Source organism: Novosphingobium sp. AP12, assembly GCF_000281975.1.
In the GTDB taxonomy this organism is placed as follows: domain Bacteria; phylum Pseudomonadota; class Alphaproteobacteria; order Sphingomonadales; family Sphingomonadaceae; genus Novosphingobium.
In genome coordinates this window covers 1-47,699 of record NZ_AKKE01000031.1, presented here as the reverse complement: position 1 = coordinate 47,699, position 47,699 = coordinate 1, and the positions used below count along the sequence as shown (strand labels likewise).

The following is a 47,699-nucleotide window of genomic DNA, read 5'->3' as shown; positions in this document are numbered from 1 at the left end:
GCGAGGCGGTTCCGGCGGCGATGGAAGCGTGGGACAGGGCGATCCGCGCATGACCGCGCCGCGCGACCTTGTCGGCTACGGCCGGACCCCTCCCGACCCGCAGTGGCCGGGCGGCGCGCGCGTGGCCGTGCAGTTCGTCATCAACTACGAGGAAGGCGCGGAGAATTCCGTCCTCAACGGCGACAAGGGCTCCGAGGCGTTCCTGTCGGAGATGGTTGGCGCGGGCAGCCACGCCGACCGGGCGATGGCGATGGAGAGCCTCTACGAATACGGCAGCCGCGCCGGCTTCTGGCGTCTCCACCGCCTCTTCACCGAGCGCGGGCTTCCCGTCACCGTGTTCGGCGTGGCGAAGGCCATGGAGATGAACCCGGAGGCGGTGGACGCCATGCTCGCCGCCGACTGGGAGATCGCGAGCCACGGATTCCGCTGGATCGACTACCAATACGTCGCCGATGAGGTGGAACGCGACCACATCGCGCAGGCCATCGCCCTCCACGAAAAGCTCACCGGCGCCCGCCCGCTCGGCTGGTATCAGGGCCGCACCTCGCCCAACACCGCGCGGCTGGTGGCCGAGGAGGGTGGCTTCCTCTACGACGCCGACAGCTACGCCGACGACCTGCCCTACTGGGACACGCGCCACGGCAAGCCGCAGCTGATCGTGCCTTATACGCTCGATGTGAACGACATGAAGATCGTCGCGCTCAACGGCTTCACCGAGGGCGAGCAGTTCTTCCGCCACATGCGCGACACCTTCGACCAGCTGCGCGAAGAGGGCGGGCGGATGATGTCGATAGGCCTTCACGCCCGGATCGCCGGCAAGCCCGGCCGTGCGCGCTGGGTAGCCCGTTTCCTCGACCACGTGATGCAGAGCGGCGATGCCTGGGTGGCCCGGCGCATCGACATCGCCCGGCACTGGATGGAGGTGCATCCTCATGCAGGTTAACGACCCGGTTCTGCTCGCGGAGGTCACCCACGCCTTCCATTCCTACGAGCTGGCGCTGATGGCGGACGATGTCGCGGCGATGGACGCGCTGTTCCACGATGCGGCCACGACCAACCGCTACGGCGTGGGCGAAGTGCTCTACGGGATCGAGGAAATCCGCGCGTTCCGCAAAGGGCGGGGCGGCTCGCCGCACCGCAAGCTCGGGCGCGTGGCGATCACCGTTTATGGCGACAGCTTCGCCACTGCCGACGCCGAATTCTTCCGCGAAGGCTCCGACCGCCGGGGCCGCCAGACGCAATCGTGGGTGCGGTTCACCGATGGCTGGAAGGTCGTCTCCGCCCATGTCAGCCTTGAGGGGAGCACATCGTGACCGCCCTGTTCGAACACAGTCCCTGGGTCGAGGAGCGCGCCGACGCTCGCGCTTCCAGTGGAGATCGCCATGCCGACCTGATGGCGGTGATGCATGAGGCCAGCCCCGAGGAACAGCTCGCCCTGATCCGCGCGCACCCGGAACTTGCAGGGAAAGCGGCGATCGACAGGACGCTCACCGACGCCAGCGCCGCCGAACAGGCCAGCGCCGGGCTCGACCGCCTGACGCAAGGCGAGTTCGATCAGTTCCACACCCTGAACGCCGCCTACCGCGAGCGGTTCGGCTTCCCCTTCATCATCTGCGTGCGCCTGACCGACAAGGCTGGTATCCTTGCCGCCATGGAACGCCGCCTCGGCAACGAGCGCGAGGCGGAAATCGCGAAGGCACTGGAGCAGATCGGCGAGATCGTGCGCCTGCGGCTCGAGGATCAGAAATGAGCGACGTGATCGGCTTTCCGGCTCTGGAGGCGCGGCTGGCCCGCGACCTCGACCTCATCGGTTTCTACCGCCCCGAATGGGTGCGCCGGCGCCGCTTCGAGGGCGAGCCGGTGCTCGACGTCGCGGTGATCGGCGGCGGGCAGTGCGGGCTTTCCGCCGCCTTCGGCCTGCGCCGCGAGGGCGTATCGAACGTCGTGGTCTTCGACGAGAACGACGCCGGCTACGAAGGGCCCTGGGAAACCTACGCGCGCATGGTCACGCTGCGCACACCCAAACATCTCAACCCGATCGACTTCGGCGTCCCCTCGCTGACCTACCGCGCCTGGTGGGAAGCGCAGCACGGGGCGGCGGGGTGGGAAGCGGTCGACAAGATCGCGCGCGGCGACTGGATGGAATACCTGCGCTGGTATCGCCGCGTGCTCGACCTGCCGGTGGAGAACGGCGCAAGGCTCGCCCGTATCGAGCCGCTGCCCGAAGCGGGCCTCCACCGCCTGCATTTCGAGGGCCGCGCTCCGGTGCTCGCGCGCAAGGTCGTGCTGGCGACCGGCATCCAGGGCGGCGGCGAGTGGCATACGCCCGCGATGGTGCGCGACAACCTGCCCAAGTCGCTCTGGGCGCACACCAGCGAGCCGATCGACTTCGCGAATCTCCACGGCAAGCGCATCGCGGTGCTGGGAGGCGGGGCATCGGCCTTCGACAACGCGAACTACGCACTGACGCAAGGCGTGGCGGCGGCGGAAGTGTTCATGCGCCGCAAGGAACTGCCGCGCATCAACCCGATCCGCTTCATGGAGGGCGTCGGCTTCACTGCCCGCTACCCCGCGCTTGACGATGTGACGAAGTACGCGGCGATGGACGCTTTCCTTGGTCACAACCAGCCGCCGACCAACGATACTTTCGAGCGCGCGGCGGCCTGGCCGGGCTTTGCACTGCACCTAGGCGCACCCTGGCTCGACGTTGCCCAGCATGAAGGCATCGTGCGAGTCACCAGCCCGCATGGCTACCACGACTACGACTTCGTGGTCATCTCCACCGGCCTGCTGAGCGATCCCGGCCTGCGTCCCGAACTCTCGGGCGTGGCCGATCTCATCGCGCGCTGGGGTGACCGCGTGACCCCGGCCGGCAAGCGCAATGCCCTGATCGACGCGCACCCCTACCTCGGCAATGCCTTCGAGTTCCTCCCCCGCGAGGGCGTCGATGGCGCCCCGCTGCACGGGCTGTTCGCCTTCAACTACTCCGCGCTGGTGAGCCTCGGGCTTTCCGCTTCGGCGCTGTCGGGCCTGCACAACGCCCTGCCGCGCCTCATCAAGGGCGTCGCTGACCAGCTGTTCCTCGACGACCGCGACGTGCTGGTCGAGGATTTCCTTGCCTACGACGAACACGAATTCCTGGGGCAATGGCCCCAGCAGGAAACAGTATGAGCACTCTCTCCACCCACGTCCTGGACACGACTCACGGCAGCCCCGCCGCCGGCATTTCCATCGTACTCACCACCGAACTGGGCACCGTCCTGTTCGAGGGCGAGACCAATGCCGACGGCCGCTGCCCCGGCGTGCCCGAACTGCCCACCGGCACCTACCGCCTGACCTTCGCGGTCGCCGCCTACTTCCGCGCGCGCGGCGTGCACCTGTCCGAACCGCCGTTTCTCGACCGCGTCGCGATCGACTTCGGCATCGCCGACCCCTCGGGCCATTACCATGTGCCGCTGCTGGTCTCGCCGTTCGGCTACTCGACCTACCGGGGGAGCTGACTTGAGCGTTCGTTTCCTCCTCGACGGCGAACTGGTGGACCTGGGCGAAGTCGACCCCACCGCCGCTCTGCTCGACCATCTGCGCTACACGATGCGCCGTACCGGCACCAAGGAAGGCTGCGCAGAGGGAGACTGCGGGGCCTGCACGGTCCTCGTCGGCTCGCTCGAGGGGGAGGACATCGGCTGGCGCGCGGTCAATTCGTGCATCCAGTTCCTGCCGATGGTGAACGGCAAGGCGCTGATGACGGTCGAGAGCCTCAAGGCCGATGACGGCGCGCTCTGCCCGTTGCAGGACGTCATGGCCGCGAACGGCAGCTCGCAATGCGGGTTCTGCACGCCGGGCTTCGTGATGTCGCTCCACGGCCGGACCATCGGCGCGAAGGGCTGCGATCTGCCTGTGGCGGACGTGATCGCGGGCAACCTGTGCCGCTGCACCGGCTACGGCCCGATCCTCGAAGCGGGCGAGAATGCCGAGCCTCACCTCCACGACGATGCCGCGCTGATGGAAGGACTAAAGGCGCTCACCGTGGAGGCCGCCTCGGGCGAATGGCAGGGCCTCCGCTGGTTCGCCCCGCGCTCGTCCGACGAACTCGCCGCGCTGCTGGCGGAGCATCCCGACGCGCGGCTCGTGGCGGGCGCCACCGACGTTGGCCTATGGGTGACCAAGGGCCTGCGGACGCTCGGCACCGTGATCTTCCTCGGCGACGTGGCCGACCTCGCGAGGATCGAGGAAACGGAGGAAGCCCTGACCCTCGGTGCCGGCGTGCGCTATGCCGACGCCCACGCCGCGATGGCGCGCCTGCACCCGGACCTTGGCGAACTGGTCCGCCGCATCGGCGGCCTGCAGGTCCGCAACGCCGGAACCATCGGCGGCAACATCGCCAATGGTTCGCCCATCGGCGACGGCCCGCCCGCGCTCATTGCGCTGGGCGCCGAGCTGACGCTGCGCAGCGCCTCGGGCCGCCGGACGATGCCGCTGGAGGACTACTTCCTCGCCTACGGGAAGCAGGACCGCCGACCCGGCGAGTTCGTCGAATCCGTGCGCATCCCGCGTCCCGCCATCGATGCGGTGATCCACATCGCCAAGCTCTCCCGCCGCTTCGACAGCGACATTTCGGCGGTGTGCGGCGCCTTTGCGCTCTCTGTGAGCGAGGGCACCATCACCGCCGCTCGTGTCGCTTTCGGCGGGATGGCCGCCACTCCCAAGCGTGCCGAGGCCTGCGAGGCGGCGCTGACCGGCCAGCCCTTCGCCGAGACCACTATCGCCGCCGCCGCCGAGGCACTCAAATCCGACTTCGACCCGCTCACCGATGTACGCGGCAGTTCCGCCTACCGCGTCGAGACGGCCGCCAACCTCCTGCACCGCCTCTGGCTGCGCGAGCAGGGCACCGCGATCTCGGTGTTGAACGTGGAGGTCGGGGCATGACGGTTTTCGTTCACGCGGAGGCGCGGAGGCGCGGAGGAAGAACGGAAGATACGATGCACGCAGAGACGCGAAGGCGCAGAGGAGTCGCGCCGCGCCGCAGGCTTACTCTGCTGTCTGACGCTGCGGCATACGCGCCGCTGAACCGGGAGGCGGCTTCGCCGCGACCGCTCCATCTCTGCGCCCCTGCGTCTCTGCGTGCATCCCATCCTTCTCTTCTCCGCGTCTTCGCGTTTCCGCGTGAAACCCGGACCAGGACCGCACCCCATGGCTGAGCGCGATCCCGCCTGGAAGGTGCTGCCTAAGCCCTCGCACCCGCACGATAGTGCGCGCCTCCACGTCAGCGGCGAGGCGCGCTATGCTGACGACATGGGCGAACCGGCGGACACGCTCCATCTCGCCTTCGGCCAGTCCGCCGAGGCGCGCGCGCGTATCCTGTCGATGGATCTTTCCTCAGTGCGCGCCTCGCCCGGCGTGGTCGCGGTCTTCACTGCCGCCGACATTCCCGGGGCCAACGACGTCGCACCCGTCGCGGGCGACGACCAGCTCCTCGCGGACGGTCAGGTGCTGTGCCACGGGCAGGCGGTGTTCCTCGTCGCCGCCACCAGCCAGCGCGCCGCACGCATCGCCGCCCGGCTCGGCAAGGTCGAGTACGAACCGCTCCCCGCCGCCATCACCATCGCCGATGCGAGGGCTGCGGGTTCGCACATCGAGCCCGTCCAGTGCATGTCGCGCGGCGATGCGTCCGGCGCCCTCGGAACTGCGCCCCACCGTCTCACCGGCAGCTTCGAGATGGGCGGGCAGGACCACTTCTATCTCGAAGGCCAGGTCGCCGTCGCCACGCCGGGGGAGGACGGGCAGGTCCATGTCCTCAGCTCCACCCAGCACCCCAGCGAGGTCCAGCACCTGATCGCGCACATGCTTCACTTGTCCTCGGCCGACGTGACGGTCGAGGTGCGGCGTATGGGCGGCGCGTTCGGCGGCAAGGAGACGCAGGCCGCGCTCTTCGCCGGAGCCGCCGCGCTGGTCGCGCACCGCACCGGGCGCCCCGCCAAGTTCCGCTGCGACCGTGACGACGACATGGTCATGACCGGCAAGCGCCACGAATTCGAGGTCCGCTACGAAGTCGGCTTCGACGGCGAGGGGCATCTGCTGGCGCTGTCGCTGCACCTCGCCTCGCGCTGCGGGTCGACGGTGGACCTCTCGCCCGCGATCAACGACCGCGCGATGTTCCATGCCGACAACTGCTACTTCCTGCCGAACGTCGATGTCGTTTCCGAGCGGCTGAAGACCAACACTGTCTCGGCCACCGCGTTCCGGGGCTTCGGCGGGCCGCAGGGCATGCTGGCGATCGAGCGCGTGATCGACGATGTCGCAGCCCACCTCGGCGTGGACCCGCTCGACGTGCGGATCGCCAATCTCTATGGCCCCGGCCGCGACACCACGCCTTACGAAATGGTCGTGGCCGACAACATCGCGCCGCAGATCATCGCCCGCCTGCGCAAGACTGCGCGCTACGACGAGCGCGCCAAGGCGGTGGAGGCGTTCAATGCCGCCAACCCGGTGCTCAAGAAGGGCATCGCGCTCACCCCTGTGAAGTTCGGCATCAGCTTCACCACCACCCACCTCAACCAGGCGGGCGCGCTGGTGCACGTCTATGCCGACGGCTCGATCCAGGTGAACCACGGCGGCACAGAGATGGGGCAGGGGCTCTACGTCAAGGTCGCGCAGGTCGTGGCGGACGTCTTCGCCGTTCCCCTGAGCGACGTGCGCATCACCGCGACGCGCACCGACAAGGTGCCCAACACCTCGGCGACGGCGGCCAGTTCGGGCGCGGACCTCAACGGCATGGCGGCCTACAACGCGGCCACCACGATCCGCGAGCGGCTGACCGAATTCCTAGCCCGCACTTACGGCTGCGGCGAGGACGGCGTCCATTTCACCCCCGGCGGCGTGCTGGTCGGGTCGGAGACGCTGACCTTCGGGCAGGTCGCGCGCAAGGCGCATCTCGGGCGCATATCGCTGTCCTCGACCGGCTACTACGCGACACCGGGGATCGACTACGACCGTTCGGTCTTCAAGGGCCGCCCGTTCTACTACTTCGCCTATGGCGCATCCGTCAGCGAAGTGGTGATCGACACGCTCACCGGTGAGCACCGGGTGCTGGCGGTGGACATCCTCCACGACGTCGGCCGCTCGCTCAACCCGGTGGTCGACAAGGGGCAGATCGAGGGCGGCTTCCTGCAGGGTCAGGGCTGGCTGACCACGGAGGAACTGGTCTACGACGCGAAGGGCCGCCTGCTCACGCACAGCCCGGCGACCTACAAGATCCCCACCGCCTCCGACCGCCCGAAGCACTTCACCATAGACCTGTGGGACGGCGAGAACGTGGAGCCTACCATCAACCGCTCCAAGGCCGTGGGCGAGCCGCCGTTCATGCTGGCCAACTCGGTGTTCTCGGCGCTGAACCGCGCGGTTGCCGCCACGGTTCCCGGAAAGCGCGCGATCCCGCCGCTCGACGCGCCCGCCACGCCGGAGAAGATACTCAAGGCCATCGCTGGGCACAGGGCCCAAGACGGTGCCAGCTCATGAGCCAGTGGATCGGCTGGCTGCGGCGGCTGGACAAGGAAACGCCGACCGCCATGGTCTCGGTGGTCGCCAGCGAGGGCTCGGCCCCGCGCGGCGCGGGTACGCGGATGCTGGTAACGGCCGGGGGGCAGGAAGGCACCATCGGGGGCGGGCAGCTCGAATACCGCGCCGTCGAGCAGGCGCGCGCGATGCTCGATCATGCGCCGGGGACGTGGCGGGTGCAGGACTATCCGCTCGGGCCGTTGCTCGGCCAGTGCTGCGGAGGGCGGGTGCGGCTGCTGGTCGAGCGGCTCGACCCGGCGGCGCTCGACTGGCTGCACGACGCGGAGCCCGGGCGCATGCTCGCGACGACATTCGAGGCCGATACCGTTGCGCGCCGGATATTCGAGCGCGAGACCGCGACGCGGCAGTCCGCGCGCGGCGACCGCCCCGAGCCCGGCACCCGCATGGTCGAGCCGGTGGGCGAGCGGCCGCGCCCGGTCTATCTGTTCGGCGCCGGCCACGTCGGCCAGGCCATCGCTCGGCATATGACCGGCCTGCCGCTCCAGCTCGCCTGGTTCGACACCCGGCCCGAGCAGGGCGGGATCGACGGCGTCACCGTCGTCGCCGAGGAGGACATCGCCCATTGCGTCGAGGAAGCCCCGGCGGATGCGGCGATCCTGATCCTCACGCACGACCATCCGCTGGACTATCACCTGACGCTGGCGGCGCTGGGGCGGGCGGAGCCGGCCGCTTTCGTCGGCCTGATCGGCTCGTCCACCAAGATCGCCCGCTTCAAGTCGCGGCTGGCGGCGGACGGCGTCTTGCCCGAGGCACTGGCGCGAATGACGGCGCCGATCGGCATGCCGGGCGTGATCGGCAAGGAGCCCGACGTGATCGCCATTTCGGTATGCGCGCAGCTGCTGACCTTGAGGGGCAAATGAAGTCACGATCGACGATGCCTGCCCGCGCCGGCGCGCGCGCATGATCCACGCTTACCGCGCCGAACTCCTGTCGGTTGCCCACGACCCGCGCGATGCGGGCCCCGAAGCGGTGCGCCACGAGCCCGATGGCCTGCTCGTCGTCAAGGACGGCGTGGTCGTCGCACGCGGCGCTTTCGAAACGCTCGCCCCGCAATTCGCCGAGGTCGAGGTCGAGCACCTTCCCGGCCTCGTCGTCCCGGGCTTCGTCGATGCCCACGTCCACTACCCCCAGACCGACCGCATCGCCTCCTACGGCGAACAGCTGCTCGACTGGCTCGACAAGCATATCTTCCCGGCTGAAAAAGCTTTCGTCGACAAGGTCCACGCCGACGAGGTCGCCGCTTTCTTCCTGGGCGAACTGCTGAAGAACGGCACGACCAGCGCACTGGTCTACCCCACCGTCCACGAACAGTCGGTCGATGCGCTGTTCGAGGCGGCGCTGGAGCGGCGCATGCGCATCGTCTCGGGCAAGGTTCTGATGGACCTCGGGCCAGACGGCCTGAACGACACCGTCGCCTCCGGCCGCGCGGCAAGCGAAGCGCTGATCCGCCGCTGGCGGGGACGCGGTCGCCTCGGATATGCGGTGACGCCGCGCTTCGCGCTCGCCTCCAGCGACGCGCAGCTGGCGGACGCAGGCGCGCTGCTGGCCGAGCATCCCGAAGTGCTGATGCACACGCACCTTGCCGAGAACGTCCACGAAGTCGCTGCCGTCGCCGCGCGGTTCCCCGATGCGGCGGACTACCTCGACGCCTATGACCGCTTCGGCCTCGTCACTCCGCGTTCGGTCTTCGCGCATGGCATCCACCTGCCGGAACGCTCGTGCGCGCGGCTGCACGAGAGCGGGGCGGGGATCGCGGTCTGCCCCTCGTCGAACCTGTTCCTCGGGTCCGGGCATTTCAATTTCGGGCAGGCGGACCGGCACCGCTTGCGCCTCGGCCTCGGAACCGACGTGGGGGCGGGGACTTCGTTCTCGATGCTCCGCACCGCCGGGCTCGCCTATCAGGCGGCGCTGGCCCGAGAAGACCGGCTCAACCCGTTCCGCGCGCTTTACCTTGCCACGGCAGGAAGCGCGGCGCTGCTGCACATTGAGGACCGTGTCGGCGCGCTGGAAGCGGGGCAGGAGGCCGACTTCGTGGTGCTCGACTGCGCCTCCACGCCGCTGCTGGCCCGCCGCACCGCAGGCGCCGACCTTGCCACGCGCCTCTTCGCCCTCCAGATACTGGGCGACGAGCGCGCCATTGCCCGGACTTATGTCATGGGCGAATGCGCGTGGAAAAGGACCCCATGACCGATCTCTCCCAGTTCATCGGCGGCCTGCCCAAGGCCGAACTCCACCTCCACATCGAGGGCAGCCTCGAGCCCGAACTGATGTTCGCGCTGGCGCAGCGCAACCACGTCGCCATCCCCTACGCCTCGGTTGAGGAGGTGCGCGCGGCCTATGACTTCTCCAACCTGCAGGACTTCCTCGACATCTACTACGCGGGCGCCGACGTGCTGCGTAAGCGCCAGGATTTCCACGACCTCGCCATGGCCTACTTCACGCGGGCGGCGGCGGACGGGGTGGTCCATGCCGAGATCATGTTCGATCCGCAGACCCACACCGACCGCGGCATCGCCTTCGAAGAGGTCATCGAGGGCCTGCTTTCCGGGATGCGCTTGGCCGAAACCGAACTGGGCCTGACATCCAGCCTCATCCTCTCGTTCCTGCGTCACCTGTCGGAAGAGGCCGCCTTCGAGACGCTGCGGGCCGCCGGGCCGTGGCTGGACCGGATCACGGCGGTGGGCCTTGACAGTTCCGAGGTTGGCCATCCGCCGGAGAAGTTCGCCCGCGTCTTCGCCGCCGCGCGTGCGCAAGGCCTGAAGATCACCGCCCACGCCGGCGAGGAAGGACCGCCTGCCTACGTCCACGAGGCACTGGACTTGCTTGGCGTCGACCGCATCGACCACGGCAACCGTGCTCTGGAAGATCCGGCGCTCATCGAACGGCTGGTGGCCGAGGGCATGACGCTCACCGTCTGCCCACTTTCGAATCACAAGCTCTGCGTGGTCGACGACATGGCCGACCACCCGCTCGACCGGATGCTGGCGCTCGGGCTCAAGGTGACGGTGAACTCGGACGATCCGGCGTATTTCGGCGGCTATGTGGCCGACAACTACCGCGCCGTGGCCAAGGCGAGGGGACTGTCCCGCAACGACCTCGTGACGCTGGCGCGCAACAGCTTCACCGGCTCGTTCCTGCCGCCGGAGGCTGTTGCGGCGCATCTCGAAAGGCTGGACGCCTACGCGGGAGGCTGATGTCCCCGTCGTCCCCGGCTCGACCGGGGACGCCGGACAGTCAAACGTCCCGCGCGCCCAGCCAGTGTTCGTTCTCCGGCGGCGTGTAGTTGATGATGCGATCGATCATCGTCTCCGGGTCCTTCTCGACGATCAGCATCGAGCGGTGGCGGGGCTGGAGGAAGCCTTCGTCGACCACGTTGTCGATAAACTGGCGCAGCCCCGAATAGAACCCGCCGATGTCGAGCAGGCCGACCGGCTTGTTGTGATAGCCCAGCTGCGACCAGCACCACGCCTCGAACATCTCCTCGAAGGTGCCGATGCCGCCGGGCAGGGTGACGAAGCCGTCCGAGAGGTTCGCCATCATCGCCTTGCGCTCGTGCATGGTCTTGACAACGTGAAGCTCGGTGATGCCCTGGTGGTCGTGCTCGCGTGCGCGCAGGGCCTCGGGGATGACGCCGATGACTTCGCCGCCCGCCGCGCAGACGGTGTCGGCGATCACGCCCATGAGGCCGACCATGCCGCCGCCGTAGACGAGGCCGATGCCCCTGTTCGCCAGCAGGGTGCCGAACTGCTCGGCGGCTTCGCGGTACACGGGGCTGTTGCCGGCGGAGGAGCCGAGATAGACGCAGATACGCATGGAAATAGGTCCTTAGGCGAGCCGCTCGGGGACCGAACGCGCCTCTTCGACGATGGCGTCCTTGGTGCCGACCGATTCCCATGGGAACACGAACCAGCGCTTGTCCTCATCGCGGTCGATCGCATCGACCCAGAGTTCGGCGACGGCCTTGGAGCGGGTGTTGGTGATGAGCACCGCGAACTGCAGGTTCTCCGGCGCGCAGCCGTTGTCGCCGAGCAGGCTGCGGATGTACTCGATGGTGCCGCCGCTGTCGTTGATGTCGTCGACGAACAGCAGGCGCTTGCCCTCGGCACTCATGCCCGCGACCTTGCCGAGCAGTTCGTCGGCGAAACCGGGGACCTTGGAGGAATGGTCGATCGACAGCATCGGCAGTTCAAGCTGGTGCGAGATGTAGACCGCCGGTACCAGGCCGCCGCGGCCGACGCCGATGATGAACTCGGGCTTCCAGTCGCCTTCGGCGATCTTGCGCGACAGCACGCGGACCTTGGCGAGGAAGTCCTCGTAGTATTCGAGGTAGTGCAGTTCGGGTTCGGCGCTGTGGCTCATCTCTCGCGAATCCTGTGCGGGCGATGTGGGGAAGCCCTTGCCGATATATTCTGAGGGCCCCGAGGGCAATCGCCGTGCGTCGTCACTCCCCGGTTTGCATGCGCAGCCCCATCGAATCGGGGTAGCTGAGCTGCGCGAAGCCGATTTCGATCTCCGACAGCACGATGCCGGCGGCATAGGACGGGGTGCGCGCGGCATTGGTGCAGAGCGCCAGCGTCATCGGCCGCAGCAGCGCGTCCGAGATGCGTGTGAAGGACAGCAGCCCCGCCTGGACCTCCGCAATCACGTCGAGCGAAGAGAGGATGCCGATGCCGACGCCTTCCTGCACCAGCGAGGTGATCATTTGGATGTTGTCCGAGGTCGCCTTGCGGTCCACCTCCATGCCCGTCGCGCCCATCAGGACGGCGATCTGCTGGCCGACGGCGAGCGGCTCCGCGGGAACGATCAGCGGCGTGCCGCTGGCGGCGGAGAAGCGCGCCTCGGCCTTTTCGCCGAGCGGATGGCCGGCGGGGGAGACGAAGCCGAGCACCACCTCCACGAAGGCGCGTACCGTCAGGTCGCGGTAGGTCTGCGGCTCGAACAGGATGCCGAAGTCCACTTCACCCGAGGTCACCGCCTTGCGCACCTCGTCGTTGCCGAGGACCCGCACGCCCACGGTGATGCCGGGATAGCGCTCCTGGATCGCGCGGATGGCGGCGGGGATATGGCCCTTCGCCAGTGCATCGATGATCGCCATCTCGACGTGGCCGCGCTTGAGGCCGCGCAGGTCCTCGATCTGGGCGCGGATGTCGACCATGCTCTTCTGCCAGCGATTGCCGGCGCCCATCATGATTTCGCCCGCCGCCGTGAGCCGCAGGCCGGTGGGCAGGCGTTCGAACAACGGCGTGCCGATGTCCGCCTCGACGTTGAGGATCTGGCGCGCGATCGCCGAGGCCGAGACGTTGAGCTCGTCCGCCGCCTTGCGGATCGAGCCGTGGCGGCCGACGGCCATGAAGTATCTCAGGAAACGGGAGAAGGCGGGCATGATGGGTTTTCGGGACCTGCTCTAATTTTTGCAACGCTGCGTGGGATTCATTGCGTTTGCTCGTCGGGAGTCAAGTGCCTTACCACGAGGGCAATACCGAAAGGTGCGATCCGAACGGCGCGCGTTGCTTCGACCTCTCCCCGAGGCGGCGCGCGCCCAAGGACCCGCACTTTCGGACGGGGGCGCACTTTTCGACGGGTTTCCACCGGCCCGTCGGCTGGGCGCCCCCGATGCGGGGTTCAGGGTAAAACATGACTGCAATTCGATCTCGGCGCCCCAAGTGGGCCGGTTTGCGCGCGCTCGCCTGGGTGATCGCGGCGGGCGTCCTGCTGCCCGCAGCGGCTGCCCATGCCGACGCAGCGAGCGAGGCGGCGGCGTCGGCGTTGATCGACAAGGTCTCGGGCAATCCCGCGCAGTTGCGCGTGGTGCTCCAGGCGATGCCCAAGGGCGGGGACCTGCACAACCACCTCGGCGGCTCTGTCTATGCCGAGGATTTCCTCAAGGTCGCGGCCGCAAAAGGCATGTGCGCGGACGAGGCTATCTCGCGCATCGTGCCGGGGCCGTGCCCCGCCGAGCGCCAGATCGCGGCCATGGCGGTCGCCGATCCGTTCACTTATGCCAGGCTGATCGACGCGATTTCCACGCGCGGTTTCCAGAAGGGAATCGGGCCGGACCTCGTCTCGGGCCACAGCCAGTTCTTCTCCAGCTTCGGCAAGTTCAGCCCCGCGTTTCCGGGCGAAACGCCGCGCTGGCTCGCCGACGCCTACGCCAGCGCCGGGCGCAACAACCTCGTCTACCTCGAGCTGATGTACAATCCCGACCGGCTGTCGAAGTACATGGCGGAGGCGGCCGACGAACCCCTCGACGCCTCGATGCTCGCCGCGTCGTACAAGCGCGAGTTGCCCGCGCTGGAAGCCCTGCTTGGCGACACGATGGCCGACGTCACCCGCAACGACGCGGAGGCCCGCAAGCGCCTCGGCTGCGGGACGAAGGCGGCGCGCACCGGCTGCGACGTGGCGGTGCGCTACCTCTATTCCGGCATGCGCGGCGTGGCGCCGGCGATGGCCTGGCGCTCGCTACTTGCGGGCTTCGCGCTGGTGCACAGGGACCCGCGCTTCGTGGGCGTCAACATCGTCATGCCCGAGGACGATCCGGTCGCGCTGCGCGACTACGACCTGCACATGGCGATGTTCCGTTTCCTCGAGGCGAAGTATCCCGATGTGAAGGTCACCATGCACGCGGGCGAACTGGCGCTCGGCCTTGTCCCGCCGCTCGACCTCGAGGACCACATCGCCAAGGCGATCGGCGCGGGGGCGAAGCGGATCGGCCACGGCGTCGACATCGCCTATGAAAAGGCCGCGCCCGAAACGCTGGCCCGCATGGCTCGAGAGGGCATCGCGGTCGAGATCAACCTTACCAGCAACGCGGTCATCCTCGGCGTCGAGGGCGGCGAGCATCCGCTGCATCTCTACCGCGCGATGGGCGTGCCGGTGACGCTCTCGACCGACGACGAGGGCGTGCTGCGCTCGGACATGAGCAACGAGTACGTGCGCGCGGTGACCCAGCAGGGCCTCCACTACGGCGACCTCAAGGAGATGACGCGCGCCGGCCTCGAATATGCCTTCGTGCCCGGCGCGAGCCTGTGGCGCGGCCATAGCTTCGGACAGCCGGTGGAGCCCTGCGCGGCTTCACTGGCGGACGCGAAGTGCGGCGCGTTCCTTTCCGGCAACGAGAAAGCGCGGCTTCAGGCTCGCCTCGAAAGCAATCTCGACGCCTTCGAGCAGGGGCTCGGCCGGTTCGAAACAAAACAGGGGTCAAAGGGAGACTAAGTTTCAATACCACTTCGCGGACGCCAAAATCAGTGCAATGATGCGCCGCAATATAGAATGGATCGTGGGGAGAGGAGGACACAAAAACCAGCTCACGGCGGGCGGGCGACTTGCCTGTTTCGACCGTATTCAGGGGGCATAACATGATGGATATGATCAGGTTCAATACGCGCAAGTTCAGGCGTCCCGCCATTGCGGCCGCCACTGCGCTTCTTTGCTGCACCGCAATGACGCCCGCCTACGCCCAGGCCGCCGCCGATGAACAGGCGACCGACGCCGACGGTAACGAAATCGTCGTCACCGGCTCGCTCGGCGCGCTTCCCGTCGAGGGCGTGGGCTCTGTGTTCGGCTTCGACAAGACCGTGACGGAGACGCCGCGCTCGGTGTCGACGATCAGCTCGGAGCAGATGGAACGCTTCGGCATCACCGACATCTACGACCTCGTCGCGCAGTCGCCGGGTACGTTCACCAACTCGTTCTTCGGCGTCGGCGGCGCTCTCGACATCCGCGGCACGCCGGGCGAAGTCTACTTCCGCGGCGTTCGCCGCCTCGACAACCCGGGCAACTACCCGACCCCGATCGCCGCGGCCGAGCGCATCGACATCGTGCGCGGCCCCGCATCCCCGATCTACGGCCCGTCGAAGACCGGCGGCTACATGAACTTCGTGCCCAAGTCCGCGCGCGTGCAGGGCGGCTCGTACATGTCGAGCCCCGAAGGCAAGATCAGCTTCACCGGCGGCAGCTGGGACAAGGCCGACATCGCCGCCGAAGTGCGCGGTCCCGGCAAGATCGGCACGCAGGAATTCGGCTACAGCCTCTACGCCGAGGTCGAGAATTCGGGCAGCTACTACGAGAACATGTCCACCAAGCAGACCATCCTGCAGGGCGCGTTCGATACCGACATCACGCCCAACCTTCGGCTTGAATTCGGCGGCATGTACCAGAACTACAAGGGCCAGCAGAACGGCGGCTGGAACCGCCTGACGCAGGACCTCGTCGACAACGGCAACTACATCACCGGCGCCGCGCAGTCGCTCGACACCAATGGCGACGGCCAGATGTCGGTCGAGGAAATCAACGCGGCGGTCCCCGGCGGCCTGTCGATCTTCGGCGGCTTCGCCTGCGGCGGCAGCCCGTTCGCGGCTTCCGTCACCGACGCCTGCTTCACCAGCTCGCCGAACAATAAGCTCAACCTTACTAACGTCGGCACTGCCAAGCTGAGCCGCAAGAAGACCCTGACCGGCAAGGACGACCGCCTCGACAACAAGGCGACCACGCTTTACGCCGACCTCATCTGGACGGGGCCGGGCGACATCGAAATCAAGAACCAGATGTTCTACGACAGCTACGAGAACATCAACGAGAACAGCTACGGCTTCTCGCAGTTCCATGATTCCTATGTGTTCGAAGACAAGATCGTCGTCTCGAAGACCTTCGACACCGATGCCGGCAAGTTCGCATTCCAGCTCTCGCCCTCCATCCGTTACACCAACTTCAAGCACGCGGAAGACTTCAACTACGAATACTTCCACCGTGTCGACCTGACCGTCGGCTACACTCCCGCCAGCAACCGCCTCCTGTCGACCGAGTGCAACTGCAACTACGACACGTACGTCAAGGGCCACTACACCGACCTCGGCTTCGCCGGCCTCGTCGACCTGGATTTCAAGTTCGGTCTCGATGTGACGCTGGGCGCGCGCTACGACACCATCAAGGGCGTTTCCAACTTCCAGGAAGCGTACATGGAGGCGCCCAAGGACATCTCGGGAGCCAAGGACACCGACGGCGCCTGGTCGTGGTCGGCGAGCGCGAACTACAAGCTGCCCTTCGGCCTCATCCCCTATGCCACGGCGGCTCGCCAGTCGGTCGTGATCGCCGGGCAGGGCGCCGAAATCGACCCGTTCAACCTTGCGGGCGGAACCTGGATCACCGCCTCCAAGCTCTACGAGGCGGGCATCAAGGGCAGCTGGCTGGACGACCACCTCTACGCGGCGGTCTCGGTCTACAAGCAGAAGCGCACTGACTACAGCTCGCAGTCGATGACCGTGAACCAGGCGGTCGAGACCAAGGGCCTCGAGGCCGAGTTCCGCTGGGCGGTGGACGACCACCTCCTGCTGACCGGCGGCTACACCCGCACCAAGGTCTGGAACCTGACCGCGATCGAGGAAGGCTCGACCTTCAGCTTCTTCGGCATCGAGGATCTCGTCAACGTCACCAACCCGGCGCTCTACCTCGGCGGCCAGCCGATCGGCCTGATCCCGATCAACGACAAGGGCGACGCCCGCCGCGCCGGCATCCCGACCAACCTGTACTCGCTGACCGCGACCTATGCCTTCGACAACGGGGTCGCCTTCGCAGGCAGCATGGTCTCGGTGGACTCGGTTTATTCCGGCGCCTCGCAGGTCGTGCAGCTGCCGTCCTACACCAAGTTCGACGCCTCGATCTCCTACGAGACCGGGCCGTGGGTGTTCCGCGGCGTGGTCAAGAACCTGACCAACGAGAAGTACTTCCGCGCGAACTTCACCGAACTGTTCGGCTCGACGATCGTGCTTCCGGAGCTGCCGCGCAGCTTCCAGGGTACGGTTTCGTACAAGTTCTGACGTGAATGAAGGGGAGCGCCGGCCCAGGCTGGCGCTCCCCGATTTCCGCTGCCATTTGCGGCGGACCAAGGTTTTTGAAAGGTTTTCCATGCGCTTCCAGACGCTCGCCACCCTTCTCGCGGGCGCCATGCTGTCCATCGCCGCGCCTGCCTTCGCTGCGGATGCCCCGGCGCCCCCCTCCATCGCGGACTGCGAGCCCGGCGGCCCCTGCGCCACTCCGCTGCCGGTCAAGGTGGTGATCGTCTCGCTGTTCGAGATCGGCAAGGACGAGGGCGACGTCGCCGGCGAGTTCCAGCTCTGGAAGGCGCGCCGCGGGTTGACCCAGCGCATTGCCTTCCCGCAGGGCTTCCACGACCTCTACTACAACCCCGAGACGCAGGTCCTCGGCGTCGTGACCGGCGTGGGCACTGCCCGCTCGACCGCGGCGACCATGGCACTCGGCCTCGACCAGCGCTTCGACCTTTCGCAGTCCTACTGGCTGGTCGCAGGCATCGCCGGCATCGACCCCGAGGACGCCTCGATCGGGTCGGTCGCCTGGGCGCGCTACGCCATCGACGGCGACCTCGCCCACGAGATCGACGCGCGGGAGATCCCGGCCGACTGGAAGACGGGCTATTTCCCTCGCGGCACCAAGGGCCCGAACGACACGACCTCCAAGCCCAGCCCCGAAGATGGGGAGATGTTCGCCGTCAATCCGACCCTGGAGAAGTGGGCCTTCAACCTCACCAAGGACATCGAACTGCCCGACAGTCCGGCCATCGCCGCCGAGCGCGCCAAGTTCACCGACTATCCCCACGCGCAGGAACCGCCGTTCGTGCTCGAGGGCGACACGCTTTCGGCCATGACCTTCTGGCACGGCGAGAAGCTGACCGACTGGGCCAACGACTGGACCCGCTACTGGACCGGAGGCAAGGGCGAGTTCGTGACCTCCGCCATGGAGGACACCGGCGTGATGCAGGCGATGACCTATCTCGACGCCGCCGGCCGCGTCGACCGCGACCGGGTGCTGGTGCTGCGCGCCGGCTCCAACTTCACCATGCCCCCGCCGGGCGTCGATGCCGCGACCTACCTTCTGCGCGAAAACGAAGGCTATGCCGGGCTCGAGGCGGCGGTGGAGAACCTCTACATCGTGGGCTCCAAGGTAGTCGACGAACTGCTCGGCAACTGGGACCGCTACAAGAACGCGACGCCCTGATGGTTCGCAGAAGGGCCTGCTTGTTCTGCAGCGAGAGGCGGACCTGTCCGTGAAACTGCTCCGCCACGCCGACGTGCTGGTCTGCATGGACGATGCGCGCCGCGAGATCGCCGACGGAGCGATCGCCTGGCAGGACGGCGTCATCGTCGCGGTCGGCACCTCGCAGGAACTCGCCCACTTCGCCGAGGACGCGAACGAGGTGATCGATGCCAAGGGCTGCGTCGTTACCCCGGGCCTCGTCAACACCCACCACCACCTGTACCAGACGCTGACCCGCGCGCTGCCGGGGGCGATCAACGTCTCGCTGTTCGGCTGGCTCAAGCGGCTCTACCCGATCTGGGCGCGCTACACGCCCGAGGACGTCTTCGCCGCCACGCAGCTCGGCCTCGCCGAACTGGCGCTGTCGGGCTGCACGATGAGCTCGGACCACCACTACCTCTATCCGCCGGGCGTGACGCTCGACGATTCGATCCACGCGGCGCAGGAAGTGGGCCTACGCTTCCACGCCACGCGCGGGAGCATGAGCGTGGGGGAAAGCAAGGGCGGCCTGCCCCCCGACAGCGTGGTCGAGGAGGAAGCGGCCATCTTCGCCGACACCATCCGCGTCATCGACCGCTTCCACGACCCGCGCGACGGCGCCATGCTGCGCGTCGCGGTGGCGCCTTGCTCGCCTTTCTCGGTGAGCACCGACCTCATGCGCGATGCCGCGCTGCTGGCGCGCGACAAGGGCGTGATGCTCCACACCCACCTCGCCGAGGACGCTGACGATGTCGCCTTCTCGCTCGAGCGCTTCGGCTGCCGGCCAGGCCAGTATGCCGAGGACCTCGGGTGGACCGGGCCGGACGTGTGGCACGCCCACTGCGTCCAGCTCGACGCCGCCGAGATCGACCTTTTCGCCCGCACCAAGACCGGCGTGGCGCATTGCCCCTGCTCGAACTGCCGGCTTGGTTCGGGGATAGCGCCCCTGCGCGCCATGCTCGACGCCGGGGTTCCGGTGGGCCTCGGCGTCGATGGTTCGGCCTCCAACGATTCCGGCCACCTGCTCGCCGAGGCGCGGCAGGCGATGCTGCTCCAGCGCGTGACCCACGGCGCCGACAGCTTCGACCCACGCGAGGCGCTCCACCTCGCCACGCGCGGTGGGGCGCAGGTGCTCGGCCGCAGCGACGTGGGCTCGCTGGAGGTAGGCAAGCGCGCCGACCTCGTCATCTGGGACATGGCGGACGTGGCCTCCACCGGCGCCTGGGACAAGGTCGCGGGCCTCGTGCTCGCCCCGCCGACGCAGGCGCGCGACGTCTTCGTCGAGGGCCGCGCGGTCGTGCGGGGCGGTGACCTGGTGCAGGTGCGCCGCGCCGAAGTGCTGCGCGCCGCCAATCGCTCGCTCGAACGCCTCAAGACTTTCGCCTGACAGGAAATCCGCGATGACCGCCCTGATCGCTCCCGAAATCGCCCACGCATCTGAGCCGAGGACCGCCACCATCGCTCCGGCACAGGCCCGCGATCCAAACTGGTTCCCCGGCCTCGCCGTCGCGGTGCCGCTGGGCGTCCAGCACGTCCTCGCCATGTTCGTGAGCAACATGACCCCCGCCATCATCGTCGCGGGGGCGGGGGGCTTCGGGTTCGGGTCGGCGGACCCGTCGCAGATGATCTACATGATCCAGATGGCGATGCTGTTCGCCGGGATCGCGAGTCTGCTCCAGACGATCGGCATCGGCCCCGTCGGCGCGCGGTTGCCGCTCGTGCAGGGGACCAGCTTCGCCTACATCCCGATCATGATCCCGATTGTGGCGGGCAGGGGCGTCGAGGCGATGGCCGCGCTGACCACCGCCGCGCTGCTGGGCGGAGTGCTCCACGCGGCCTTGAGCGTCTTCGTCGGCCGCATCCGCTTCGCGCTGCCGCCGCTGATCACCGGGCTCGTGGTACTGATGATCGGGCTGTCCTTGATGCGGATCGGCATCCAGTACGCGGCGGGCGGGGTTCCGGCGGTAGGCACACCGGCCTTCGGAGCGTGGCAGTCGTGGCTGCTGGCGGGCGTGGTCGTGGTGGTGACGCTGGGGCTCAACTTCTTCGCGCGCGGGATCTGGTCGACCGCCGCCGTGCTCCTCGGCCTGCTGGCAGGTTACGGGGTGGCGCTGGCGATGGGGCGGATCGACTTTTCGCCGGTCGCCTCGGCGGGGCTCGTCATGCTGCCGATGCCGTTCCACTTCGGCTTCGCGATCTCGGCCTCGGCGATCCTGGGGTTCTGCCTGACCGGCTTCGTCTCCTCGATCGAGACCATCGGCGACGTCGACGCCATCTGCGAGGGCAATGCAGGGCGCCCGGCGACGGACCGTGAGCTTCAGGGCGCGGTCGCGGCAGACGGCGTGGGCACTGCGCTCGCTGCCGTGTTCGGAGCCATGCCCAACACCACCTTCAGCCAGAACGTCGGCCTGATCGCGATCACCGGTGTCATGAGCCGCCATGTCGTGACGGTAGGCGCGCTGTTCCTCATCGCCTGCGGGTTGCTGCCCAAGGTCGGCGCGGTGATCACCACGATCCCGATCGAAGTGCTGGGCGGCGGCGTGATCGTGATGTTCGGGATGGTCGCCTCGGCCGCGACCTCGATGCTCTCTGGCGTCGAGTGGACCCAGCGCAACATGCTGATCTTCGGCGTCTCGCTGTCGCTGGCGCTGGGGTTGCAGCTGGAGCCGACGGCGCTCCAGCATGTGCCCGAGACCGCGCGCGTGCTGCTGGGTTCGGGAGTGATGCCGGCGGCGGTCTGCGCCGTGCTGCTCAACCTGCTGGTGCCGGGACGGACCGGCGCGCGTTAGTTGAACTGGAAGCCCTTGGACACCGCCCAGGCGACGGCAACGGCGATGACGATGCCGACAAGTGCCAGCACCGGTGACCAGCGCAGATCGGCAGTGGTCTCGCCTTCCTCGGCGGCGCGGCGGCCGGTGATCATCGCGCGCACGAGGTTCTGGCGCTTCCACACGAGGTAGAACGCCACGGCCAGCACATGCAGGCCCACGAGGGCGAGGATGCCGTTGAACACGGTTTCGTGAAGGTCGGCGGCGGCCTCGCTCTGTTCGAACGAGACGTAAGTCGCCAGCGGGCCGGACTCGATGCCGTCGACGTCGCTGGCGAACAGGCCCGCGCCCACCATCAGCGCGATCACCGCGAGCATGGCGACGACGCTCCAGCCGCCGAGCGGGTTGTGCCCGTCGGCCAGGTGCCCCTTGCGGCTACCGAGGCCCTTCACATAGGCGAGCACCGCGCCCGGCCCGCGCACGAAGCTGGAGAAGCGCGCGGTGCGGGGGCCGGCGAAGCCCCAGAACACGCGGAACACCAGCAGCGCGAGGATCGCGTAGCCCGAGAGACGGTGGTTATCCATGTCGTGCTGCTCGCCGCTCCACCACGAGAATGCGATGAGCCCGACCAGCAGCCAGTGGAACAGGCGAATGGTAGGGTCCCAGATGCGGGTGGTGGAAGCGGCGGGCTTGCTCATGGATCAGTTGTCCGCGCGGAACTGCTTGTGGCACGAGCCGCAGGTGCCGCCCACGGCCTTGAACTGCGCGGTGACGGCATCGACGTTGCCGGTGTTCGCGGCGACGACCATCTTGTCGGCCTGGGCGATATAGGCCTTCATCTGGCCGTCGAATACAGTGCGGTTGGTCCAGATTGCGGGCAGCGCGTCGGTCTTGACGCCTGCGGAAGCGCCGCTGCCGTTGGGGAACAGCTTGGCCTGCGCGCGTCCGGTGGCGGCGAGGGTCTTGGCGGCGGCGACGGCTTCGGCCTTGGAGATCGCGCCGCTGGAGATCTGGTCCTTCAGGACCTTCATCGCGCCGCCCATCTTCTTGAAGTTGGCCTGGCGGGTGGTGACGGCGGTGGCGGCGGGGGATGCGGCGATCGCCATCGTGCTGGTGGCGACGACGAGCGCGGCGGACATGCCGAGAGCGGCAAGGGAAAGGCTTTTCGAAAGCGTCATGGTTTTGTCGATCCCGTTCGGTTTGTGTGAATCAAGGATGGTTACTGGCTAACACGGGCGGGGCCTTTTGACCAAAGACTTGATCGTAGACCGCTTTTACAGTCGCAAGGCCGCCCTCGGCCATCTGCGCGGGCGTGGTGCCCTTCTTGTTGGCAAGGTCGGGGCGGGCGCCGTGGGTCGCCAGGACGCGGAGCATCGCCGGCAGTTCCGGGGCCATCCCGCCGCCGAGCAGGAGATGCAGCGCCGTCGTGCCCTTGGCGTCGGCGACATTGGCGCCGGGCGCGAGGGCGAGGGCTTCCGCGAGAGCGGCAGCGCTGTGGCCCGACGCAGCGGCGAGGACGACGTTGACGCCGTTCTCGGCGACGAAGGCCGGGTTCGCCCCGCCCGCGACGAGGCGCTTCATCACCGCGACCTGCCCGTGCTGGGCGGCGACCAGCAGCGGCGGCGTGGGCGGCACGGGCGGCGGCGGCATGCCGAAGTTCGCCTCGGTCACCCACTTGATGCGCGAGGGGCCGGTAAGTCCGTTGGCGTCGGCGCCCTTGGCGAGGAGGACGGAAACCAGCGCTTCGTCGCCCCCGGCGGCCGCGGCGTGAAGCATTTGCTCGCCGTTGCGGTCGCGTTCGGCGAGGTCGACACCGCCGCGCTCGACGAGCATCTGCGCGGCGCGCCAGTTCTTCTGGTACATGGCGAGCTGCGCGGCGCTGGTGTTCTCCGGTCCGCGATGGGAAGCGTCGGCGCCTGCGTCCAGCAAGGCGCGCGTGGCCTCGCCCGAGCCGCTGGCGATGGCGAAGAACAGCGGGGTGAAGCCTTCGGCCGTCACGCGGTTCACCTTGGCACCGGCCTTGAGCAGCAGGCCGATCGCCTCGACATGGCCCGCCGAGGCAGCCCACATCAGCGACGTCTGCCCGCGCGAGTCGGGAGCGTCGACCTTGGCGCCCTTGGCCAGCATCTTGGCAACGGTGTTCGCCGTGGAATAGCGGGCGCAGACGGCTAGCGGCGTGGAGCCGTCGGGGCCGGCCTTGCGCACGTCGGCGCGGGCGTCGAGCAGCTGGGCGACGATGCCTTCGTTGCCGCGCTCGCAGGCGAGGGCGAGGGGGGTGAGGCCCTCGGCGTCGGCGGTGTTCGGTTTCGCGCCGTTTGCCAGCAGCAGCGCGACCATCGCCGGCTCCTGCGTCTCGATCGCGCGGGCGAGGGGGCTTTCGCCGTAGGCCAGCGGCTCGTTCGGGCTGGTCCCGGCCTTGAGCGCAGCCTCGGTCCCTGCGAGGTCGCTGGCGGTGATGGCTTCGGCCAGAGTGTCTGTCTGCGCGTAGGCTGGGGCGCTGACGAGCGCGAGCAAAACCACGCCGAGGGCTTTGGAGTACGCACCACCTCGACACGAACGGGACTGGGGTGCGTGATCTTGGTCAGGCATCGGTCAGTTCCCGCAGCGGGCCGGTGCTGTCGCCGAACTTGGCCGTCGGCACATCCAGCGCGTTCAGGCCCGCGAGCATCAGGTTCGACATGCTAGTGCCCTTTTCGACCCGGACGTGCCGCCCGCCCTTTACCAGGCCGCCGGCGACGACCACCGGCAGGTCCATGAAGTCATGCTCGTTGGAATCGCCGAAGGCCGAGCCCCGGATCACCAGCGTGCGGTCGAGCAGCGAGCCCTCGCCGTCGCGCGTGTCCTTCATGCGCTGGAGGTAATGGGCGAAGAACTCCATGTGGTAGCGGTTGATCTTCGCGAGGCTCGCCATCTTGTCGGGGTTGTTGCCGTGGTGGCTGAGCATGTGGTGCGAATCCGGCACGCCGATCTCGGGATAGGTGCGGTTCGACAGCTCGCGCCCGATCATGAAGGTGCCCACGCGGGTGATGTCGGCCTGCATGGCGAGGACCTGCAGGTCGATCATCAGCTTCACGTGCTCGGCGAAATCGTCGGGGATGCCGGCGGGTTGCTGGAGGTCGGCGGCCTGCGCGGTGGCGGGCGAGACGGCGCTGCGCTGGATGCGCTTCTCGATCGCGCGGGTCGCGTCGAGGTATTCGTCGAGCTTGTGGCGGTCCGCCATGCCGAGCTGGGTGGAGAGGCGCCGGGTGTCCTCCATCACGAAGTCGAGGATCGAGGACTGGCGGCGCAGCTGGGCGAGGCGGCCCGCTTCATCGGTGTCACCGTCGCCGAACAGGCGCTCGAACACCGCTCGCGGGTTGGCCTCGACCGGCAGCGGCACGGTCGGGGTGAGCCAGGAGATGCCGTTGGTGTAGGCGCAGGAATAGTTGATGTCGCACGAGCCCAGCAGGCTCGCCTGGTCGATGCCCAGTTCAAGCGAGGCGAGCGGGGTGGCATCCCCAAGGTGCGCGGCGAAGACCTGGTCCATCGACACGCCAGCACGGATGTCCGGGCCCTCGGTCTGCCGGGCGTGGGCACCGGTGAGGAACGCGGGGCACGAGCGGCCGTGGCCGGCTGGTCTGTCGCCCATGGCGGCGGCCTGTGGGTGACCGAGGCCGCTGATCACGGCGATCTGCGCGCGGTGCGGCGCGAGCGGCTCCAGCGTCGGCGGCAGGACGAAATCGGCGCCGGTCGCGGTGGGCTGGAAGCCGGGCATGGTCATGCCGTTCGGCGAGTAGAACACCTGGAGCCGCTTGGGCCGCGCGCCCACGTCGGCGGCGGCGCTGCTCGGCATCATCGCTTCGAGGAAAGGCAGCGCCATCGTGGCGCCGAGCCCGCGCAGTATGGTGCGGCGGGAGAGGGCGGGGCGGATCACTCTCACTTGCGGAGGCTCCTTTGGGCAGGCTGGGCAAACGCCGCCTTGTAGCGTTCCGGCACCCGGCGCAGGGTGAAGGCGGGGCTGGTGGCGATGCCGTGCACGATAGTCTGGATGCGGTATTGGTCGGCGGCCGCGTCTGCCGAGATGGCGCGCACCGCCGGCATGTCGTTGGCGTTCAGGCCGCGGGCGAGGGCGTAGGTCATCAGCCGCTCGGTGAAGGCGCGGGTGAACTCGTCCCTGCGGTCCATCAGCACGCGCTGGAGGCCGGTGATGCCTTCGAACTTGGCGCCGTCCGGCAGCGTCGCCATCGCGTCGATCGACTGGCCGGCGTCGACCGTGCGCCACGCGCCGACGGCGTCGAAGTTCTCGAGGCTGAAGCCGAGCGGGTCCATCTTGACGTGACAGGCGGCGCAGGTTGGGTTGATGCGGTGCAGCTCGAGCTGCTGGCGCGCGGTGAGCTGGCGGCCGTCGTGCTCGGTCTTGAGCGCGGGGATGTCCGGCGGCGGCGGCGGCGGGGCGGCGGCGAGCATGTTGTCGAGGATCCACTTGCCGCGCTTCACGACGCTGGTGTGGTTGCCGTAGGACGTGACGGTGAGGATGCTCGCCTGCCCCAGCAGCCCGCCGCGATGCCAGGCCGGGTCGAGGCTGACGCGGCGGAAGGCGGGGCCGGAGACGCCGGGGATGCCGTAGTGCTCGGCGAGGCGCTGGTTGAGGAAGGTGTAGTCGGCCGAAATGAAGTCGAGCACCGGGCGATTGGCGCGCAGCACGTCGGCGAAGAACATCTCTGTCTCGGTCGCCATTGCGCTCTTGAGGCGGGTGTCGAACTGCGGGAACACCTCGATGTCGGGCCGCTGCTGGTCGAGGTTGCGCAGGTAGAGCCACTGTCCGGCGAAGTTGGTGGTCAGCGCCCGCGCGCGCGGGTCGGCGAGCATCCGCGCGATCTCGGCGTTCATCACGGCGGGCTGGGCGAGCTTGCCCTGTTCGGCGAGGGTCAGCAGGCGGTCGTCGGGGATCGAACTCCACAGGAACAGCGACAGGCGCGTGGCGAGTTCGAGGTCGGAGACGCGCGCGACGCTGCCGGGCATCGCGCCTTGCGGATCGCGCTCGACCACGAAGAGGAACTCGGGCGAGACGAGGATGGCCTCCAGCGCCGCTTCGACGCCGTGCTCGAAGTCGGACGCTTTCCGCTCCTCGGCGTAGATGCGCATCAATGGGGCAATGTCGAAGCTGCCGACCGGCCGGCGCCACGCGCGGCGGGCGAGGGCGGTGACGATGCGGGAGGCGCAGGCGTCCTCCTCGCTGGCCTTGCGCGGGGCGCAGAGGAACACGGCGCGGCGGCTGGGGGTGTCGGGCACGCCTTTGGCGTCGAACGGGCCGGCGACGTCGACCTGGAGGATGTCTCGCGGGAAGGTCTGCTGCGCATAGCGCGCGTGCATGCGGTAGCTGGGCACGCTCAGCGTCCGCGCCAGCTTGCCGTCCACCCACACGTCGAGCGGGAGCAGCTTGGGCGCATCGAGCGGCACCGGCACTTTGTCGAGGTCGTTGCGCAGCACCTGCACCTTCTCGGACGGCGCGAGGGTGCGGCGGAACGACAGCGCGACGAGGTGCGAGCCGGCCTTCATCGGGACCCGGAGCGAGACCTTGTCCTCCGCCATGCGGTCGGTCTCGTTGTTGCTGTTCGAATTGAGCCAGGCGGCGATCTCGTAGGTGCCGTCGTGGCGCGCGTAGTAGCGCTGGGCGTAGCCGCCGCGCGAGGCGAGCGGGAGGTTGGCGCCGGCGCGCTCGTTCCAGGCGGGGACGCCCGAGTTCTTGACCGAGCCGTCCTTGGGCACCTGCCAGGTGGTGACGATCTCGCGCCGGCTGGTCAGCCCGGTCGCCATGCGGCCGACCTTGCCGGCGACCGCGACGTAGCGCTCCATCAGCGTGGGCGAGACGCTGAGAACGTCGGAGATGTTGTCGAAGCCGAAGCCGGAGTTGTCGGCCGGCAGCTCGCGGCTGAAATCGACGTCGAGGGAGAGCAGGTCGCGTACCGCGTTGGCGTATTCGACGCGGTTGAGGCGGCGGATCGTGGCGCGGCCCGGATCGGGGTTGGCGGCGAGGTAGCCTGCGCGCGAGGTGTCGAGCCAGCCCACGAAGGCGGCGCGCATTTCGGGGGCGGGCTGGGTCTTGCCGTGGGGCGGCATTTCACCGGCGGCGACGCGGCGCAGGATCTTCTCCCAGGCGTCGGCATTGCGGCCGGTGCGCAGGTCGTCTGCCTTGAGGTCCTCCACCGAGAGGTCGGCGACCTTGTCGATGTCGTTATGGCAGCGCGAGCAGTATTCGCCGAGCATCGGCTCGACGAAGGCGGCCTGCTGCGGGCGCGTCATGCCGGCCTGCGCGTTGACCGGCGCGCCGTCCTGCGCGGCGGCGTAGACGGTGGCGGCGGTGACCAGCGCGCTCAAAACAAGCGCGCTTCTACCGAGATTCGAATGCCTTGAAAGGCTCATGATGTATGCCCGACCCCTGTGCCGGACCGCTGCATTGTGCGGTTCCGGTGCCTCGCCGCAGCGAGGTTCCTGTCGGGATTTTGCCCTATCGGCGGGGGGTGTTGCCGTCCATTGCCATTAACCGGACGCAGCGCTGCATTTATTAGAGCGGGTCATGCCGCGGCCGTCGTCCCGGGCTCGATCCGGGACGACGATTCCCTCAGAGCGAGCCGATCGCCAGGAAGCGGTCTTCGCGCTGGCGGACCAGCTGGGGGCCACTGAGCGCACCCAGCGCGTCCAGTTCATGCCCCAGCGCATCGGCCAGCGCGCGGGCGGTGGCGGCAGGGTCGCGGTGGGCGCCGCCGGTGGGCTCGGGCACGACGGCGTCGATCACCTTGAGGCCGAGGAGGTCCTGCGCCGTCACCTTCATGGCGGTGGCCGCCTCGGCTGCCTTGTCGGAGGTGCGCCACAGGATCGAGGACGCGCCCTCGGGCGAGATCACCGAGTAGATCGCGTGCTCGAGCATCAGGACCTTGTTTGCCGCCGCGATGGCGATCGCGCCGCCCGAGCCGCCTTCGCCGACGATCGCGGCGACCATCGGCACTTCGAGCGCGAGACAGGCCTCGGTCGAGCGGGCGATGGCCTCGGCCTGGCCGCGCTCCTCCGCCTCGATGCCGGGGAAGGCGCCGGCGGTGTCGACGAGGGTGACGACCGGCAGGCCGAACTTGCTCGCCAGCTCCATCAGGCGGATCGCCTTGCGGTAGCCCTCCGGCTTGGCCGAGCCGAAGTTGTGCTTGATGCGGCTGGGGGTGTCGTGGCCCTTCTCGTGGCCGATGACCACGACCTTGCGGCCGTCCAGCGTGGCGAGACCGCCGACGATCGCCTCGTCCTCGCCGTAGACCCGGTCGCCGGCCAGCGGCACGAAGTCGGTGAAGATGAGCCGGATGTAGTCGAGGAAGTGCGGGCGCTGCGGGTGGCGGGCGACCTGCGTCTTCTGCCAGGGCGTGAGCTTGGCATAAGTCGCGACGAGCATGCCGGAGCTCTTCTTCTCCAGCTTGCCGATCTCGCTCTCGATGTCGAGGTCGCTGCCGCTGGCGGTCGCGCGCAGTTCGGCGATGCGCGCTTCCAGCTCGGCGATCGGCTTTTCGAAGTCCAGGAACGAAATCATGGCAGTCCAGTCAGTCTTGTTTCAGCTCAGTGGGCCGCGCGCTTGGCGAGCCACTCTTCCAGCCACTTGATCGTGTAGTCGCCGGTCTGGAACTCGGGGTCTTCCAGCAGGGCCTGGTGCAGCGGGATCGACGTCTTGACGCCGTCGATCACCATCTCCTCCAGCGCGCGCTTGAGGCGCATGATGGCGCCGTTGCGGCTGCGGCCCGAGACGATCAGCTTGCCGATCATCGAATCGTAGTACGGCGGCACCCGGTAGCCCGCGTAGAGGCCCGAATCGACGCGCACGTTCATGCCGCCGGCGGCGTGGTAGTTGGTCACGAGGCCCGGCGAGGGCGCGAAGGTCCAGGGGTCTTCCGCGTTGATGCGGCACTCGATCGCGTGGCCCTTGAACTCGATCTCGTCCTGCGTGAAGGCGAGGCCCTGGCCGTCGGCGATGCGGATCTGCTCGCGCACGAGGTCGACGCCGGTGATGGCCTCGGTCACCGGATGCTCCACCTGCAGGCGGGTGTTCATCTCGATGAAGTAGAACTCGCCGTTCTCCCAGAGGAACTCGATGGTGCCGGCGCCGCGATAGGCCATGTCGGCCATGGCCTTGGCGACGATGCCGCCCATGCGGTCGCGTTCCTCGGGGGTGATGACCGGCGAGGGAGCTTCTTCCAGCACCTTCTGGTGGCGGCGCTGGAGCGAGCAGTCGCGCTCGCCCAGGTGGACCGCCGCGCCGTTGCCGTCACCGAAGATCTGGAACTCGATGTGGCGCGGATTGCCGAGGTACTTTTCCATGTAGACGGTGGCGTCGCCGAAAGCGGCCTTCGCCTCCGAACGGGCTTGGCCCATCTGGCTTTCGAGTTCCTCGGCGTTGTTGACGACCTTCATGCCGCGGCCGCCGCCGCCCGAAGCGGCTTTGATGATGACCGGGTAGCCGATCGTCGCCGCCAGCGCGCGCGCCTCGTCGAAGTCCTCGATCGCACCGTCCGAGCCGGGGACCAGCGGGAGGCCCAGCGCGCCCGCGGTGCGCTTGGCCTCGACCTTGTCGCCCATCGTGCGGATGTGCTCGGGCTTGGGGCCGACCCACTTCAGGCCGTGCGCCTCGACGATCTCGGCGAAGCGGGCGTTCTCGGAGAGGAAGCCGTAGCCGGGGTGGATCGCGTCGGCCTGCGTGATCTCGGCGGCCGAGATGATCGCGGCGACGTTGAGGTAGCTGTCCTTCGCGGCGGGCGGGCCGATGCAGACCGCGTGGTCTGCCAGGCGCACGTGCATGGCGTCGGCGTCGGCGGTGGAGTGCACCGCGACGGTCTCGATGCCCATCTCGCGCGCGGCGCGGTGGATGCGCAGCGCGATTTCGCCGCGGTTGGCAATCAGGAGGCGCTTGATGGCCATGTCAGTCCCGTTCTCAGCCGATCACGACGAGCGGCTGGTCGAACTCGACCGGCTGCTGGTTGTCGACGAGGATCGCGGTCACGGTGCCCGACTTGGGCGCGGTGATCTGGTTCATGACCTTCATGGCCTCGACGATCAGCAGGACGTCGCCCTGCTTGACGGCCTTGCCCAACGAGATGAAGTTCGGCGCGCTGGGCTCTGCGGCGAGGTAGACGGTGCCGACCATCGGCGACTTGACCGCATCGACCGGGGCGGCGGCAGGCGCGGCCTCGGCGGCGACCGGAGCGGCTGCTGCGGGGGCAGCGGCTGCGGCAGGCGCGAACGCGGGCGCGGCGGCCATCTGCTGAATCATCTGGCGCGAGACGCGGATCTTGGCGCCGCCGTCCTCGACCTCGATTTCGGACAGGCCGGTTTCGGCGAGCAGTTCGGCGAGTTCGCGAACCAGGGCGCTATCGATATTCACGCGACTTCCTTTCGTGCAAGGTATCCGAGCAGCATGGCCAGCGTGCCTTTGAGGTCCTTGCGATGGACCACCATGTCGACCATGCCGTGGGCATGGAGGTACTCGGCGCGCTGGAAGCCGTCGGGGAGTTTTTCTCGGATCGTGTCCTGGATCACGCGCTGGCCGGCGAAGCCGATGAGCGCGCCGGGCTCCGCGATCTGCACGTCGCCGAGCATGGCGTAGCTGGCGGTGACGCCGCCGGTCGTGGGATCGGTCAGGACGACGATGTAGGGCAGGCCGGCCGCCGCGAGGCGGCGGGTGGCGACCGTGGTCTTGGGCATCTGCATGAGCGAGAGGATGCCCTCCTGCATGCGCGCGCCGCCCGCCGCCGTGCAGATGACGTAGGCGCAGTTCTCGGCGATGGCTTTCTCGACGCCCGCCACGAAAGCGGCGCCCACGGCCATGCCCATCGAGCCGCCCATGAAGGCGAAGTCCTGCACACCGAGCACCGCCTTGGCGCCCTCGATTGTGCCGAGCGCGTTGGTCAGCGCGTCAGGATAGGGATTGGCCGCGCGGGCGGCCTTGAGGCGGTCGGGATACTTCTTGGTATCCCGGAAATTCAGCGGGTTCTCGGGTACCTTCGGCGTCGGCAGGACCGAGTAGCCGGCGTCGAGCAGCTGGTCGAAGCGCGCCTTGGCGCCGATGCGGCCGTGATGCTCGCACTTCGGGCAGACCGAGAGGTTGGCCTCGAAGTCCTTGGCGTAGAGCATTTCGCCGCAGCTCGGGCATTTCATCCAGAGCGTGTCCGGCGTATCGCGTTTCGAAAGGTTCGAAAGCGAATTGCGTACCTTGTCGAGCCAGCTCATTACGGTTTCGTACCAATCCTGCAGATAATAGGGCGACGGGACTCCGCCGATTAACCTTTTTCAGGCCCAGCTTTCGTTGCCAGGCAAGGTCCCGAGCACGTCCGGCAGGCGACCCCGGTTGCCCCTTTTCAAGGTGCCGGCGCCGGTACGAGGCGCGCCCATTAGAGGAATCCGCGCGAGGGCCGCAAGGCAAAATGGGTGCGCCTGTGGGCAAGTCGGGCGAGAAGGCATCGCCGGGGCGTAGCGTTGGGGCGATGCGATCGAACGGATTGGATGCAGAAATATGGTGCAATGGCGCCGTATTTCGATAAACACGCATGTATTGTATACATGTGGCGCCGGCTGCCCGGTAAGCGGTAGTGGCATATTTTAACCCTCCTACCCCCGTCATCCCGGCGAAGGCCGGGACCCAGCCCGGCAAATGACGTCGCTTCGCGGCTTTTTCCTTCGCCGGGATGACGGGGCGGGCAGGGGGATCGCGTCGAGCGCTCTTCGGAAACCATCGTCGTCTCCGCACAGGCGGGGACGACGATGCCTTGCCATCCTTTGCGTTATCTCCGAGATGCAGACGGCATCACAGGAGCACGGCAAGCTGGACACCGCACCCCATCCCGGAGCGCACCGCATCCCCGCACTGCGCTCCGACTACACCGGCGCCCCCGGTGAGCCGCGCGCCTTGTCGGTCCCGGTCGAGTCCCCCGTCGCGATCGAGACCAACGGCATCGCCTACGCCGTGATGATGGCGACCCCGCTCGATCTCGCCGATTTCGTCACCGGCTTCCTCATGGCCGAGGGGCTGGCGCTGGTGGGCGAGGTCGGCGAAGTGGCCATACACGCCACCGATCACGACGAATGGGGCACCGGCTACGTCGCCCGGGTGAACCTTCCGCCCGAGCGCCTTGGCCCGATCCTGGAGCGCGCGCGGCGGCGGGTGGGGGACAGCTCCTGCGGCATCTGCGGGATCGAGGGCGTGGAGGCGGCGCTGCGGCCGCTCCCCCCGCTGACCCGCCGTTCGCAGGCCGGGCCTCCGGCGATCCGCCGCGCGCTCGAGGCGATGCGCGAGGGGCAGGGGCTGGGCCGCGAGACCCGGGCCACCCACGCCGCCGCCTTTTGCGACGAGGATGGCGCGGTGCTGATGCTGCGCGAGGACGTGGGCCGCCACAACGCGCTCGACAAGCTGATCGGCGGGCTGGCGCGCCAGGATATCGAGCCAAGTCAGGGTTTTGTCGTGATGACCTCGCGCTGTTCCTACGAACTGGTGGAGAAAACCGTGCGGGCAGGTTGTCCGTTGCTGGTGACGATTTCCGCGCCCACCGACCTTGCCGTCCGGCGCGCGCGGGCAGCTGGACTGGCGCTGGCGGTGGTGGCGAGGGACGATTCCATGCTCATGGTCGATCCCGGTCCGCCGTTCGTCGAGGAATGAGGGGAAGGAAGGTCCGGTTTTCCTTGTAGTCGGACCACCCCGCTCATAGATTTCGGGACTACCGGGTTTTTCACGAGGATTTGGCTTAAAATGGCAACCACTGCCACCGATACCGCGACCGAACTGAAGCTGACGCCGCCCGATCCGGTGCCGACCGTCCAGCCCGAGCGCGCGGCCGGGCTCGTGCCCGTGGGCGACGAGGCGAAGACCAAGCTGCAGGTCCGCGTGGAGGAATTCGTCGCCGACCTCGTCTCGCAGGACGCCAGCTCGCCCGAGTTCGGCCGCCGCGTCGACCAGCTCACCAACATGGGCCGCAAGGAGATCGCCGAGGCATCGGGCCATTCCAACCGCTTCCTCGACCGCCCCGTCCGCGCCATGGGCAAGGACGAGGGCGTCGGCGCCGACCTTGCCGAACTGCGCCGCACCGTCGAAGCGCTCGATCCCGGCCGCCAGGGCAACCTGATGGCGCCGCGCAAGCTGTTCGGGGTGATCCCGTTCGGCAACAAGCTGCGCAACTACTTCGACAGCTATTCCAGCTCGCAGAGCCACATCAGCGCCATCCTCGCCCGCCTGCAGGGCGGCAAGGACGAGCTGCTGATGGACAACGCCGCCATCGACGTGGAGCGCCAGAACCTCTGGGCCGCGCTCGGCAAGCTGGAACAGATGATCTTCATGTCCCGCGCGCTCGACACCGCGCTGGAGGAGAAGGCCGAAGACCTCGACCACAGTGACCCGGCCAAGGCCAAGGCGCTGCGGGAAAGCGCGCTGTTCTACGTCCGCCAGCGCACTCAGGACCTGCTGACGCAGCTGGCCGTGTCGGTGCAGGGCTACCTCGCGCTCGACCTCGTGAAGAAGAACAACATCGAGCTGGTGAAGGGCGTCGACCGCGCTTCCACCACCACTGTCGGCGCGCTGCGCACGGCAGTCACGGTGGCGCAGGCGATGATGAACCAGAAGCTGGTGCTCGAACAGATCACCGCGCTCAACACCACCACCGCCAGCATCATCGACGCCACCGGCCAGATGCTGAAAGACAACACCGCGCGCATCCACGAGCAGGCGGCGAACTCGACGATCCCGCTGGAGACGCTGAGCCGCGCCTTCCAGAACATCTACGACACGATGGACTCGATCGACACCTTCAAGATGAAGGCGCTCGATTCGATGAAGCAGACCGTCACCGCGCTCGAAGGCGAAGTCGGCAAGTCCAAGGCCTACATCGCCCGCGCGCAGGGCCAGTCCGAGGGACTGACGGCAGGCGACGGCGCCGGCGCGAAATCGCTGCTGGAGGCACTGGACTAAAACGCGATGGCGCAGGTTCCGGCAAGAGTTTCGCAGGAGATCGTGCGCGCCGCCCGGCGGCAGCGCTCGATCCGGCTCTACAACGCCCGCAAGGAGCAGTGGCGGCATCGCGGCCGCCGCCTGCGCCGCGCGTTCCTGGCGATGGCGGGCATCTACATCGCCGCGCTGGTGGCGGCGCTGGCGCTCGGCGGCATCGGTTTCATGGCGAGCCTGCTGACGTTCCTGCTGGGCCTCGCGGTCTTCACGGTGCTGTCGATCTACCCGGCGACGCCGCGCACCCATGTGGACGACCTCGGCAGCGCCAGCCTGACCGAACTGGCGGGCTCGACCGAGCTGTGGCTGGAAGGCCGGCGCCGCGCTCTGCCCAACGCGGCGGTGGACGCGGTCGACATGATCGGCGTGCGGCTCGAACAGCTGGCCCCGCAGCTCGCCACGCTCGACGAGCGCGGCCCCGCCGCGCGCGAGGTGCGCAAGCTGCTCGCCGAACACCTGCCCGAGATGGTGAGCAGCTACACCCGCATCCCGCCCGCGCTTCGCGGCAGGCCGGGCAGCGGCGGCACCAGCCCGTCCGAGCAGCTGGTCGATGGCCTGTCGGTCATCGCCGACCAGATCGAGGCGATGAGCGAGGACCTCTCGCAGGGCGACGTCGACGCGCTGGCGACGCGGCGCCGTTTCCTCGAAGTGAAGTACCTGGATCACGAGTGACGGCAGGTCTTTAGGCGCGCCCTTGCCGGGAGCGCGCGCAGGATTTTCCTACATCGATGGAAGCCGCTAGGTTCGCGTCGGCTCTTTCCACCGTCGATAAACCGCGTCCCTTGGCGGCTTCATACACCCTTCGCCGGCGCATGGGTTTCATCAACTTGCGTTTGCCGCAACCAAGATCGCCACGGCGGCGCGCGCCTCCCGCCGCCTCGTGATATCCCTCCCGAAAACAACCGGGAGAGACCAAGATGGCGGGCGAGACGTACAAGATCCTGCTGTTCATGAAGCGCCGCCCCGACATCTCGGTTGAGGCCTTCCGCGACTACTACGAACACCACCACGCCCCGCTCGCCGAGAAATACTCGAGCGGGGTGAGCCGTTACATCCGCCGCTACATCGACCCCCAGCCGCACCCCGAAACCGGCGCTTTCACCGATGGCGCCGACGTGATCACCGAACTGTGGTTCGAGGACGAGAAGGTCTACCGCGGCACGCTGGCCTACATCACCACCAGCCTGATGCCGGACGAGATCGTGGCCGACGAGAAGAACCTGTTCGACCGTGCTTCCTTCCGCATCGCCACGGTGGTGGAACGCGAATCGGATTTCGGCAAGGAGTGAGTCGGGCCTACCAGCGCAGCCCTTCTTCCTTCGGCTTCCACGCGATCGGGCGTTCGTAGGACGGGTCTTCCTTGCTCCACTGGGGTTTCAGGAACCCCTTCACCGCATCCGAGAAGACCCAGCTGGGATCGGCGTCGGCGGTCATCTCGATGGTGCAGCGGCGGACCGCGATCCGCCACTCGCCGCCGCGCTTCTCCAGCTGGTCGAGGTAGCGGCCGAAGGCGATCGAGGTCTTGCTCGAATCCTTCCAGAACAGCCCGCCGACGACGTAGCTCTCGCAGTAGGCGGTATCGCCGTCGATCTCGCACAGGTGGTTGGTGATGTTGTGGCTGGTCATGTGGAAGGCGCCGCGATGCCCGGCATTGGCGCGTTCGGGATAGTCGGGCGAGAAGGTGACGACCGCGCCATGCTCGTCCACGCCGTCGTCCCACCAGCACGAGGCGATCTGGTCCACGTCCTGCCGGTCGCGCGCGCGGCACTCGCGCACGATGCAGTCGTGGATGTCCTGCCGGTCCTTGAGGTGGGCCACGGCGGCGCGCAGGTCGTCGAGTTCGCTCATTGTCGTCCTATCCCTTCATGGAAAGCAGCCCGATAATCCCTCCGTCGACCCGGATGTCGGTGCCGCTGATGTAGGAGGCGGCGGGGGAGCACAGGAATTCGGCGACCGAGGCGATCTCGTCGCCGTGGCCCATGCGCTGCTGGGGCACCATGGTGATGAGCCCGCGAAGCTGGGCGTTCTCCTCCGCCTCGGCGCGGCCCATGGGCGTATCGATGAAGCCGGGCGCGATCGAGGCGATGCGCAGGGACCGTGCGCCGAAAGCGGGGGCCTCGCGCTCGACGAAGTTGATCACGGCGCGCTTGGAAATCGCGTAGCTCATGCCCGGATTGTCCATGAAGCCGGCGATGCCCTCGTCGTTGCCGGTCTGCACGAAGTCGCGGATCGAGGTCAGCAGGGCGGGGTCGGCCAGCATGTAGGCCGAGACCGACGAGATCAGCACCGCGCAGCCGCCGGCCTCGAAACGCGGCAGCAGCGCGGCGACCAGGCGCTCGGTCGCGTGGTAGTTGACCGCGAAGATGCGGCGCGCGTCGCTCATCGTGGGCGAAAGCCCGGCGGTATGGACCAGCGCGTAGAGCGGTGCGTCGCCCAGCGCGGCGATCACCTGCGCCGGATAGTCCTCGGCGGCGATGTCGGCTGCCAGGATATCGACCCTGCCCGCAGCGGGGCGCAGTTCCTCGGCCAACGCTTCGAGACGCTCCGCATCGAGGTCGCACAGCAGGAGAGGGCGGCCCTGCGCGGCGAAGCGCTGGGCGGCGGGGCGGCCCATGCCGCCGGCGGCGCCGGTGATGACGACAGTTCCTGAAGGGACGGTGCTCATGCTCTCTCCTTGGCTCCTTCGCGCCGTTTCAGGCGCGGACCCGCGGGTGCTAACGCGGCGGCCGGCGCCGGGCCAGCCGGCGGAGCGCTGCATCGCCGGGGCGGCTGCCCGGCATCAGCCGAGGTCGAAGCGGGTCGGCGCGATCTTGACGCCCGCTACCGCCGAGCGCCCGCGCTGGAGCGTTGATGTGCCCGACAGCGCCCGCCCGGTCCTCAGGCAGTCGCCCGCATCGGCGGGGACCAGGGTGATGTAGAAGTCGCGCCCGTCCGCTCCGCCGAAACGGACCTGCGTGGTCGCGCCGGGCGGCGTGGGCACCGGATCCAGTTCCTCGCCATGCGGTGTCACGCGGCGGATGATGCCGGGTGAGTAGACGCCGGGTATCCAGATCGTGTCCTCGACGTCGAGCGCCAATCCGTCGCAGTCGTCGCGGTCGAGCAATACGCGCTTGTTGGTGAGAGCCAGGTCCGGCGTCACGTCCCAGGCGAGCCCTTGGCCGAACGTCTCGGAGCAGTAGAACTGCGCGAGGCGCGGGTTGTAGGCGATGCCGTTGGTGAAGCGCAGCCCGCTTGCGAGGCGGATGGTGTGCCCGTCGCGGGTCAGGCGCCACAGCTCGGTCGGGCCGGTGACGCGCGCAGCGATGACGCTCTCGATGTCGAGCGTGCCGAAGAACATCCCGCCTTCGCCGTCGGGCCACATCTCGTTGATGCCGTTGACGGGCTGGCCGTCCAGCGTGTCGATCAGCCAGCCCGAGGCGCCGGTTTCGGGGTTGTTCCAGCGCACGCCGCCCTGGCCGCTCGACAGCACGGCGCCGTCGGCGTTGATCATGATGCCGCCGGTCCACATTCGCTCGGGGTCGAGCACGCCGGCGGGTGTGCCGTCCGGCTTAACGCCGTGGACGCCGCCGCCGACGACGTCGCTGTACCAGATGACGTCGCGCTCATGATCGACGGCGAGGCCTTCGAGGTACATGCCGCTGGCAAGCGCGGTGTATTCCCCCGGCGACAGCTGGGACATGGCTACCTCTCCTCGGTGCGCGGCATGTTTGCGCCGCGTTCGTCACTATAGTAGCAATCAGAACTCGAAGGGCGAGAGGGGCCGGAGAGGCAACGCCGTGGCGGTATCGCCGCCAGGCAAAAAATAAGATCCATGGTCGCTCATAAGCGCTTGCATCGAAGGCCGTCCCGGAGTTCAATCCGCGTCAAATGATGCAAGTGGCCAACCGGCGGCCGCCTGCGCGCAGAGAGCTTGGGGAGAACCGGGAATGCAGATGACAGGCGAGCAGCGCATTGCCGCCCCGCGCCAGAAGGTGTGGGAAGCGCTCAACGATCCTGCGGTGCTGGCCCAGTGCATCCCTGGCTGCCAGAGCCTCGAGCGCGACGGCGACGACCGTTTCCTGGCCGTCGCGGAAGTGAAGATCGGCCCCATCGGCGCGCGCTTCAAGGGTAACGTCCAGCTCTCGGACATCGATGGGCCGAACGGCTATACGATCACCGGCACCGGCAACGGCGGCATCGCCGGCTCGGCCAAAGGCGGGGCGAAGGTGCGGCTCTCCGACGTGGACGGCGGTTCGACGCTGGTGTCCTACGATGTCGATGCGGAAGTCGGCGGGCGCATGGCGCAGCTCGGCGGGCCGATCATCGATGCGACCGCCAAGAACCTCGCGGGCAAGTTCTTCGCCAAGTTCGGTGACGTGGTGGGCGGTAACGTGCCCGGCGCTGCGGCGTCGGTCGCCGGCAAGGTCGCGGCTGCGTCGTCCGCAAGCGCCGCCACGGTGCCGGTCGTAGCGATCGCACCCTCGCCCCCCGCACCGCTCTGGGGCTGGGTGGCCGCCGTGGTGCTGGCGATCGTCGTCGGCTTCCTGCTCGGACAGGTCGATTCCACGATGATCACGCTGGCCGTGCTGGTGCTGCTGGTTGTCACCGCCGCCTCCGCCTACGAGGCCGGGCGCCGGGGGTGCGGCACATGAAGCCCGCTCCGTTCGACTACGTCCGCCCCGCCAGCGTCGGGGAGGCCTGCCGCGTGCTCGCCGAGTCCGGGGGCGGCGCCACCGTCATCGCCGGTGGACAGACGTTGATGCCGCTGCTCAACCTGCGCATGAGCCAGCCGTTCGTGCTGGTGGACATCAACGGCATTCCTGAACTGAAGGGCGTCTCGCGCGTGGAAGGCGGCACCCGCGTCGGCCCGGCCACGCGGCAGGCCGACGCGCTGGAGGACGAGACGCTGGCACGCCACCTTCCCGCCTTCATAACCGCGCTCGGCCATGTCGGGCATTACCAGACGCGCAATCGCGGCACGATCGGCGGCTCGGTCGCGCTGGGCGAGCCGGCGGCGGAAATGCCCGCGACCGCCGTGTCCCTGGGTGCGACGATCGAGATCACCTCGTCCGCACGCACCCGCAGCGTACCGGCGGACGAGTTCTACGTCGGCCCTTACATGACCGTGCTCGAACCCGATGAACTGGTCACCGGCATCGTCTATCCCGACTGGCCCGACGGGCACCTCGTGCTGTTCCGCGAAGTCGCGCAGCGGGCGGGCGACTTCGCGCTCGTCGGCCTTGTCGGCGCGCTGGCGCTTGAGGGCGGGGCGATCACCCGCGCCGGGATCGCATGGTTCGGCATGGGGCCGACGCCGATCCGCGCGCGGCAGGCGGAAGCGGCGCTCGTCGGCGCCTCGCTCGCCGGGATTGACGCCGAGGCGGTGGCCCGCGCCGCCGTCGCCGATACCGCGCCGTTCGACGACCACCACGCCAGTGCCGAATACCGCCGCACCGTCGGCGCGCGGATCTTCGCGCGCGCGCTTCGCGAAACGCTGGACCTCAGGAGCGCCGCATGAGCGAACACGCCATCGAACTCACCGTCAACGGCCACTGCCACGCCACCCGGGTCGAGGCACGCACCAGCCTCGGCGAATTCCTGCGTGACGGGCTGGGCTACACCGGCACCCACCTCGCCTGCGAGCACGGGGTCTGCGGCGCCTGCACCGTCATGATCGACGGGCGGGCGATGCGCTCGTGCCTGATGCTGGCGGTCCAGGCCGACGGCGCCGAAGTCACCACGGTCGAGGGGCTGGCCGAGGCGGACGGCACGCTCCACCCGGTGCAGCAGGCGCTGAAGGACAACTTCGGGCTGCAGTGCGGCTTCTGCACGCCGGGCGTCGCCATCACCATGGCCTGCGTCACGCGCGACAATGCGGGCGTGGAGGCACCCCGGATGGAGGACGCGCTCACCACCGCCATGTCGGGCCACATCTGCCGCTGCACCGGCTACCAGGGCATCCGCCGCGCGATCCGCCAGCTTGCGGGAGCCTCGACATGAACGTGCAGGCGAAAAGCGTCGGCGCCGTCCGCTACGTCGGCACTCGCCAGCCGCGCAAGGAGGATGCCCGCCTGCTCACCGGGCGCGGCCAGTTCACCGACGACGTGCGCATGCCCGGCATGCTCCACATCGCCTTCGTCCGCTCCGCCGTCGCGCGCGGACGGATCGTCTCGATCGATCTCGACGCCGCGCGAGAGATGCCGGGCGTGCAGGCGATCTACACCCAGGCCGACCTTGCCGCCGTGCCGGTGCAGATGCTCAGCTTCTTCTTCACCAACATCGAATCGCCGGTGACGCTGCTGGCCGACGGCCGCGTCGCCTGCGTCGGTGATCCCATCGCCATGGTCATCGCCGAAAGCCGTGCACAGGCGGAGGACGCCGTCTCGCTGGTGGAAGTGGTGGTCGAGGAGGAAACGCCGCTCGTCACCATCGCCGACGCGAAGACCGGCGCCCCCGTCCACCCAGACCGCGACGACAACATCGCCGCCGAAATGGGCGACGAGGACGCGCTGGAAGCGATCCAGCCACTGCTCGACGGCGCGGCGCACGTCGTCTCCACCCGCATCCGTCACCAGCGCATCGCCCCGTCGCCGATGGAGGGCCGCGCCTGCGCTGCCTCCCCGGACGGTGCGGAGGAAATGACGGTGTGGATGGGCTGCCAGAGCCCGCACCTCGCCGCGCGCTATCTCGCGCAGGCGCTGGGCATGCCGACCGGCGCGATCCGCGTCGTCGCGCGGGACGTGGGCGGCGGCTTCGGCCTCAAGAACATCCCCTGGCGCGAGGAAGTGGCGGTGGTCGTCGCCGCCAAGCTGCTGCGCCGCCCGGTCAAGTGGATCGAGGACCGCTTCGAATCGCTCACCGCCTCCAGCCACGCGCGCGAACAGGACGTCTCGCTAAGCCTCGCGCTCGACGAAGGGGGCCGCTTCCAGGCCGCCTGGTGCGACTATGCCTGCAACAACGGCGCCTGGCCGATGGGCGAGGACGCGAACATCGCCGTCCACATGTTCATGTGGCCCGCCTACAAGCTGCCCGCCTACGGCTTCATCACGCGCGGCTGGTACACCAACACCATGGGCCTCGGCGGCTATCGCGGGCCATGGGCGATGGAATCGCTGGTGCGCGAGACACTGCTCGAAAAAGCAGCCCGCAAGATCGGCATCGACCCGGTCGAACTGCGCCGCCGCAACCTGGTCTACCTGACCGACCAGCCGCACACCTCCAGCATGGGCATCCCGGTCGAGGACATCACTCCAGGCGAGTGCCTCGAAAAGCTGATGGCGAACATCGACTACGCCGGTTTCCGCCGCGAACAGGCCGAGGCGCGAAAGGAAGGCCGCGACCTTGGCATCGGCTTTGCGACCTACATCGAGCCGACCGGATCGGCAGGCTCGATGGCGCCAATGACAGGCGAGACGGTGCAGCTGCGCATCGAGCCTACCGGCAAGGTCGTCGCCATGCTTTCCACCCATTCGCAGGGCCACGGCACGGCGACGACGATGGCGCAGGTCATCGCCGAGCAGCTGGGTGTCGCTTACGAGGATATCGCGGTCTACGAGGGGGACAGCGCGATCGGCGCTTTCTCCCCGGGCGCCGCCGGCAGCCGACAGGGGGTCATTGCCGGCGGCGCCACCTGGCGCGCGGCGGAAATGCTGGCGGACAAGGTCAAGGTGGTAGCCGCCCACCTCTCCAACGCCAGCGTGGAGACGGTGACGATCGAAGGCGGCATGGTCCACATCGCGGGCGCGCCGGAAATGTCGCGCTCGATCCGCGAGATCGCCGAGATCGCCTATGGCGAGCCCGGCCGTCTGCCCGAGGGCGCGGCCACCGGGCTTGAGGCGCAGTACCGCTACCAGCCGCCGCCGATGACCATGACCAGCGCCGCGCACTGCTGCATGGTGGAGGTCAGCGCGGAGACCGGCTTCGTGAAGATCCTGCGCTGGATCAGCGCCGAGGACTGCGGCACCGTTATCAACCCCGGTGTCGTCGAGGGCCAGATCGCGGGGGGGCTCGCGCAGGCGATCGGGCAGGTGCTGCTGGAAGACATGCCCTACGACGCGCGTGGCAATCCGCTGGCGGCGACGTTCAAGGACTACCTCATGCCCTCGATCTCCGACGTGCCGGACTTCGAGTATCTCCACGCCAACACCCCTTCACAGACTATCGGCGGCATGCGCGGCGTGGGCGAGGGCGGAGCGATCGTCGGCCCGCCGACGCTCGTCAACGCCATCGCCGATGCGCTCGCCCCCTTCGGCGAGATCGACGAGCTGGTGCTGCCGCTCACCCCCGCGCGCGTGCTCGACGTGATCGAGCAGCGTGACGTCTCGGGCACGCGCGCGCATCTGGACGGAGCCGATGTCGCCGCAGTGGTGGAGGAAACGAATCCGGCGGAAGTTGTCGCTCCGGTCATGGCCGCCGGGATCGACGGCGACTGGAACATGGTGCTCAAGACGCCGATGGGACCGCAGGAGATGGTCGCGCACTTCGATGCCGACGGCGCTGTGGTTTCCGGCTATCTCCAGGCGCCCGAGGGGCGGCAGGACTTCTCCGGCGGGACGCTTTCGGGCAGCCAGGTGAAGTTCGAGATGAAGGTCGAGAAGCCTATGAAGATCACGCTCAAGTACGACCTTCAGTTCGACGGGGACACCGTCTCGGGCAAGTGCAAGATGGGCATGTTCGGTTCGGCCACGGTGACCGGCGAGCGGGTCTGAGCCCTCAGCTGCTCGCGTCCTTCACCGTTTCCATCGCCACGAAAGTGGAGGTGCTGGCGACATGCGGCAGGCTGGAAATCTTCTCACCCAGAACCACGCGGTAACGGCGGATGTCGGCGGTGCGCACTTTGAGCAGGTAGTCGAAGCTGCTCGCGATCATGTGGCATTCCTCGACCTCGGGAATGCGCCGTACCGCGCGGTTGAACTCGGTGAGCGCCGCCTCGCGCGTGTCGGACAGCTTGACCTCGGCGAAGGCGACGTGGTCGAGCCCGAGGCTGGCCGGATCGACTGCGGCCCGGAAACCCCGGATCACCCCGTTTTCGACCAGCCGCCGCAGCCGCACCTGGCACGGCGTCTTCGACATGCCGACCGCCTTGGCGAGGTCGGTCACGGTGATCCGACCGTCCACTCTCAGGACCGCGATGATTTTGCGGTCGAGTTCGTCCAGTTCGACCGGTTCTCTGGTCTTGGTCATGCAGATCGCCTTGAGATGCCCTCGATATAAATCGAATCGATCATCTGAGTGCCGCTGAAAAGTCTGATCGACAAGAACAAATCGGTTAGATTTTTGCCATGACCACGCAGCCGCCCTTCGCCGCCTTCGCCCCCGCCATCCGCGACCTGTCGCCGCTTCGTCGCGCCATCGCCGATGCTCGCCGCCGGGACGAGGCCGAATGCCTCGCGCCGCTGCTGGATCAGGCTACTTTGCCGCAAGGCATGCGCGATGCGGTGCGGGCGACGGCCACGGCGCTCGTCACCACCTTGCGCGCCAATCACAAGGGCACCGGGGTCGAAGGGCTCGTGCAGGAATACGCGCTCTCCAGTCAGGAAGGCGTCGCGCTGATGTGCCTCGCCGAAGCGCTGCTGCGCATTCCCGACAACGCCACCCGCGACGCCCTGATCCGCGACAAGATCGCCGACGGCGACTGGAGCGGGCACCTGGGCGGCGGCAAGTCGCTGTTCGTCAACGCCGCGACCTGGGGGCTGGTGGTCACCGGCAAGCTGGTCGGTTCGGTCGATGACAAGGGCCTCGGCGCCGCGCTCACCCGCCTGATCGCGCGCGCGGGCGAGCCCGTGATCCGCCGCGGGGTCGACCTCGCCATGCGCATGATGGGCGAGCAGTTCGTCACCGGCGAGACCATCGACGAGGCCGTCCGGCGCGCACGCGAGCTGGAAGCGAAGGGCTTCCGCTACAGCTACGACATGCTGGGCGAGGCCGCGACCACCGCTGCCGACGCAGCGCGCTATTACGCGGATTACGAGAACGCCATCGACGCCATCGGCAGGGCGTCAGCGGGCAAGGGCATCTACGATGGGCCGGGCATCTCGATCAAGCTCTCGGCCCTCCACCCGCGCTATTCCCGCGCGCAGGCGGCCCGCGTCATGGGCGAGCTGCTGCCCATGGTGAAGGCGCTGGCGGTGATGGCCAAGGGCTACGACATCGGCTTCAACATCGACGCCGAGGAGGCCGACCGCCTCGAACTCTCGCTCGACCTGCTGGAAAGTCTGGCGCTCGACCCCGACCTTGCCGGATGGAACGGTCTCGGCTTCGTGATCCAGGCTTACGGCAAGCGCTGCCCGTTCGTGATCGACTGGATCGTCGATCTCGCCCGCCGCGCTGACAGGCGCATCATGGTGCGCCTCGTCAAGGGCGCCTACTGGGACGCGGAGATCAAGCGCGCGCAGGTGGACGGGCTGGCCGACTTCCCGGTCTACACCCGCAAGGTCCACACCGATGTCGCCTATGTCGCCTGCGCAAGCAAGCTGCTCGCCGCGCCCGACGCGGTGTTCCCCCAGTTCGCCACCCACAACGCGCAGACGCTCGCGACGATCTACCAGCTGGCCCGGCCGGACTTTGCGGTGGGCCAGTACGAGTTCCAGTGCCTCCACGGCATGGGGGAGCCGCTCTATTCGCAGGTCGTCGGAAAGGACAAGCTGGACCGTCCCTGCCGCATCTACGCGCCGGTCGGCACGCATGAGACGTTGCTCGCCTATCTCGTGCGTCGCCTGCTGGAGAACGGCGCGAACTCTTCGTTCGTCAACCGCATCGCCGACCCCACGGTGCCCGTGGCCGAGATGGTGGCGGACCCGGTCGAGGTTGTGCGCGCGATGCCATGCCCCGGAGCGCGGCACGACCTGATCGCAGCGCCGGCGGGGCTCTACGCCGATCGCCGAAACTCGGCTGGCATCGACCTGACCGACGAACGCGCGCTGACCGCACTGACGCAGGCGCTCGAGGCATCGGCCAGGACCGACTGGAGGGCGCGTCCCGCAGGTGGCGAAGGACATGGGCTGCCGGTGCGCAATCCCGCCGATCACCGCGACGTCGTGGGCACCGTGCTCGAACTCGCGCCAGACGATGCGGCGGCTGCGGTTAGCCGTGCTGCTAACAGCGGATGGTCGCAGGTCCCGGTCGCGACTCGCGCCGCGATGCTCGAATCCGCCGCCGATCTCATGCAGGAGCGCATGGGCGCGCTGATGGGGCTGGCCATTCGCGAGGCCGGCAAGTCCGCCGCCAACGCCATTGCCGAAGTGCGCGAGGCCATCGACTTCCTGCGCTACTACGCACAGCAGGCCCGGGACACGCTAGGTGCCGCCCATGTACCGCTAGGGCCTGCCGTCTGCATCAGCCCGTGGAACTTCCCGCTGGCGATCTTCACCGGGCAGGTCTGCGCGGCGCTGGTCGCCGGCAACCCGGTGCTCGCCAAGCCTGCCGAGGAAACCCCGCTGATCGCCGCCGAGGCCGTGCGTATTCTTCACGAAGCGGGCGTTCCCGCGGACGCGCTGCAACTGATGCCGGGCGCCGGAGAACTGGGCGCAGCGTTGGTAGCAGCGCCCGAGGTGGCGGCCGTCATGTTCACCGGTTCGACCGAAGTGGCGCGCCTGATCCAGCGCCGGCTCGCCTCGCGGGTATCGGCGGACGGCCGCCCGATCCCGCTGATCGCGGAGACCGGCGGCCAGAACGCGATGATCGTCGACAGCTCCGCGCTGGCCGAGCAGGTCGTCGCCGACGTCATCGCCTCGGCCTTCGACAGCGCCGGCCAGCGCTGTTCGGCCCTGCGGGTGCTCTGCCTGCAGGAGGACGTGGCCGACCGCACGTTGGCGATGCTCAAGGGCGCGCTGGCCGAGCTGCGCGTCGGCAATCCGGACCGCCTCGCCGTCGACATAGGCCCGGTCATTACCACCGAGGCGCAAGGCAACATCGTCCGCCACATCGAATCGATGCGCGAACGCGGCTTTGGCGTGGAGCAGGTAACGCTGGGCGAGGACGCCGCGCTCGGCACCTTCGTGGCGCCCACCATCATCGAGCTCGGCTCGGTCGCAGACCTGGAACGCGAGGTGTTCGGCCCTGTGCTCCACGTCGTGCGTTTCCGCCGCGACGACCTCGGCGGTCTGATCGATGCGATCAACGCCACCGGCTACGGCCTGACGTTCGGCCTCCACACGCGGCTCGACGAGACGGTGACGCGCGTGACCGCGCAGGTGCGGGCAGGCAATCTGTACGTCAACCGCAACACGATCGGCGCGGTTGTGGGCGTCCAGCCGTTCGGCGGGCGGGGGCTTTCCGGCACTGGACCCAAGGCCGGCGGGCCGCTCTACCTCGGGCGGCTGGTCAAGGAAGCGCCCGAGGCGCTGCCGTCCGGCATGGCGCCCCCGGCGCTCACGGCATTCGCGGATTGGCTGGACGGGCAGGGCGAAGACTCCGGCGTGGCCCGTAAGCTGGGTGCGTCTTCGGCGCTGGGCACCGCATTGGTGCTGCCGGGGCCGGTAGGGGAACTGAACCACTATGCGCTCCATCCGCGGGGGCGCATCCTGCTTCGACCGGCGACGCGGGCAGGGCTGCTTGGCCAGATTGCCGCCGTACTGGCGACTGGCAACAGCGCTGCGATCGAGGGCATGGAGATGCCGGAGGGGCTGCCTGCCGCCGTGATCGAAGCACTGCGCGGTGATCCGGCCCAGCCGTTCGCGGCCTGCCTCGTCGAAGGCGCAGGAGAGGCCGTTCGAGCCGCCTGCGAGCATGTCGCTGGCCTCTTGGGGCCTATCGTGCCCGTCCATGCCTGGGACGGACGCGGCGCCGGGCCGGGCTGTGCATGGCTGCTCGAGGAGGTGTCGACGTCGATAAACACAACCGCGGCGGGAGGAAATGCCAGCCTGATGATGATAGGCTGACAAACGTTTGTAGCGATTAGGAAATGTCGGAATAGGGCCGGGCTGGTTGCAGAAATGCCATCTCAAGGATGGCTCGACCCGCCCGATTCGTGCAACTCTAGGGCCGAATCGACGTTGGCACCGTTACGACCTCACTGCATCACCCAACCACCGAGGGCAGGAGTAGACGAGATGGCCAGGATGATCATCGATGCCGCTACCAGCCTCGACGGCTTTTGGGCCGACGCACGCGGGCGCTGCGTATTCTCCCCAAGCGACCTTGACGGCGCCGGGTTGTCGGGCCGTCTCTCCGACGTCTGCGGGGCCGTGGTGATGAGCCGCCGGTCCTTCGAGCTATCCGAGGACACCGGCTGGATCGGCGAGGCCTATGCCGCCCAGACGCCGGTATTCGTCGTGACGGACGCGCCGCCGCCGGATGGTCGGCGCTTCCGGTTCGTCGATAGTTATGCCGCCGCATTCGCCGCCGCTGCGGCGGCTGCC

At 68.3% G+C, this 47,699-nt stretch carries 40 protein-coding genes and 1 pseudogene; 25 read left to right on the top strand and 16 right to left on the bottom strand.

The annotated features are described in order from the left end of the window. Window positions 1-49 precede the first annotated feature (49 nt). From puuE to PMI02_RS06420, 10 genes are all read left to right on the top strand, one after another. Window positions 50-943 (top strand): allantoinase PuuE, encoded by an 894-nt coding sequence (gene puuE / locus PMI02_RS06465; protein ID WP_036502615.1) that lies wholly within the window; start codon window positions 50-52, stop codon window positions 941-943. After that, window positions 933-1,313, top strand: coding sequence for an oxalurate catabolism protein HpxZ (gene hpxZ / locus PMI02_RS06460; RefSeq protein WP_007680410.1), 381 nt, complete (start codon window positions 933-935; stop codon window positions 1,311-1,313). The genes puuE and hpxZ overlap by 11 nt, the downstream gene beginning before the upstream one ends. Continuing rightward, window positions 1,310-1,750 carry a 2-oxo-4-hydroxy-4-carboxy-5-ureidoimidazoline decarboxylase gene (uraD, locus tag PMI02_RS06455; RefSeq protein ID WP_007680409.1) on the top strand — a complete coding sequence of 147 codons (441 nt, stop codon included), beginning with the start codon at window positions 1,310-1,312 and terminating at the stop codon, window positions 1,748-1,750. The genes hpxZ and uraD overlap by 4 nt, the downstream gene beginning before the upstream one ends. After that, window positions 1,747-3,171 carry an FAD-dependent oxidoreductase gene (locus PMI02_RS06450; RefSeq protein WP_007680408.1) on the top strand — a complete coding sequence of 475 codons (1,425 nt, stop codon included), beginning with the start codon at window positions 1,747-1,749 and terminating at the stop codon, window positions 3,169-3,171. Before uraD ends, PMI02_RS06450 begins: the two co-directional genes overlap by 4 nt. Further along, window positions 3,168-3,500 (top strand): hydroxyisourate hydrolase, encoded by a 333-nt coding sequence (gene uraH / locus PMI02_RS06445; protein WP_007680407.1) that lies wholly within the window; start codon window positions 3,168-3,170, stop codon window positions 3,498-3,500. Before PMI02_RS06450 ends, uraH begins: the two co-directional genes overlap by 4 nt. A gap of 1 nt (window position 3,501) precedes the next feature. Then, window positions 3,502-4,926, top strand: coding sequence for a xanthine dehydrogenase small subunit (xdhA, locus tag PMI02_RS06440; protein WP_007680406.1), 1,425 nt, complete (start codon window positions 3,502-3,504; stop codon window positions 4,924-4,926). Between the two features lie 264 nt (window positions 4,927-5,190). Continuing rightward, window positions 5,191-7,515: a xanthine dehydrogenase molybdopterin binding subunit gene (gene xdhB / locus PMI02_RS06435; protein ID WP_007680405.1), complete on the top strand. Its 2,325-nt coding sequence runs from the start codon at window positions 5,191-5,193 to the stop codon at window positions 7,513-7,515. After that, window positions 7,512-8,435, top strand: coding sequence for a xanthine dehydrogenase accessory protein XdhC (xdhC, locus tag PMI02_RS06430; RefSeq protein WP_007680404.1), 924 nt, complete (start codon window positions 7,512-7,514; stop codon window positions 8,433-8,435). Before xdhB ends, xdhC begins: the two co-directional genes overlap by 4 nt. A 40-nt stretch (window positions 8,436-8,475) precedes the next feature. Further along, entirely contained in the window at window positions 8,476-9,762 is a 1,287-nt protein-coding gene (gene guaD / locus PMI02_RS06425) for a guanine deaminase (RefSeq protein WP_007680401.1), read from the top strand. Continuing rightward, window positions 9,759-10,769, top strand: coding sequence for an adenosine deaminase (locus PMI02_RS06420; RefSeq protein ID WP_007680397.1), 1,011 nt, complete (start codon window positions 9,759-9,761; stop codon window positions 10,767-10,769). Before guaD ends, PMI02_RS06420 begins: the two co-directional genes overlap by 4 nt. 40 nt (window positions 10,770-10,809) lie before the next feature. Here PMI02_RS06420 and PMI02_RS06415 read toward each other — a convergent pair whose 3' ends face one another. The 3 genes from PMI02_RS06415 to PMI02_RS06405 all read right to left on the bottom strand — a co-directional run bounded on the left by PMI02_RS06415 (window position 10,810) and on the right by PMI02_RS06405 (window position 12,958). Beyond that, window positions 10,810-11,388 (bottom strand): TIGR00730 family Rossman fold protein, encoded by a 579-nt coding sequence (locus PMI02_RS06415; RefSeq protein ID WP_007680395.1) that lies wholly within the window; start codon window positions 11,386-11,388, stop codon window positions 10,810-10,812. Window positions 11,389-11,400: 12 nt separating this feature from the next. Continuing rightward, on the bottom strand, window positions 11,401-11,934 hold the full coding sequence (locus PMI02_RS06410) for a phosphoribosyltransferase (protein WP_007680393.1): 534 nt from the start codon (window positions 11,932-11,934) through the stop codon (window positions 11,401-11,403). 82 nt (window positions 11,935-12,016) lie between these two features. Then, the gene (locus PMI02_RS06405; protein WP_007680391.1) at window positions 12,017-12,958 is read right to left on the bottom strand and encodes a LysR family transcriptional regulator; all 942 of its coding nucleotides are present in this window, start codon (window positions 12,956-12,958) and stop codon (window positions 12,017-12,019) included. A gap of 290 nt (window positions 12,959-13,248) precedes the next feature. On the opposite strand from PMI02_RS06405, the gene PMI02_RS06400 reads away from it, so the two are divergent. The 5 genes from PMI02_RS06400 to PMI02_RS06380 all read left to right on the top strand — a co-directional run bounded on the left by PMI02_RS06400 (window position 13,249) and on the right by PMI02_RS06380 (window position 21,389). Then, a complete protein-coding gene (locus tag PMI02_RS06400; protein WP_238539007.1) occupies window positions 13,249-14,787 on the top strand; it encodes an adenosine deaminase in 1,539 nt (512 codons plus the stop codon). A gap of 227 nt (window positions 14,788-15,014) precedes the next feature. Next, window positions 15,015-17,387: a TonB-dependent siderophore receptor gene (locus tag PMI02_RS06395; protein ID WP_238539006.1), complete on the top strand. Its 2,373-nt coding sequence runs from the start codon at window positions 15,015-15,017 to the stop codon at window positions 17,385-17,387. Window positions 17,388-17,475: 88 nt separating this feature from the next. After that, window positions 17,476-18,582, top strand: coding sequence for a purine nucleoside permease (locus tag PMI02_RS06390; protein WP_007680380.1), 1,107 nt, complete (start codon window positions 17,476-17,478; stop codon window positions 18,580-18,582). A gap of 49 nt (window positions 18,583-18,631) precedes the next feature. Next, window positions 18,632-19,987 (top strand): 8-oxoguanine deaminase, encoded by a 1,356-nt coding sequence (locus tag PMI02_RS06385; RefSeq protein WP_007680379.1) that lies wholly within the window; start codon window positions 18,632-18,634, stop codon window positions 19,985-19,987. Window positions 19,988-20,000: 13 nt separating this feature from the next. Then, window positions 20,001-21,389, top strand: coding sequence for a uracil-xanthine permease family protein (locus tag PMI02_RS06380; RefSeq protein ID WP_007680377.1), 1,389 nt, complete (start codon window positions 20,001-20,003; stop codon window positions 21,387-21,389). Here the strand turns inward: PMI02_RS06380 and PMI02_RS06375 are convergent. The 9 genes from PMI02_RS06375 to accD form a co-directional block, all read right to left on the bottom strand. Continuing rightward, the gene (locus PMI02_RS06375; RefSeq protein ID WP_007680375.1) at window positions 21,386-22,066 is read right to left on the bottom strand and encodes a cytochrome b/b6 domain-containing protein; all 681 of its coding nucleotides are present in this window, start codon (window positions 22,064-22,066) and stop codon (window positions 21,386-21,388) included. The genes PMI02_RS06380 and PMI02_RS06375 overlap by 4 nt on opposite strands. A gap of 3 nt (window positions 22,067-22,069) precedes the next feature. Continuing rightward, window positions 22,070-22,546, bottom strand: coding sequence for a cytochrome c (locus PMI02_RS06370; RefSeq protein ID WP_007680373.1), 477 nt, complete (start codon window positions 22,544-22,546; stop codon window positions 22,070-22,072). Between the two features lie 31 nt (window positions 22,547-22,577). Continuing rightward, a complete protein-coding gene (locus PMI02_RS06365) occupies window positions 22,578-23,888 on the bottom strand; it encodes an ankyrin repeat domain-containing protein (protein WP_036502594.1) in 1,311 nt (436 codons plus the stop codon). Window positions 23,889-23,949: 61 nt separating this feature from the next. Continuing rightward, the gene (locus PMI02_RS06360; RefSeq protein ID WP_007680370.1) at window positions 23,950-25,287 is read right to left on the bottom strand and encodes a DUF1552 domain-containing protein; all 1,338 of its coding nucleotides are present in this window, start codon (window positions 25,285-25,287) and stop codon (window positions 23,950-23,952) included. Next, window positions 25,284-27,725: a DUF1592 domain-containing protein gene (locus PMI02_RS06355; protein ID WP_238539005.1), complete on the bottom strand. Its 2,442-nt coding sequence runs from the start codon at window positions 27,723-27,725 to the stop codon at window positions 25,284-25,286. The genes PMI02_RS06360 and PMI02_RS06355 overlap by 4 nt, the downstream gene beginning before the upstream one ends. 244 nt (window positions 27,726-27,969) lie before the next feature. Beyond that, entirely contained in the window at window positions 27,970-28,917 is a 948-nt protein-coding gene (locus tag PMI02_RS06350) for an acetyl-CoA carboxylase carboxyltransferase subunit alpha (RefSeq protein WP_007680365.1), read from the bottom strand. Between the two features lie 26 nt (window positions 28,918-28,943). Continuing rightward, window positions 28,944-30,296 carry an acetyl-CoA carboxylase biotin carboxylase subunit gene (gene accC, locus PMI02_RS06345; RefSeq protein ID WP_007680364.1) on the bottom strand — a complete coding sequence of 451 codons (1,353 nt, stop codon included), beginning with the start codon at window positions 30,294-30,296 and terminating at the stop codon, window positions 28,944-28,946. Between the two features lie 13 nt (window positions 30,297-30,309). Further along, on the bottom strand, window positions 30,310-30,759 hold the full coding sequence (gene accB, locus PMI02_RS06340; RefSeq protein WP_007680363.1) for an acetyl-CoA carboxylase biotin carboxyl carrier protein: 450 nt from the start codon (window positions 30,757-30,759) through the stop codon (window positions 30,310-30,312). Further along, window positions 30,756-31,604, bottom strand: a complete 849-nt coding sequence (gene accD, locus PMI02_RS06335; RefSeq protein ID WP_007680362.1) for an acetyl-CoA carboxylase, carboxyltransferase subunit beta — start codon at window positions 31,602-31,604, stop codon at window positions 30,756-30,758. Before accD ends, accB begins: the two co-directional genes overlap by 4 nt. Before the next feature lie 562 nt (window positions 31,605-32,166). On the opposite strand from accD, the gene fdhD reads away from it, so the two are divergent. From fdhD to PMI02_RS06315, 4 genes are all read left to right on the top strand, one after another. Continuing rightward, window positions 32,167-33,027, top strand: coding sequence for a formate dehydrogenase accessory sulfurtransferase FdhD (fdhD, locus tag PMI02_RS06330; RefSeq protein WP_007680360.1), 861 nt, complete (start codon window positions 32,167-32,169; stop codon window positions 33,025-33,027). 90 nt (window positions 33,028-33,117) lie between these two features. Continuing rightward, window positions 33,118-34,329 (top strand): toxic anion resistance protein, encoded by a 1,212-nt coding sequence (locus PMI02_RS06325; protein ID WP_007680358.1) that lies wholly within the window; start codon window positions 33,118-33,120, stop codon window positions 34,327-34,329. Window positions 34,330-34,335: 6 nt separating this feature from the next. Next, entirely contained in the window at window positions 34,336-35,034 is a 699-nt protein-coding gene (locus PMI02_RS06320) for a hypothetical protein (RefSeq protein ID WP_007680357.1), read from the top strand. 245 nt (window positions 35,035-35,279) lie between these two features. Next, the gene (locus tag PMI02_RS06315; RefSeq protein WP_007680355.1) at window positions 35,280-35,651 is read left to right on the top strand and encodes an EthD domain-containing protein; all 372 of its coding nucleotides are present in this window, start codon (window positions 35,280-35,282) and stop codon (window positions 35,649-35,651) included. Between the two features lie 7 nt (window positions 35,652-35,658). Here the strand turns inward: PMI02_RS06315 and PMI02_RS06310 are convergent, their stop codons facing one another. The 3 genes from PMI02_RS06310 to PMI02_RS06300 all read right to left on the bottom strand — a co-directional run bounded on the left by PMI02_RS06310 (window position 35,659) and on the right by PMI02_RS06300 (window position 38,041). Next, a complete protein-coding gene (locus PMI02_RS06310; RefSeq protein WP_007680353.1) occupies window positions 35,659-36,210 on the bottom strand; it encodes a nuclear transport factor 2 family protein in 552 nt (183 codons plus the stop codon). A 7-nt stretch (window positions 36,211-36,217) separates the two neighbouring features. After that, window positions 36,218-37,027: an SDR family NAD(P)-dependent oxidoreductase gene (locus PMI02_RS25795; RefSeq protein WP_007680347.1), complete on the bottom strand. Its 810-nt coding sequence runs from the start codon at window positions 37,025-37,027 to the stop codon at window positions 36,218-36,220. A 114-nt stretch (window positions 37,028-37,141) separates the two neighbouring features. Continuing rightward, entirely contained in the window at window positions 37,142-38,041 is a 900-nt protein-coding gene (locus PMI02_RS06300; RefSeq protein ID WP_007680345.1) for an SMP-30/gluconolactonase/LRE family protein, read from the bottom strand. Between the two features lie 247 nt (window positions 38,042-38,288). Here PMI02_RS06300 and PMI02_RS06295 point away from each other — a divergent pair, with 247 nt between their 5' ends. The 4 genes from PMI02_RS06295 to PMI02_RS06280 are packed head-to-tail and all read left to right on the top strand — an operon-like array spanning window position 38,289 to window position 43,049. Next, entirely contained in the window at window positions 38,289-38,993 is a 705-nt protein-coding gene (locus PMI02_RS06295; RefSeq protein WP_007680343.1) for a CoxG family protein, read from the top strand. Next, complete coding sequence (locus tag PMI02_RS06290; RefSeq protein WP_007680342.1) at window positions 38,990-39,859, top strand: xanthine dehydrogenase family protein subunit M; 870 nt, start codon at window positions 38,990-38,992, stop codon at window positions 39,857-39,859. The genes PMI02_RS06295 and PMI02_RS06290 overlap by 4 nt, the downstream gene beginning before the upstream one ends. Beyond that, complete coding sequence (locus PMI02_RS06285; RefSeq protein ID WP_007680341.1) at window positions 39,856-40,341, top strand: (2Fe-2S)-binding protein; 486 nt, start codon at window positions 39,856-39,858, stop codon at window positions 40,339-40,341. Before PMI02_RS06290 ends, PMI02_RS06285 begins: the two co-directional genes overlap by 4 nt. After that, the gene (locus PMI02_RS06280; RefSeq protein ID WP_007680340.1) at window positions 40,338-43,049 is read left to right on the top strand and encodes a xanthine dehydrogenase family protein molybdopterin-binding subunit; all 2,712 of its coding nucleotides are present in this window, start codon (window positions 40,338-40,340) and stop codon (window positions 43,047-43,049) included. Before PMI02_RS06285 ends, PMI02_RS06280 begins: the two co-directional genes overlap by 4 nt. A gap of 4 nt (window positions 43,050-43,053) precedes the next feature. Here the strand turns inward: PMI02_RS06280 and PMI02_RS06275 are convergent, their stop codons facing one another. Beyond that, window positions 43,054-43,524, bottom strand: coding sequence for an Lrp/AsnC family transcriptional regulator (locus tag PMI02_RS06275; protein ID WP_007680339.1), 471 nt, complete (start codon window positions 43,522-43,524; stop codon window positions 43,054-43,056). A 98-nt stretch (window positions 43,525-43,622) separates the two neighbouring features. Between PMI02_RS06275 and putA the strand changes: the two genes are divergently transcribed. After that, the gene (gene putA, locus PMI02_RS06270) at window positions 43,623-47,219 is read left to right on the top strand and encodes a trifunctional transcriptional regulator/proline dehydrogenase/L-glutamate gamma-semialdehyde dehydrogenase (protein ID WP_007680338.1); all 3,597 of its coding nucleotides are present in this window, start codon (window positions 43,623-43,625) and stop codon (window positions 47,217-47,219) included. Window positions 47,220-47,390: 171 nt separating this feature from the next. Beyond that, window positions 47,391-47,699, top strand: a pseudogene (locus PMI02_RS06265) (riboflavin biosynthesis protein RibD); the annotation flags it as partial.

What these genes read in the sequence shown, in the direction of transcription:
- fdhD (WP_007680360.1), top strand. Translation starts at nt 32,167, where the DNA reads ATGCAGACGGCATCACAGGAGCACGGCAAGCTGGACACCGCACCCCAT.
- PMI02_RS06285 (WP_007680341.1), top strand. Translation starts at nt 39,856, where the DNA reads ATGAGCGAACACGCCATCGAACTCACCGTCAACGGCCACTGCCACGCC.
- PMI02_RS06390 (WP_007680380.1), top strand. Translation starts at nt 17,476, where the DNA reads ATGCGCTTCCAGACGCTCGCCACCCTTCTCGCGGGCGCCATGCTGTCC.
- PMI02_RS06350 (WP_007680365.1), bottom strand. Translation starts at nt 28,917, where the DNA reads ATGATTTCGTTCCTGGACTTCGAAAAGCCGATCGCCGAGCTGGAAGCG.
- puuE (WP_036502615.1), top strand. Translation starts at nt 50, where the DNA reads ATGACCGCGCCGCGCGACCTTGTCGGCTACGGCCGGACCCCTCCCGAC.
- PMI02_RS06395 (WP_238539006.1), top strand. Translation starts at nt 15,015, where the DNA reads ATGACGCCCGCCTACGCCCAGGCCGCCGCCGATGAACAGGCGACCGAC.
- PMI02_RS06295 (WP_007680343.1), top strand. Translation starts at nt 38,289, where the DNA reads ATGCAGATGACAGGCGAGCAGCGCATTGCCGCCCCGCGCCAGAAGGTG.
- PMI02_RS06290 (WP_007680342.1), top strand. Translation starts at nt 38,990, where the DNA reads ATGAAGCCCGCTCCGTTCGACTACGTCCGCCCCGCCAGCGTCGGGGAG.
- PMI02_RS06320 (WP_007680357.1), top strand. Translation starts at nt 34,336, where the DNA reads ATGGCGCAGGTTCCGGCAAGAGTTTCGCAGGAGATCGTGCGCGCCGCC.
- guaD (WP_007680401.1), top strand. Translation starts at nt 8,476, where the DNA reads ATGATCCACGCTTACCGCGCCGAACTCCTGTCGGTTGCCCACGACCCG.
- PMI02_RS06315 (WP_007680355.1), top strand. Translation starts at nt 35,280, where the DNA reads ATGGCGGGCGAGACGTACAAGATCCTGCTGTTCATGAAGCGCCGCCCC.
- PMI02_RS06450 (WP_007680408.1), top strand. Translation starts at nt 1,747, where the DNA reads ATGAGCGACGTGATCGGCTTTCCGGCTCTGGAGGCGCGGCTGGCCCGC.
- PMI02_RS06280 (WP_007680340.1), top strand. Translation starts at nt 40,338, where the DNA reads ATGAACGTGCAGGCGAAAAGCGTCGGCGCCGTCCGCTACGTCGGCACT.
- xdhB (WP_007680405.1), top strand. Translation starts at nt 5,191, where the DNA reads ATGGCTGAGCGCGATCCCGCCTGGAAGGTGCTGCCTAAGCCCTCGCAC.
- xdhC (WP_007680404.1), top strand. Translation starts at nt 7,512, where the DNA reads ATGAGCCAGTGGATCGGCTGGCTGCGGCGGCTGGACAAGGAAACGCCG.
- PMI02_RS06300 (WP_007680345.1), bottom strand. Translation starts at nt 38,041, where the DNA reads ATGTCCCAGCTGTCGCCGGGGGAATACACCGCGCTTGCCAGCGGCATG.
- putA (WP_007680338.1), top strand. Translation starts at nt 43,623, where the DNA reads ATGACCACGCAGCCGCCCTTCGCCGCCTTCGCCCCCGCCATCCGCGAC.
- PMI02_RS06410 (WP_007680393.1), bottom strand. Translation starts at nt 11,934, where the DNA reads ATGAGCCACAGCGCCGAACCCGAACTGCACTACCTCGAATACTACGAG.
- PMI02_RS06405 (WP_007680391.1), bottom strand. Translation starts at nt 12,958, where the DNA reads ATGCCCGCCTTCTCCCGTTTCCTGAGATACTTCATGGCCGTCGGCCGC.
- PMI02_RS06275 (WP_007680339.1), bottom strand. Translation starts at nt 43,524, where the DNA reads ATGACCAAGACCAGAGAACCGGTCGAACTGGACGAACTCGACCGCAAA.
- accD (WP_007680362.1), bottom strand. Translation starts at nt 31,604, where the DNA reads ATGAGCTGGCTCGACAAGGTACGCAATTCGCTTTCGAACCTTTCGAAA.
- hpxZ (WP_007680410.1), top strand. Translation starts at nt 933, where the DNA reads ATGCAGGTTAACGACCCGGTTCTGCTCGCGGAGGTCACCCACGCCTTC.
- PMI02_RS06370 (WP_007680373.1), bottom strand. Translation starts at nt 22,546, where the DNA reads ATGACGCTTTCGAAAAGCCTTTCCCTTGCCGCTCTCGGCATGTCCGCC.
- accC (WP_007680364.1), bottom strand. Translation starts at nt 30,296, where the DNA reads ATGGCCATCAAGCGCCTCCTGATTGCCAACCGCGGCGAAATCGCGCTG.
- PMI02_RS06325 (WP_007680358.1), top strand. Translation starts at nt 33,118, where the DNA reads ATGGCAACCACTGCCACCGATACCGCGACCGAACTGAAGCTGACGCCG.
- PMI02_RS25795 (WP_007680347.1), bottom strand. Translation starts at nt 37,027, where the DNA reads ATGAGCACCGTCCCTTCAGGAACTGTCGTCATCACCGGCGCCGCCGGC.
- PMI02_RS06310 (WP_007680353.1), bottom strand. Translation starts at nt 36,210, where the DNA reads ATGAGCGAACTCGACGACCTGCGCGCCGCCGTGGCCCACCTCAAGGAC.
- PMI02_RS06375 (WP_007680375.1), bottom strand. Translation starts at nt 22,066, where the DNA reads ATGAGCAAGCCCGCCGCTTCCACCACCCGCATCTGGGACCCTACCATT.
- PMI02_RS06420 (WP_007680397.1), top strand. Translation starts at nt 9,759, where the DNA reads ATGACCGATCTCTCCCAGTTCATCGGCGGCCTGCCCAAGGCCGAACTC.
- PMI02_RS06415 (WP_007680395.1), bottom strand. Translation starts at nt 11,388, where the DNA reads ATGCGTATCTGCGTCTATCTCGGCTCCTCCGCCGGCAACAGCCCCGTG.
- uraH (WP_007680407.1), top strand. Translation starts at nt 3,168, where the DNA reads ATGAGCACTCTCTCCACCCACGTCCTGGACACGACTCACGGCAGCCCC.
- PMI02_RS06380 (WP_007680377.1), top strand. Translation starts at nt 20,001, where the DNA reads ATGACCGCCCTGATCGCTCCCGAAATCGCCCACGCATCTGAGCCGAGG.